Origin of the sequence: Mesorhizobium sp. BAC0120 (assembly GCF_033542235.1) — a bacterium.
Lineage (GTDB): Bacteria > Pseudomonadota > Alphaproteobacteria > Rhizobiales > Rhizobiaceae > JAWRCU01.
Map to the genome: position 1 here is coordinate 57,672 of NZ_JAWRCU010000019.1, position 56,279 is coordinate 113,950.

The 56,279-nt window shown below is 63.1% G+C and carries 53 protein-coding genes and 2 tRNA genes (2 of these 55 cut by a window edge); 30 read left to right on the forward strand and 25 right to left on the reverse strand.

What is annotated here, in order from left to right:
• Positions 1-1,758, reverse strand: the 5' portion of a protein-coding gene (gene ybaL, locus SAZ10_RS28620) for a YbaL family putative K(+) efflux transporter (protein WP_318612855.1). The gene continues 3 nt to the left of window position 1, outside the view; 1,758 of the gene's 1,761 nt are visible here — the first part of the coding sequence; its start codon is at positions 1,756-1,758; the stop codon falls past the left edge of the window.
• A 466-nt stretch (positions 1,759-2,224) separates the two neighbouring features.
• Between ybaL and cysG the strand changes: the two genes are divergently transcribed.
• The 5 genes from cysG to SAZ10_RS28645 all read left to right on the forward strand — a co-directional run bounded on the left by cysG (position 2,225) and on the right by SAZ10_RS28645 (position 7,058).
• A complete protein-coding gene (gene cysG, locus SAZ10_RS28625; RefSeq protein ID WP_318612856.1) occupies positions 2,225-3,664 on the forward strand; it encodes a siroheme synthase CysG in 1,440 nt (479 codons plus the stop codon).
• The gene (locus SAZ10_RS28630; protein WP_318612857.1) at positions 3,661-3,963 is read left to right on the forward strand and encodes a DUF2849 domain-containing protein; all 303 of its coding nucleotides are present in this window, start codon (positions 3,661-3,663) and stop codon (positions 3,961-3,963) included. Before cysG ends, SAZ10_RS28630 begins: the two co-directional genes overlap by 4 nt.
• A gap of 42 nt (positions 3,964-4,005) precedes the next feature.
• Complete coding sequence (locus tag SAZ10_RS28635; protein ID WP_318612858.1) at positions 4,006-5,676, forward strand: nitrite/sulfite reductase; 1,671 nt, start codon at positions 4,006-4,008, stop codon at positions 5,674-5,676.
• Positions 5,651-6,403, forward strand: coding sequence for a phosphoadenylyl-sulfate reductase (locus SAZ10_RS28640; protein ID WP_318612859.1), 753 nt, complete (start codon positions 5,651-5,653; stop codon positions 6,401-6,403). Before SAZ10_RS28635 ends, SAZ10_RS28640 begins: the two co-directional genes overlap by 26 nt.
• Before the next feature lie 115 nt (positions 6,404-6,518).
• A complete protein-coding gene (locus SAZ10_RS28645) occupies positions 6,519-7,058 on the forward strand; it encodes a DUF934 domain-containing protein (RefSeq protein WP_318612860.1) in 540 nt (179 codons plus the stop codon).
• Between the two features lie 20 nt (positions 7,059-7,078).
• Here the strand turns inward: SAZ10_RS28645 and SAZ10_RS28650 are convergent, their stop codons facing one another.
• On the reverse strand, positions 7,079-7,252 hold the full coding sequence (locus tag SAZ10_RS28650) for a hypothetical protein (RefSeq protein ID WP_318612861.1): 174 nt from the start codon (positions 7,250-7,252) through the stop codon (positions 7,079-7,081).
• Between the two features lie 297 nt (positions 7,253-7,549).
• Here SAZ10_RS28650 and SAZ10_RS28655 point away from each other — a divergent pair, with 297 nt between their 5' ends.
• From SAZ10_RS28655 to SAZ10_RS28670, 4 genes are all read left to right on the forward strand, one after another.
• Positions 7,550-8,707, forward strand: a complete 1,158-nt coding sequence (locus SAZ10_RS28655; protein WP_318612862.1) for a fumarylacetoacetate hydrolase family protein — start codon at positions 7,550-7,552, stop codon at positions 8,705-8,707.
• Positions 8,708-8,741: 34 nt separating this feature from the next.
• On the forward strand, positions 8,742-10,178 hold the full coding sequence (locus SAZ10_RS28660; RefSeq protein WP_318612863.1) for an aldehyde dehydrogenase family protein: 1,437 nt from the start codon (positions 8,742-8,744) through the stop codon (positions 10,176-10,178).
• Positions 10,179-10,421: 243 nt separating this feature from the next.
• Positions 10,422-11,546 (forward strand): hypothetical protein, encoded by a 1,125-nt coding sequence (locus SAZ10_RS28665; RefSeq protein ID WP_318612864.1) that lies wholly within the window; start codon positions 10,422-10,424, stop codon positions 11,544-11,546.
• 122 nt (positions 11,547-11,668) lie between these two features.
• A complete protein-coding gene (locus SAZ10_RS28670; RefSeq protein WP_318612865.1) occupies positions 11,669-11,923 on the forward strand; it encodes a hypothetical protein in 255 nt (84 codons plus the stop codon).
• 33 nt (positions 11,924-11,956) lie between these two features.
• Here the strand turns inward: SAZ10_RS28670 and SAZ10_RS28675 are convergent.
• Positions 11,957-12,031 (reverse strand) — tRNA-Thr (locus tag SAZ10_RS28675).
• 313 nt (positions 12,032-12,344) lie between these two features.
• On the opposite strand from SAZ10_RS28675, the gene SAZ10_RS28680 reads away from it, so the two are divergent.
• The 9 genes from SAZ10_RS28680 to SAZ10_RS28720 all read left to right on the forward strand — a co-directional run bounded on the left by SAZ10_RS28680 (position 12,345) and on the right by SAZ10_RS28720 (position 18,568).
• A complete protein-coding gene (locus SAZ10_RS28680; protein WP_318612866.1) occupies positions 12,345-12,512 on the forward strand; it encodes a hypothetical protein in 168 nt (55 codons plus the stop codon).
• A gap of 151 nt (positions 12,513-12,663) precedes the next feature.
• On the forward strand, positions 12,664-13,953 hold the full coding sequence (gene murA / locus SAZ10_RS28685) for a UDP-N-acetylglucosamine 1-carboxyvinyltransferase (RefSeq protein WP_318612867.1): 1,290 nt from the start codon (positions 12,664-12,666) through the stop codon (positions 13,951-13,953).
• A gap of 379 nt (positions 13,954-14,332) precedes the next feature.
• Positions 14,333-14,770, forward strand: coding sequence for a DUF2948 family protein (locus SAZ10_RS28690; RefSeq protein ID WP_318612868.1), 438 nt, complete (start codon positions 14,333-14,335; stop codon positions 14,768-14,770).
• A 9-nt stretch (positions 14,771-14,779) separates the two neighbouring features.
• Positions 14,780-16,072: a histidinol dehydrogenase gene (gene hisD / locus SAZ10_RS28695; RefSeq protein ID WP_318612869.1), complete on the forward strand. Its 1,293-nt coding sequence runs from the start codon at positions 14,780-14,782 to the stop codon at positions 16,070-16,072.
• A 119-nt stretch (positions 16,073-16,191) separates the two neighbouring features.
• Positions 16,192-16,677: a UPF0262 family protein gene (locus SAZ10_RS28700; RefSeq protein WP_318612870.1), complete on the forward strand. Its 486-nt coding sequence runs from the start codon at positions 16,192-16,194 to the stop codon at positions 16,675-16,677.
• Between the two features lie 238 nt (positions 16,678-16,915).
• Positions 16,916-17,134, forward strand: a complete 219-nt coding sequence (gene infA, locus SAZ10_RS28705) for a translation initiation factor IF-1 (RefSeq protein WP_006200926.1) — start codon at positions 16,916-16,918, stop codon at positions 17,132-17,134.
• Between the two features lie 38 nt (positions 17,135-17,172).
• Entirely contained in the window at positions 17,173-17,802 is a 630-nt protein-coding gene (locus SAZ10_RS28710; RefSeq protein WP_318612877.1) for a Maf-like protein, read from the forward strand.
• A 186-nt stretch (positions 17,803-17,988) separates the two neighbouring features.
• Positions 17,989-18,210 (forward strand): DNA gyrase inhibitor YacG, encoded by a 222-nt coding sequence (gene yacG / locus SAZ10_RS28715; protein ID WP_318612878.1) that lies wholly within the window; start codon positions 17,989-17,991, stop codon positions 18,208-18,210.
• 282 nt (positions 18,211-18,492) lie between these two features.
• A tRNA-Phe gene (locus SAZ10_RS28720) sits at positions 18,493-18,568 on the forward strand.
• A 57-nt stretch (positions 18,569-18,625) separates the two neighbouring features.
• Here the strand turns inward: SAZ10_RS28720 and SAZ10_RS28725 are convergent.
• Complete coding sequence (locus SAZ10_RS28725; RefSeq protein ID WP_318612879.1) at positions 18,626-19,714, reverse strand: DUF2252 family protein; 1,089 nt, start codon at positions 19,712-19,714, stop codon at positions 18,626-18,628.
• 812 nt (positions 19,715-20,526) lie between these two features.
• Between SAZ10_RS28725 and SAZ10_RS28730 the strand changes: the two genes are divergently transcribed.
• Positions 20,527-22,263, forward strand: a complete 1,737-nt coding sequence (locus SAZ10_RS28730) for an adenylate/guanylate cyclase domain-containing protein (RefSeq protein WP_318612880.1) — start codon at positions 20,527-20,529, stop codon at positions 22,261-22,263.
• A 128-nt stretch (positions 22,264-22,391) separates the two neighbouring features.
• Here the strand turns inward: SAZ10_RS28730 and SAZ10_RS28735 are convergent, their stop codons facing one another.
• From SAZ10_RS28735 to SAZ10_RS28760, 6 genes are all read right to left on the reverse strand, one after another.
• Complete coding sequence (locus tag SAZ10_RS28735; RefSeq protein ID WP_318612920.1) at positions 22,392-23,354, reverse strand: ATP-binding cassette domain-containing protein; 963 nt, start codon at positions 23,352-23,354, stop codon at positions 22,392-22,394.
• A complete protein-coding gene (locus SAZ10_RS28740; protein ID WP_318612881.1) occupies positions 23,354-24,253 on the reverse strand; it encodes an ABC transporter ATP-binding protein in 900 nt (299 codons plus the stop codon). The genes SAZ10_RS28735 and SAZ10_RS28740 overlap by 1 nt, the downstream gene beginning before the upstream one ends.
• Positions 24,250-25,071 (reverse strand): ABC transporter permease, encoded by an 822-nt coding sequence (locus SAZ10_RS28745; RefSeq protein WP_318612882.1) that lies wholly within the window; start codon positions 25,069-25,071, stop codon positions 24,250-24,252. The genes SAZ10_RS28740 and SAZ10_RS28745 overlap by 4 nt, the downstream gene beginning before the upstream one ends.
• Positions 25,072-25,077: 6 nt before the next feature.
• The gene (locus SAZ10_RS28750; protein WP_318612883.1) at positions 25,078-26,013 is read right to left on the reverse strand and encodes an ABC transporter permease; all 936 of its coding nucleotides are present in this window, start codon (positions 26,011-26,013) and stop codon (positions 25,078-25,080) included.
• Between the two features lie 153 nt (positions 26,014-26,166).
• On the reverse strand, positions 26,167-27,759 hold the full coding sequence (locus SAZ10_RS28755) for an ABC transporter substrate-binding protein (protein ID WP_318612884.1): 1,593 nt from the start codon (positions 27,757-27,759) through the stop codon (positions 26,167-26,169).
• 102 nt (positions 27,760-27,861) lie between these two features.
• Complete coding sequence (locus SAZ10_RS28760) at positions 27,862-29,487, reverse strand: amidohydrolase (RefSeq protein ID WP_318612885.1); 1,626 nt, start codon at positions 29,485-29,487, stop codon at positions 27,862-27,864.
• Between the two features lie 239 nt (positions 29,488-29,726).
• On the opposite strand from SAZ10_RS28760, the gene SAZ10_RS28765 reads away from it, so the two are divergent.
• On the forward strand, positions 29,727-30,662 hold the full coding sequence (locus tag SAZ10_RS28765) for a LysR family transcriptional regulator (RefSeq protein WP_318612886.1): 936 nt from the start codon (positions 29,727-29,729) through the stop codon (positions 30,660-30,662).
• A 193-nt stretch (positions 30,663-30,855) separates the two neighbouring features.
• Here SAZ10_RS28765 and SAZ10_RS28770 read toward each other — a convergent pair whose 3' ends face one another.
• Positions 30,856-31,734 (reverse strand): D-amino-acid transaminase, encoded by an 879-nt coding sequence (locus SAZ10_RS28770; RefSeq protein ID WP_318612887.1) that lies wholly within the window; start codon positions 31,732-31,734, stop codon positions 30,856-30,858.
• A 174-nt stretch (positions 31,735-31,908) separates the two neighbouring features.
• Between SAZ10_RS28770 and SAZ10_RS28775 the strand changes: the two genes are divergently transcribed.
• Complete coding sequence (locus SAZ10_RS28775) at positions 31,909-32,307, forward strand: hypothetical protein (protein WP_318612888.1); 399 nt, start codon at positions 31,909-31,911, stop codon at positions 32,305-32,307.
• A 181-nt stretch (positions 32,308-32,488) separates the two neighbouring features.
• Here the strand turns inward: SAZ10_RS28775 and SAZ10_RS28780 are convergent, their stop codons facing one another.
• The 4 genes from SAZ10_RS28780 to SAZ10_RS28795 all read right to left on the reverse strand — a co-directional run bounded on the left by SAZ10_RS28780 (position 32,489) and on the right by SAZ10_RS28795 (position 36,548).
• Positions 32,489-33,304: an ABC transporter permease gene (locus SAZ10_RS28780; RefSeq protein ID WP_318612889.1), complete on the reverse strand. Its 816-nt coding sequence runs from the start codon at positions 33,302-33,304 to the stop codon at positions 32,489-32,491.
• A 7-nt stretch (positions 33,305-33,311) separates the two neighbouring features.
• Positions 33,312-34,196, reverse strand: coding sequence for an ABC transporter permease (locus SAZ10_RS28785; RefSeq protein ID WP_318612890.1), 885 nt, complete (start codon positions 34,194-34,196; stop codon positions 33,312-33,314).
• Positions 34,193-35,296, reverse strand: a complete 1,104-nt coding sequence (locus SAZ10_RS28790; RefSeq protein WP_318612891.1) for an ABC transporter ATP-binding protein — start codon at positions 35,294-35,296, stop codon at positions 34,193-34,195. The genes SAZ10_RS28785 and SAZ10_RS28790 overlap by 4 nt, the downstream gene beginning before the upstream one ends.
• A 115-nt stretch (positions 35,297-35,411) precedes the next feature.
• Positions 35,412-36,548: an extracellular solute-binding protein gene (locus tag SAZ10_RS28795; protein WP_318612892.1), complete on the reverse strand. Its 1,137-nt coding sequence runs from the start codon at positions 36,546-36,548 to the stop codon at positions 35,412-35,414.
• A gap of 419 nt (positions 36,549-36,967) precedes the next feature.
• Between SAZ10_RS28795 and SAZ10_RS28800 the strand changes: the two genes are divergently transcribed.
• A complete protein-coding gene (locus SAZ10_RS28800; protein WP_318612893.1) occupies positions 36,968-38,176 on the forward strand; it encodes an MHYT domain-containing protein in 1,209 nt (402 codons plus the stop codon).
• A gap of 547 nt (positions 38,177-38,723) precedes the next feature.
• On the opposite strand, the gene SAZ10_RS28805 is transcribed toward SAZ10_RS28800, so the two are convergent.
• The 4 genes from SAZ10_RS28805 to SAZ10_RS28820 all read right to left on the reverse strand — a co-directional run bounded on the left by SAZ10_RS28805 (position 38,724) and on the right by SAZ10_RS28820 (position 42,836).
• Positions 38,724-39,554: a YiiX/YebB-like N1pC/P60 family cysteine hydrolase gene (locus SAZ10_RS28805; RefSeq protein WP_318612894.1), complete on the reverse strand. Its 831-nt coding sequence runs from the start codon at positions 39,552-39,554 to the stop codon at positions 38,724-38,726.
• A gap of 423 nt (positions 39,555-39,977) precedes the next feature.
• Complete coding sequence (gene pcaF, locus SAZ10_RS28810; protein ID WP_318612895.1) at positions 39,978-41,183, reverse strand: 3-oxoadipyl-CoA thiolase; 1,206 nt, start codon at positions 41,181-41,183, stop codon at positions 39,978-39,980.
• A 1-nt stretch (position 41,184) separates the two neighbouring features.
• A complete protein-coding gene (locus tag SAZ10_RS28815; RefSeq protein ID WP_318612896.1) occupies positions 41,185-41,982 on the reverse strand; it encodes a CoA-transferase subunit beta in 798 nt (265 codons plus the stop codon).
• Positions 41,979-42,836 carry a CoA transferase subunit A gene (locus tag SAZ10_RS28820; protein WP_318612897.1) on the reverse strand — a complete coding sequence of 286 codons (858 nt, stop codon included), beginning with the start codon at positions 42,834-42,836 and terminating at the stop codon, positions 41,979-41,981. The genes SAZ10_RS28815 and SAZ10_RS28820 overlap by 4 nt, the downstream gene beginning before the upstream one ends.
• 344 nt (positions 42,837-43,180) lie before the next feature.
• Between SAZ10_RS28820 and SAZ10_RS28825 the strand changes: the two genes are divergently transcribed.
• Positions 43,181-43,948 (forward strand): IclR family transcriptional regulator C-terminal domain-containing protein, encoded by a 768-nt coding sequence (locus SAZ10_RS28825; protein ID WP_318612898.1) that lies wholly within the window; start codon positions 43,181-43,183, stop codon positions 43,946-43,948.
• A 21-nt stretch (positions 43,949-43,969) separates the two neighbouring features.
• Here SAZ10_RS28825 and SAZ10_RS28830 read toward each other — a convergent pair whose 3' ends face one another.
• Positions 43,970-45,205, reverse strand: coding sequence for a TMEM43 family protein (locus tag SAZ10_RS28830; RefSeq protein WP_318612899.1), 1,236 nt, complete (start codon positions 45,203-45,205; stop codon positions 43,970-43,972).
• A 239-nt stretch (positions 45,206-45,444) separates the two neighbouring features.
• Here SAZ10_RS28830 and SAZ10_RS28835 point away from each other — a divergent pair, with 239 nt between their 5' ends.
• The 4 genes from SAZ10_RS28835 to SAZ10_RS28850 all read left to right on the forward strand — a co-directional run bounded on the left by SAZ10_RS28835 (position 45,445) and on the right by SAZ10_RS28850 (position 51,053).
• Positions 45,445-45,774 (forward strand): hypothetical protein, encoded by a 330-nt coding sequence (locus tag SAZ10_RS28835; RefSeq protein WP_318612900.1) that lies wholly within the window; start codon positions 45,445-45,447, stop codon positions 45,772-45,774.
• A 103-nt stretch (positions 45,775-45,877) separates the two neighbouring features.
• Positions 45,878-46,600: a peptide-methionine (S)-S-oxide reductase MsrA gene (msrA, locus tag SAZ10_RS28840; protein ID WP_318612901.1), complete on the forward strand. Its 723-nt coding sequence runs from the start codon at positions 45,878-45,880 to the stop codon at positions 46,598-46,600.
• 614 nt (positions 46,601-47,214) lie between these two features.
• A complete protein-coding gene (locus tag SAZ10_RS28845) occupies positions 47,215-49,563 on the forward strand; it encodes a putative bifunctional diguanylate cyclase/phosphodiesterase (RefSeq protein WP_318612921.1) in 2,349 nt (782 codons plus the stop codon).
• 167 nt (positions 49,564-49,730) lie between these two features.
• Complete coding sequence (locus SAZ10_RS28850) at positions 49,731-51,053, forward strand: NAD(P)H-dependent oxidoreductase (RefSeq protein ID WP_318612902.1); 1,323 nt, start codon at positions 49,731-49,733, stop codon at positions 51,051-51,053.
• Here SAZ10_RS28850 and SAZ10_RS28855 read toward each other — a convergent pair.
• Both SAZ10_RS28855 and SAZ10_RS28860 read right to left on the reverse strand, forming a co-directional pair.
• The gene (locus SAZ10_RS28855) at positions 51,032-51,529 is read right to left on the reverse strand and encodes a hypothetical protein (protein ID WP_318612903.1); all 498 of its coding nucleotides are present in this window, start codon (positions 51,527-51,529) and stop codon (positions 51,032-51,034) included. The two genes, SAZ10_RS28850 and SAZ10_RS28855, sit on opposite strands and share 22 nt — an antisense overlap.
• 161 nt (positions 51,530-51,690) lie before the next feature.
• Positions 51,691-52,632 carry a LysR family transcriptional regulator gene (locus SAZ10_RS28860; RefSeq protein WP_318612904.1) on the reverse strand — a complete coding sequence of 314 codons (942 nt, stop codon included), beginning with the start codon at positions 52,630-52,632 and terminating at the stop codon, positions 51,691-51,693.
• Positions 52,633-52,746: 114 nt separating this feature from the next.
• Between SAZ10_RS28860 and SAZ10_RS28865 the strand changes: the two genes are divergently transcribed.
• Entirely contained in the window at positions 52,747-53,373 is a 627-nt protein-coding gene (locus SAZ10_RS28865) for an FMN-dependent NADH-azoreductase (RefSeq protein WP_318612905.1), read from the forward strand.
• 312 nt (positions 53,374-53,685) lie between these two features.
• Here SAZ10_RS28865 and SAZ10_RS28870 read toward each other — a convergent pair whose 3' ends face one another.
• Both SAZ10_RS28870 and proC read right to left on the reverse strand, forming a co-directional pair.
• The gene (locus SAZ10_RS28870) at positions 53,686-54,093 is read right to left on the reverse strand and encodes an OsmC family protein (protein ID WP_318612906.1); all 408 of its coding nucleotides are present in this window, start codon (positions 54,091-54,093) and stop codon (positions 53,686-53,688) included.
• A 30-nt stretch (positions 54,094-54,123) separates the two neighbouring features.
• Complete coding sequence (gene proC / locus SAZ10_RS28875) at positions 54,124-54,939, reverse strand: pyrroline-5-carboxylate reductase (protein ID WP_318612907.1); 816 nt, start codon at positions 54,937-54,939, stop codon at positions 54,124-54,126.
• A gap of 132 nt (positions 54,940-55,071) precedes the next feature.
• On the opposite strand from proC, the gene SAZ10_RS28880 reads away from it, so the two are divergent.
• Together SAZ10_RS28880 and SAZ10_RS28885 are read left to right on the forward strand one after the other, a co-directional pair.
• The gene (locus SAZ10_RS28880; protein WP_318612908.1) at positions 55,072-55,365 is read left to right on the forward strand and encodes a type II toxin-antitoxin system ParD family antitoxin; all 294 of its coding nucleotides are present in this window, start codon (positions 55,072-55,074) and stop codon (positions 55,363-55,365) included.
• 3 nt (positions 55,366-55,368) lie between these two features.
• Complete coding sequence (locus SAZ10_RS28885; protein ID WP_318612909.1) at positions 55,369-55,737, forward strand: type II toxin-antitoxin system RelE/ParE family toxin; 369 nt, start codon at positions 55,369-55,371, stop codon at positions 55,735-55,737.
• 5 nt (positions 55,738-55,742) lie between these two features.
• Here SAZ10_RS28885 and SAZ10_RS28890 read toward each other — a convergent pair whose 3' ends face one another.
• Positions 55,743-56,279: the 3' portion of an O-antigen ligase gene (locus tag SAZ10_RS28890; protein WP_318612910.1), read on the reverse strand. It continues 789 nt past the right edge of the window; only the last 537 of its 1,326 coding nucleotides appear in the window; its start codon lies beyond the right edge, outside the window; the stop codon is at positions 55,743-55,745.

A 56,279-nucleotide genomic window follows, 5' to 3' on the forward strand; every position in this document is an offset into this window, starting at 1 on the left:
ACCGGCCGGCGCCGGCTCGAGCGATTTCTCGGAAGCGGTCACGTTTGACACGATCGCCAAGGCGATCTCACGCTCGCCCATGATGACGCTGTCGGCTCCGAGCCCATCGAGGTGCTCGACCTCGGCGTCGGAATGGGCGCGGGCGATGACCATGATTTCCGGATTTGCGGACTTGGCGCGCAGGATAATCTGTCCCGCCTCGAACGCGTTGGGGATTGCCAGGATGAGGCGCTTCGCGCCCTCCGGATTGGCTGCAGCAAACACTTCGGCCCGTGCCGCGTTGCCCACCACGGCCTCGATGCCATCGTTGCGCAGCCGGGCGAGCGCCTTGTCACCGTCTTCGACCACCACAATGGGAAGTCCTGCCTGCTTCAGCAATTGGCCGACCAGGCTGCCGACGCGGCCGTAGCCGATCATGATCGTATGCTCGGAAAGCGCCGTCCGGGGTGGTGGACCGTCGGTTGCCATTGCCTCCTCAGGGGCCGCCGCAGCCGGCCGCTTGGCCGGTTCGGCAACCGACTGCGCCTCCTTCTGCTTGCGTTTTTCGATGAAGGGCTTCGCGCGCTCGACCGCCGCAAAGACCAGAGGGTTGAGCAAGATCGACAGGATCGCGCCGGCAAGGATCAGGTCACGTCCCTCCTCGGGCAGAAGCCCAAGACCGACGCCGATTTCGGCAAGGATGAAGGAGAACTCGCCGATCTGCGCAAGGCTAGCCGAGATGACCAGGGCGGTGCCCACCGGGTGGCGGAAGGCGGTGACGATCAGGAAGGCGGCGATCGACTTGCCGAATACGATGATGGCCAGCGTTGCCAGGATCGGCCAGGCGTTTCCCGCGATGCTCGTCGGGTCGAACAGCATGCCCACCGACACGAAGAACAGAACGGAGAAGGCGTCGCGAAAAGGGAGCGATTCCTCTGCTGCCTGATGACTCAACGGCGATTCGCTCATGATCATGCCGGCGAAGAAGGCGCCGAGTGCCAGGGACACGCCGAACAGCTTTGCCGCACCGAAGGCGACACCGAGCGCCAACGCCAGGACTGCCAAACGGAAGAGCTCGCGCGAGCCTGTGTGTGCCACGTAGTGCAATATCCAGGGAATGACTCGCCGCCCGACTACCAGCATGACGATCACGAACGCGCCTACCTTGGCCAGCGTCGCGCCGAGTACGCCCCAGATACCAAGGTTGGCCGGCGCGGCGAAAACATCGGGAGGCGCTGCCGTGCCGTTGCCGCCCAGCACCCCTGCCAATGCGGGCAGGAGCACCAGCGTCAGCACCATGGCGAGATCCTCTACGATCAGCCAACCGACGGCGATGCGACCGCGCTCCGTGTCGATCAGCCGTCGCTCCTGCAAGGCCCGCAGGAGTACGACCGTGCTCGCCACCGACAGCGCGAGGCCGAAGACCAAGCCGCCGCCCAAGGTCCAGCCGAGTAGTGACGCCAGCCCGAGGCCAAGCACCGTGGCGAATGCTATCTGCACGACCGCGCCCGGCACGGCGATCGCCTTCACCGACAGCAGGTCCCTGAGCGAGAAATGCAGGCCGACCCCGAACATCAGCAGGATCACGCCGATCTCGGCAAGTTCCTGTGCAAGGCGCGGGTCGGCAACGAAGCCGGGAGTATGCGGTCCGACCAGGACGCCGGCGAGCAGGTATCCGGCGAGCGGCGGTATCCTGAAGCGGTTGGCGAGCGCCCCGAAGATGAAGGCCAGGCCCAGGCCGGCTACGATTGTCGCGATGAGGGGCGTTTCATGGGCCATGGGCGCCTTTCCAAGTGAGTTGGTGAGTGCGTCCGGCCAGAAACCTCCCGCTCCGGCAATATGTTTGTCGCAACGGCTCAGTGCAACCCCGACGTGCCGCGAAGGCGCGTGAGCGAGCCGGATTTTCCTTCACGGCGCGAAATCTGGGAAGAAGCTTGCTTCCGCTCCGCGACGCCGCCGAAACCGATATTTCGCGCCGCTTGGTGGTGGATGGGCGGCAGCTCCGAGCATAACTCTACAAAATCACTAGACTAATCAGCCGGTTCCGGGAGTTGGAGAAACCCTCCCGCTTGAAAAATCACCCTGAGGTTGCGCCGAAACACGATTCCACAGCAGGAGAATATTTTTCTCCCGACAGCAAAGCGCCCGAAAAACGGATCGCATCGCCGAAACGGAAGCGCGAGTGCATTTCTTCATTGTGCGACGCACAACAGGTAGAAAAAAGCTGGACGCCGGAGACTGTCATTTGCCGCAGCAGCCAGCCAAGCTCAACGCCTTTCCCGTTTTCGTGCGGGTCGAAGGCCGCACTGTCGTCGTCGTCGGCGGCGGCGAGGAAGCGCTTGCCAAGGCGCGCCTGGTCGGCCAGTCCAGCGCCTTGGTCAAGGTTGTGGCCCTCGATCTGGAGCCAGAGCTTGCCGACTGGATCGCTGGACACGGCGCAATCCATATCGAGGCGGATTATCGTGCCGCCTTCCTGGCGGACGCCGTGATGGTATTCGCTGCAACCGGCAGCGAGGCGCTCGACCGCCGCGTGTGCGATGACGCACGCGCCAAGGGTATTCCGGTCAATGCCGTCGACCGGGCGGAGCTCTGCGATTTCTATACGCCTGCGATCGTCAACCGCGCGCCGGTCTGCGTCGCGATCGGCACGGAAGGGGCTGCCCCGGTGCTCGCCCAGGCGATCAGGGCGAAGATAGACCAGCTCCTTTCGCCGTCGCTTGGTGCGCTCGCCTCGCTTGCCGCCTCGCTGCGCGAGACGGCGGAGCGACTGTTGCCGAAGCGGTTGCGCCGCCAGTTCTGGCAGGATTTCTTCGGTGGCGCTCCGGCACGCGAGATGGAAGTCGGCCATGCCGACGAGGCACTTGCGGCTGCTGGTGAACTCCTGAAAAGGCGCCGCGCCCGCCAGGGCCACGTCGCGCTTGTCGGCGCCGGCCCCGGTGCCGAGGATCTCATCACGCTTCGCGCCCAGCGCCATTTGATGGAAGCCGACGTGATCGTACATGATGCGCTGGTGCCGGAAGCCGTGATTGCGCTTGGCCGCCGCGACGCCGAACGGCTCGCGGTCGGCAAGCGCAAGGGCTGCCACACCAAGAGCCAGCCCGAAATCAACGCCCTGCTCGTCTCGCTTGCCCGCGAGGGTCGGCGCGTTGTGCGCCTGAAATCGGGAGACCCGCTCGTCTTCGGTCGCGCAGGCGAGGAGATGCAGGCGCTTCGCGACGCCGGAATCTCCTACGAGGTCGTGCCGGGGGTCACTGCCGCCTTCGCCGCAGCGGCCGATCTCGAGCTGCCGCTGACCCTGCGCGGCGTGGCTTCTTCCATGGTCTTTACCACCGGCCACGATCTGCGCGGCGAGACCCTGCCCGACTGGGCACGGCTTGCAATCGACGGCGCCACCGTTGCCGTCTACATGGGCCGCTCCATTGCGGCCGAAGTTGCCGCCCGGCTGATCGAGGCGGGGCTCTCGCCGGATACGGCGGTCGCCGTCGTCGAGAATGCGAGCCGCGCCGACAAGCGCCTCTTCCACGGCACGCTCAACGACCTGCCCTCGCTCGAGCAGCGTGCCGACCTGACCGGCCCGGTCATGACGATCATCGGCGACGCCGTGGCCGGTGCGAATTTTGCCAAATCTGAGCCGCTTGCTTCGCATGTGGCCGCGCTCGCCGAAGCGCAGGGAGCAAGCGCATGAAGGTACTGACCGGCAACCGGCTGACCGATGGCGAGGCCGTCTGGTATTCCAGGGATGGCCGCTGGCTGGAGACGCTGGCCGGCGCCGAGGTTGCTGAGGACAAGCCCGCCGAAGAGAGGCTCGAGGCGATCGGAAAGGCGGCCTTCGCGAACAACATCGTGCTCGATGTCGAAATGATCGACGTCGATCTCATTGACGGCGAGATCGTCCCCTTGCGGCTGCGTGAACGGATACGTGCCGCCGGCCCTACGATCCGCCGCGACCTCGGCAAGCAATCGCGGACCGGCGCAGGCCACTGAAGCCGAAAGGACGAGCCGGGAACCGGCAGAAAAGAAAAGATCATGTACCGCTACGATGAGTTCGACCACGAGTTTGTGAAGGCCCGCGTCGCCGAGTTCAGCGACCAGGTGAACCGCCGTCTTGCCGGCGAGATTACCGAGGACCAGTTCCGGCCGCTGCGCCTGATGAACGGCGTCTACCTGCAGCTCCACGCTTACATGCTGCGCATCGCCATACCCTATGGCACGCTGAACCCGCGCCAGCTCAGGATGCTCGCCCATATCGCGCGCAAGTACGACAAGGGCTATGGCCATTTCACCACGCGCCAGAATCTGCAGTTCCACTGGCCGGCGCTCTCCGATATCCCAGCGATCCTGGCGGAACTGGCGAGCGTCGAGATGCATGCGATCCAGACCAGCGGCAACTGCATCCGCAACGTGACGGCCGACCATTTCGCCGGCGCTGCCGCGGACGAAATTGCCGACCCGCGCCCCTATGCCGAGATTCTCAGGCAGTGGTCGTCGATCCACCCCGAGTTTTCTTATCTGCCGCGCAAGTTCAAGATCGCAGTCACCGGCGCGGAGCGCGACCGCGCCGCGATCCAGACCCATGACATCGGCCTGCATCTGAAGAAGAACGAGCGAGGCGAGCTGGGCTTTGCCGTCTATGTCGGCGGCGGGCAGGGCCGCACGCCGATGGTTGCCAGGAAGATCAGGGACTTCCTGCCGCAGGAGGACCTGCTCTCCTATGTGACGGCGATCATGCGCGTCTACAATCTCTACGGGCGCCGCGACAACAAGTACAAGGCGCGCATCAAGATCCTCGTGCACGAGACCGGCACGGAGGAGTTCAGCCGCCAGGTCGAAGCCGAATGGGCGGAACTTAGGGATACCGAGCTGAGGCTGCCCGAGGCAGACATCGAGGCGATCGAAGCCTATTTCGCCCCGCCGGCGCTTGCCGCCCGTCCTGAAGGCGACGAGGCTGTGCGTCTTGCCCGCCTCGATTCCAAGAGCTTCGGCGATTGGGTGGATCAGAACGTCTTCACCCATCGCCATCCCGATTATGCTGCCGTCACCATCTCGCTCAAGGGTATCGGCGAGACGCCCGGCGACTGCTCGGACAGTCAGATGGAGGCGATCGCCGATATCGCGGAGAAATATGCCTTCAGCGAGATCCGCGTCAGCCACGAGCAGAACCTGATCCTGCCGCATGTCGCGCGTGCGGACCTGAAGTCCGTCTATGACGCGCTCGTCGAGATCGGGCTCGCCACGCCGAACTCGAATCTCATCACCGACATCATTGCCTGTCCCGGGCTCGACTATTGCGCGCTCGCCAATGCCCGCTCGATCCCGGTGGCACAGGACATCTCGAAGCGCTTTGCGTCTCTCGAACGCCAGCGCGACATCGGCGAATTGAAGATCAAGATCTCCGGCTGCATCAACGCCTGCGGCCATCACCATGTCGGCCACATCGGCATACTCGGAGTCGAGAAGAAGGGTGCCGAGCTCTACCAGGTGACGCTCGGCGGCTCGGGCGACGAGCACACTTCGATCGGCGACATCATCGGCCGCGGCTTCGGCCCGGATGAGATCACCGACGCCGTCGAGAAGATCGTCGACACGTATTTGGACTTGAGGCTCGACCGCGACGAGAAGTTCCTCGACGCCTATCGCCGCGTCGGCCCGGCCCCGTTCAAGGAAGCCCTCTATGGTGCCGAATCCAAGGCTGCTTGAGGAGGGCGCGGAACACGCCGCGAGGGCCGAAGACCTCGAGGCGCGTTACGGGCTGCTCGATCCGCAGGCCGTGATCGCGCGCGCCGTCGAGGAGGACTTCCCCGGCGGCATCGCCGCGGTTTCGTCCTTCGGTGCGGACTCGGCGGTGCTTCTCCACATGATCGCCGAAGTCGACCGATCGCTGCCGATCCTGTTCCTCGATACCGGCAAGCATTTTGGCGAAACGCTGGAATATCGTGACGCGCTGGCTGCCGATCTCGGGTTGACCGACATACGCGTCATTCACCCGCTCCAGGAAAATCTCGACCGCCTCGACCCCGCCGGCAACCTCCATAAGACCGATACGAATGCCTGTTGCGGCATTCGCAAGGTCGAGCCGATGGCGCGCTCGGTCGAGCCGTTCGGTGCCTGGCTCACGGGGCGCAAGCGCTTCCAGGCTGCCACGCGGGCCGCCCTTCCGGTGTTCGAGGCTATTGGCCCGCGCATCCGCATCAATCCGCTGGCGCGCTGGACGACCTCCGACCTTGCCGGCTACATGCGCAAGCATGACCTGCGCGAGAACCCGCTCGTCGCCTATGGCTATCTGTCGATCGGCTGCTTTCCGTGCACGCAGCCGGTGAAGCCCGGCGAGGATGCGCGCAGCGGACGTTGGGCTGGACAGGCCAAGACCGAATGCGGCATTCATCTGCCGGAGCTGGAGCGCTCGCTGTCAGCCGCATCGCACTAATGCAGGATGAAATGTACCAGACTCATTTATCCTGCTTAGCTTCTTGTTTTCAGCATGATCTTATCAGAAAAGTCTGCAACTTTTCGGGATCATGCTCCAGGATATAAGATTACCCATGACCGAACCTGTCGCGCTCGCAGCGCCGCGCCTGTGGACGCCCGAAGGCTTCCGAGAGGACGAATGGACCCATGCCGAAAGCGCCGACGCGCTTGCCGGCAACGGCCGCTTCATCCTGCCGCTTTCGGCCGTGCTGGGGCTGGAGCCCGAGCTGCGCAAATCCGCGAGCGAGCGGCTTGGCGTGCTCCTGCAACCGGGTGACAAGCTCGACGCGATCCTTCCGCTGCTTCCCGATCTGTCGCTGGTCGCGCTTGCCTTCCCGGCCTTCAATGACGGCCGCAGCTTCTCCAAAGCGGAACTCCTGCGCAGCCGCCATCATTTCGAGGGCACGATCCGTGCTACGGGCCAGGTGCTCATCGACCAGCTGCCGCATATGCTCAGGCTCGGCTTCAATGAGTTCGAGGTGTCGCACCCCGTCCTGATCAGGCGCCTCGAACAGGGCAAGGTCGGCGGCATTCCGCTTTACTACCAGCCCACGGCCGCCAAGCCGTCCAACAAGGGCGAGAAATATTCCTGGCGGCGTACGCGGGGCGTTTAGAAATAGGAGCGAGAATCCCCTCAAGCTGGGCGAGATCGATTGCGCCGGGCGCTCTTGCGCTCGGCCCGATCGATGTCCTCGAGCAGGGAATCGAAGCTCGGCGGGAGTTTCGGATCGATCCGAAACACCGGCAACTGGCGCAGATGACGGCGATTTGAATCGGTGCCGATCAGGCGTCGGAAGCCGCTTTCCATCGCCTCGTTTCCTTCTTTGTGACGCTTTGGCATAGGGTGTTGCATTTCAGCAGGCAAACTCACCACCCGTCTGGATGGTTCCTGCTTTGTAGCGATGCAGCAAGCGCGAGCTGAGAACACGGTAAAATTTGAATTAATTTGGAATTTCCTGTCCGCGCTCCTCGTGCCATATAACCGCGGCCTCCCGGTTGCGTGCAGCTTGCGCGCGAGCCGGTTCGATTTTCGATGCGCGCACAGGCTGCGCGGAACCTCACAACAACGGCGCCGCTCCCGGCGCCTCCACGGGTGGAAAGCCGAATGAGCAACAGAACGAACCTGCCTTCCGATGGTGTTTTCCTGGGGCGCGCGCGCTCGCCGTCGAAGCCCTATCCGCTGGTCGTAGCCGTGCGCGGCGGGGAGGTGGTGGACATCACCTCGAAGGCAGCGCCGACCGTGCGCGACATCTGCGAGCTGGACGACCCTGCAGGCTTCGTTGCCGCGGCCAAGGGGGCGGCGATCGGCACGCTCGACGAAATCGCGGCCAACAGCCTTCAGGCAAGCCGCAGCGAGGCAAAGCCGTTCCTGCTCTCGCCGGTCGACCTGCAGGCCGTGAAGGCGTCCGGCGTCACCTTCGTGGTGAGCCTGCTCGAGCGCGTCATCGAGGAGCAGGCGCGCGGCGCGCCGGAAAAGGCGGAGGCGATCCGCGTCGACATCGCCTCCCTGATCGGCCACGACCTCTCCAAGCTGAAACCCGGTTCGCCGGAGGCTCTCGAGATCAAGACGAAGCTGATCGCGCGCGGGGTATGGTCGCAATATCTGGAGGTGGGCATCGGGCCGGACGCCGAGATCTTCACCAAGTGCCAGCCCCTGGCTTCGGTCGGCTTCGGCGCCGATGTCGGGTTGCATCCGGTCTCCAACTGGAACAATCCGGAACCGGAACTCGCCGTCATCGCTTCCAGCAAGGGCAGGATCGTCGGCGCCGCACTCGGCAACGACGTGAACCTGCGCGATGTGGAAGGCCGCTCGGCGCTGCTTCTCGGCAAGGCGAAGGACAATAACGCCTCCGCCTCCCTCGGGCCGTTCATCCGGCTCTTCGACGGCACCTTCTCGCTCGCCGACGTGAAGAGCGCCAAGGTCTCGCTCAAGGTCGAGGGCGAAGACGGCTTCTCGCTGGAAGGATCGAGCTCGATGGCCGAGATCAGCCGTTCGCCCGAAGAGCTCGTTGCCGCCATGATGGGAACCCATCATCAGTATCCCGATGGCGCGGCGCTCTATCTCGGCACGATGTTCGTGCCGTCCAAGGACCGCGGCGAGAAGGGCAAGGGCTTCACTCACAAGGTCGGCGACATAGTTACCATCTCGACCGAGAAGCTTGGGGCCCTGGTCAACCGGGTGCGGCTCTCGCCCGACTGCCCGCACTGGACTTACGGCGCAAGCCACCTCATGAGAGACCTTGCCGGCGCCAACCTCATCTGACTTTGAACTCATTTGACGTGAAGTGGATAGATCGATGACCGAACTGCACCGCAACCTGATCGGCGGCGAGTGGGTAGACGGCGAGGCCGTTCCCAACATCAACCCGTCGGACACAAACGACGTGGTCGGGAACTATGCGCGAGCGACGAAGGCCGACACGGAAGCCGCGATCGCGGCAGCCAAGGCCGCCTTCCCAGCCTGGTCGCGGTCGGGGCCGCTGGAGCGGCACGCGGTGCTGCGCAAGGCCGCCGACGAGATCACCGCGCGCAAGGAGGAACTCGGCCGGCTGCTCTCGCGTGAGGAAGGCAAGACGCTCGCCGAAGGCATAGGCGAGACGGTCCGCGCCGCGCAGATTTTCGACTTCTTTGCGGGCGAAGCATTGCGGCTCACCGGCGAGACCGTGCCGTCCGTCAGGCCCGGCATCGGCGTCGAGATGACGCGCGAGGCGATGGGCGTCGTCGGCATCATCACGCCGTGGAACTTCCCGATCGCCATCCCCGCCTGGAAGCTCGCGCCGGCGCTCTGCTACGGCAACACCGTTGTCTTCAAGCCGGCCGACCTGGTGCCCGGCTGCTCCTGGGCGATCGTCGACATACTGCACCGCGCCGGCTTGCCCAAAGGCGTTCTGAACCTCGTCATGGGCAAGGGCTCCGTCGTCGGCCAGACGATCCTCGACAGTCCCGATGTCAACGCCATCACCTTCACCGGATCGGTCGCCACCGGCAAGCGCGTCGCGGCCGCAAGCGTCGAACACATGCGCAAGTTCCAGCTCGAGATGGGCGGCAAGAACCCGATGGTCGTGCTCGACGATGCCGACCTCGGCATCGCGGTCGATTGCGCGGTGAACGGCGCCTTCTTCTCCACCGGCCAGCGCTGCACGGCCTCCTCACGGCTGATCGTCACCCAAGGCATTCACGACAAGTTCGTCTCCGCCGTCACCGACAAGCTGAAGAGCCTCGTCGTCGACAATGCGCTGAAGGCCGGCACCCATATCGGCCCTGTCGTCGACCAGAGCCAGCTCGACCAGGACGAGAAGTATCTGGCGATCGGCCGCGACGAAGGCGCCAAGCTGGTCTTCGGCGGCGAGCGGCTGAACCGCGAAACGCCGGGCTTCTACCTGCAGCCGGCGCTGTTCACGGAGACGACCAACGACATGCGCATCTCCCGCGAGGAGATCTTCGGGCCGGTCGCCAACGTGATCCGCGTGAAGGACTATGAAGAGGCACTCCACATCGCCAACGACACGCCTTTCGGTCTCTCTTCCGGCATCTGCACGACGAGCCTGAAATATGCCACGCACTTCAAGCGCAACGCCGAAGCGGGCATGGTCATGGTCAACTTGCCGACGGCCGGCGTCGACTTCCACGTGCCGTTCGGCGGCCGCAAGGGCTCGAGCTACGGCCCGCGCGAGCAGGGCCGCTACGCCGCCGAGTTCTACACGCAGGTGAAGACAGCTTATACGCTGCCGTAGAGCCTTCTGTTTTTAAGTTGGCGCTGCCCCTCACCCTTACCCTCTCCCCGTGAAAAAACGGGGAGAGGGGATTCTGAGACGTTGCCGACCCCCTCTCCCCGTCCTTACTGGGAAGGGTAAGGGTGAGGGGCAGCGCTGGCGCTAGGCGAGTAGCTCTAATCCCACACCCAGTTTCCCCTGGTGGGAACCAACCCACCACCAACCCCGTCTCAATCTCGCCGATTCTATCGGCGAGTAGAGGCGATGAACATTCGCAACCGCAGGTTAGCCAAACCCATCTGCCTGCTTCTCGCGGGGGCGCTTCTTGCCGCCACTGCGCCCGTCCTGCCACGCGGCTGGGAGGCGGCGTCGCTCGCGGCCGGGCCTCGCGACGCTTCCGCTGTCGCATCCTATCGCCTCGACCGGCTCGCGCCGGATGATTACCGCGCCGCGGTCGAGAAGGCGCTTGCCGGCAACGATGCCGATCTCGCCGACAGCCTGCGCGCGCTCGCCAGCCAGCGTTCAGTGACGCTTCCCGCCGCGCTCACCGATAAGGTCGATGCCGCCGTCGCTGCCGAGCGGGCGCGCATGCCTGGAGAGGCCTGGGAAGGTTTCCTTCACGGCAAGGCGGAGAGCGAACCGGCACTGGCGGGCGCGCTCGCGGCCGACCTCACCGGCTTCGGCGACATGCGCGACCTCTACAACGAAGCCGGCAAATACATGGCCGGAGATGCGATCGACACCACCACCGTGGCGCTTGCCGCTGTCGGCCTGACGCTGACCGCCGCCACCGTCATCTCGCTCGGCGCGACGGTGCCCGAAAAGGCCGGCGTGAGCGCGGTCAAAATCGTCAGTCGCATGGGCCGGCTGTCGCGGCCGTTGCGGCGCGAGGTGGCCGCACTTGCCGGTGATGCGGTCGACGCCGGCGCGTTGCGGAGCCTCGGCCGATCCGTGGGCGCATTCGATCTGGCTGCGATCCGCACGGCCGCGCGCCGCATCCTGAGGCCAGCGCCGGCCGCAAAGCTGAGACAGCTCGGCACAGATGTCGCGACGCTTGGGCAGAATGCCGGCTACCGCGGCACCCTGGAGGTGCTGGCGAAGGCCGAGGATGCGACCGCCGTCAGCCGCATGGCGCGGCTCTCCAGGACTTTCGGCCGCGCCACCCGCGGGGTTCTCTTCATGCTGGGCGATGCGTCGCTCACGCTGGCAGGCCTTGCGCTCGCGGTGTTCTCCTGGACCACCGGCGCGATCTTCTGGATTTTCGCCGCTGTCGTCATCGGGGTGCGCGTTTCAGTGTGGGGACTGCGGCTCGGGTTTCGAACGCTCTGGTGGGTTTTGAGGAAGGCGAGGGCGGTTGCCAGGATTTCAGACGTCCCAGTGCCGGCTTGACGGCCTTTCCACATTGAGGAAGGCGGCACAAACGCGACGCTCGGCCGCCATATCCCGTTTCCAGGGAACCGCAGCACGCCCGATTCGTTTTACCTATTGCTAAACTAGCGCGGACGTGTGTGATGTCAGGGTTTCTCAACATCACGGAGCCGCGACACGCAGCGCTCCTGATGACGGTATTGAACGCTTACTGCCAGGCGCACGGCATAGCCCGCGAGTGCCCGGAGCGCGTCGAGATTGCCCGCAAGCTGGTCAACTTGTTCGAGGGTGGCGCTCGCACTCCGCAAGCGCTCCGGCAGGGCCTTGCAGTGAGCTGCGAGCCGCGCGGCGCTGCATTGGCAGCCGAACGCTCGTCAGGTCTGCGATCGAGGCGTTAGCCGCCTCGACGGGCTCAGGGATTCGGATTGGACTGGTGCTGCGAGAGAGGATTGAACTCTCGACCTCTCCCTTACCAAGGGAGTGCTCTACCACTGAGCTACCGCAGCATCTCCAGAGACGCGGCGCTAATGCCACATCGGTCCCGGCGTTGCAAGTTGGGAATAATCACCTCAAAGCGCGTCCAGGAAAAGTGGTCGCTGGTTTTCCGTCCGGACGCGCGACCAATACTCAAAGCGCGTCCAGGAAAAGTGGTCGCCGGTTTTCCGTCCGGACGCGCGACCAATACTCAAAGCGCGTCCAGGAAAAGTGGTCGCCGGTTTTCCGTCCGGACGCGCGACCAATATATGAATCGCCATTGCCTAGCCACAAAGTGATACTCATATCCAGGCGCCGAGCGGTTCGCCCGGCACGGAAGGGGACATGAGGGACAAATCGGATACCGGTCAGAAGGCAGACCGCAAGGCGCGGCTTGCCGAACAGCTCCGCGCCAATCTCCAGAAGCGCAAGGTCCAGGCGCGGGCGCGACGCGATGGTGCCGCCGACAGTCGGCCGGAAGGCATTCCGGCTGTGCGTAAAGCTCCCAAGTGATTCCTCATCCCGAGTCTGTCGAAGGGATGCTTGTCGAAGGGCAGCCTGCCACAAGGTTAGCATTTCTTGAACGCCGTTCGCCTATCGTCTAGACGGGCGCGCAAAAATCAAAGCCATTTCCAGACCGGCTTGCCCGGAGAAAAGCAAAAATATGGATCGAATCAGAATAGTTGGGGGCAATAAACTTTCCGGATCGATACCGATCTCGGGGGCGAAGAACGCGGCACTGCCGTTGATGATCGCCTCGATGCTTACCGACGAGACGCTGACGCTGGAGAACGTGCCGCATCTTGCCGATGTCGAGCAGCTGATCCGCATCCTCGGCAATCACGGCGTCGACTATTCGGTGAACGGCCGCCGCGAAAACCAGCTTGGCCCTTATGCACGCACCATCAATTTCACCGCTAAGAACATCGTCAATACGACCGCGCCCTATGAGCTGGTCTCCAAGATGCGCGCCAGCTTCTGGGTGATCGGCCCGCTGCTCGCTCGCATGGGGGAGGCTCGCGTCTCGCTGCCGGGTGGCTGCGCGATCGGCACCAGGCCGGTCGATCTGTTCATCGACGGCCTGCAGCAGCTCGGCGCCGGCATCGATGTCGAGAGCGGCTACGTGCTGGCCAGGACGAAGGACAGGCTGATCGGAAATCGCTACGTCTTTCCAAAAGTTTCCGTTGGCGCCACCCATGTGCTGATGATGGCGGCCTCGCTCGCCCGCGGCGAGACGGTGCTTGAGAACGCCGCGCGCGAGCCGGAGATCGCGGACCTTGCCACCTGCCTCAATGCCATGGGCGCAAGGATCGAGGGCGCCGGCACCAGGACGATCACGATCGACGGTGTCGACCGGCTGCACGGCGCGGTGCATTCGGTGATCCCGGATCGCATCGAGACCGGCACCTATGCCATGGCCGTCGCGATGGCTGGAGGCGACGTGGTCCTCGAAGGCGCGCGCGCGGAGTTCCTAGAGGCGGCGCTCGATGTCATCCGCCAGACGGGCGCCGAGGTTCAGCCGCTCAATTCCGGCATCCGTATCACCCGCAACGGCGCGGGCATCGCCCCTGTCGATGTCGTGACCGAGCCTTTTCCCGGCTTTCCGACCGATCTGCAGGCGCAGTTCATGGGCCTGATGACCATGGCCAAGGGCCGTTCGAAGATCACCGAGACGATCTTCGAGAACCGCTTCATGCATGTACAGGAACTGGCCCGGCTGGGTGCCCATATCAGCCTCTCCGGCCAGACGGCGATCGTGGACGGCGTCAAGAAGCTCAAGGGCGCGCCTGTCATGGCGACCGATCTGCGCGCCTCTGTGTCGCTCGTCATCGCCGGCCTTGCTGCGGAAGGCGAGACGACGGTCAACCGCGTCTACCACCTCGACCGCGGTTTCGAGCGGCTCGAGGAGAAGCTCTCCGGCTGCGGCGCGGTGATCGAGCGGATTTCGGGGTAATTGCTGCCGGCGGCAGGAATTGGCCTTGCCCTTTTCTGCTTCCACAGCGCCGCACCTCATCGCCCTCCTGAGCTTGTCGAAGGACAGCACTTCACCCGTTTCCTCGACAAGCTCGGAACGGGGAGAAGAACGCCGGCCGTGAGGAAGGCGCCTGTTCTGCAACGTTGGGCGTTGGCGAAATCAAAGCGGCAGTCGTGCCTCTCCCCGTTTACGGGGAGAGGATGGCGGCAGCCAGGTGAGGGGCAGCACTGACGTATGAAGTTGAGCACCAAGCGTATCGGCTGGGCTGATTCGCAAACCACCCCCGCCTTCCAGTTGCACCTTCCGCCGCGACCGCATAACAGAAGCCGGAACGCAACCGACAGGCGTCGCACCCAAAATGACCATGCTCAAGCTCCAGGCGCTTGACCAAGATGACCTCGCAGTCATCTCCGCCCATGTCCAGGACGCGGTGATGAAGGTCGAGGGTCTCGACTACTCCTTGCCGACGAAGCGCTTCGTCCTCACCATGAACCGCTTCGCCTGGGAGGCGGCATCCGGCAGGCTGCTCAGGAACAACGACGAGCGCCACCAGAGCGTGCTGAGCTTCGCCCGCGTGCTCTCGGCGAAGGCGCACGGCATCGATCCGAAGAAGAAGGACGTCGTGCTTTCGCTGCTTGCCATCCGCTTCACGCCCGCGGAGCCCCCTGCGGGCACAATCGAGCTGGTCTTTTCCGGCGAGGGCGCGATCCGTCTCGAGGTCGAATGCATCGAGGCGAGCCTTGTCGACACTGGCGGGGCGTGGCGCGCCTCGTCGCGCCCGACCCATCGCATTTGAGGCAGACCCATGGCGATCAGGTTGCACACCACCGATCCGGATTTCGAGGCAAGGTTTGCCGCGTTTCTGGCCACAAAGCGCGAGGTCTCCGTCGAGGTCGACGATGCCGTGCGCGCGATCGTCGCCAAGGTGCGAGCCGAAGGCGACGCCGCGCTCGCCGAATATTCGCTGAAGTTCGACCAGGCCGATCTCGCGGCGATCGGTCTTGCCGTTTCGAGGGAGGACGTCGAGGCCGCCTACAGTCAGGCCGATCCGAAGACGGTCGAGGCGCTGACCTTCGCGCGGGACCGCATCGCCTCACATCATCAGCGCCAGCGACCTGCCGACGACCGCTATGTCGATCAAGTCGGGGTCGAGCTCGGCTCGCGCTGGACAGCGATCGAGGCGGTCGGGCTCTATGTCCCGGGCGGGACGGCGAGCTATCCAAGCTCGGTGCTGATGAATGCCGTGCCGGCCAAGGTGGCGGGCGTCGAGCGCATCGTCATTACGGTCCCGGCCCCCAAGGGGGAGATCAACCCGCTGGTGCTCGTCGCGGCCGACCTCGCCGGCGTTTCGGAAATCTACCGCGTCGGCGGCGCGCAGGCCATTGCGGCGCTGGCCTATGGCACCGAGACCATCCGCCCCGTCGCCAAGATCGTCGGGCCGGGCAATGCCTATGTGGCGGCCGCCAAGCGCCAGGTGTTCGGTAGGGTTGGCATCGACATGATCGCCGGACCGTCCGAGGTGCTGATCGTCGCCGATGCCGACAACGATCCCGACTGGATCGCCGCCGACCTGCTTGCCCAGGCCGAGCACGATACGGCGGCTCAGTCCATACTGATCACCAATGATGCCGGCTTTGCCGACGCTGTCGAGAAGGCGCTGCAGCGGCAGATCAAGCTCCTTGCGCGCGCCGAGACAGCTGCCGCGAGCTGGCGCGATTTCGGCGCGACCATCATCGTCAGGAATTTCGACGAGGCGGTTCCGCTCGTCGACCGGGTCGCCGCAGAGCATCTCGAGCTCGCGCTTGCCGGCGCGGAGGACTTTCTGGGCCGCATTCGCAATGCCGGTGCCATCTTCATCGGCTCGCATACGCCGGAAGTGATCGGCGACTATGTCGGCGGCTCCAACCACGTGCTGCCGACCGCTCGTTCGGCGCGCTTCTCGTCCGGCCTTTCGGTGCTCGACTTCATGAAGCGCACCTCGATCCTGAAGCTCGGGCCGGACCAGCTGCGCGAGCTGGGGCCTGCCGCGATCGCGCTAGCCAAGGCAGAAGGTCTCGACGCGCATGGCCGCTCCGTCGCGATCAGGCTAAACCTTTAGCGCATCGGTTTTCGGTTAAATCCAATGCGGCAACAAAGAAATAGAGCGGCGCGGCGATCCAACGCGAACGCAGGCCGCTCTATCCAGGTTCCTGAAACAATGTCTGCTTAGGGCATGGCATGCTGGAAAAAGGGCGAGAGCTGTCGAAGCTGGTCGACATCGAACTCGACGAGTCGATCGGCCGCTCGACCCCCGATGTCGAGCATGAGCGCGCTGTCGCGATCTTCGATCTCCTGGAGGAGAACCGTTTCCAGCCTGTGGGAGATACCGGCGGCGGCCCTTACAAGCTGAAGCTGTCGCTCGCCGAGCACCGGCTTGTATTCGACATCGCGCGAGAGGATGGCGAGCAGGTCGCGACGCATATCCTTTCGCTCACGCCGTTCAGGCGCGTCGTGAAGGACTACTTCATGGTCTGCGAGAGCTACTACCAGGCGATCCGCACTTCGACGCCGAGCCAGATCGAGGCGATCGACATGGGCCGGCGCGGCGTCCACAACGAGGGCTCGCAGACGCTGAGAGACAGGCTCGCCGGCAAGATCGAGATCGACTTCGACACCGCGCGGCGTCTCTTCACGCTTGTCTGCGTGCTGCACTGGCGCGGATAGGTGGGGCTACGGGCGGCAGTTTACTTTTTGCCGAGGCAGACACCTTGGTGTAAAGGCGATGCCTTTCCGCGGTAAAAAGTAAACCGTACCGGGCGGCCAGCCGCATGAGGCCAACCGCTTTCGGATCATATTGCTGCTGCAGGGAAATCGAGTTCACAAGCCTCTAATAATCATATAGGTTCCGCGCCCAATTCGGGGCTCTTCCGGCCCCGAAGCGCCATTCAAACAAAGGTATCGAATGCCGAAGGAAGAAGTCCTCGAATTTCCGGGTGTCGTCACTGAATTGCTGCCCAACGCCATGTTCCGGGTAAAGCTCGAGAACGAGCACGAGATCATCGCCCATACGGCCGGCCGCATGCGCAAGAACCGCATCCGCGTGCTCACCGGCGACAAGGTTCTGGTCGAGATGACGCCCTATGACCTGACCAAGGGCCGAATCACCTATCGCTTCAAATAGCCGCCAGTGGCTGAGCGTGGCCCGTCGGCAGGTCCTTCATGAGCGTCTTTCACAAGCTTGTGCTCGCCTCGGCATCGCCGCGCCGCATTGAGCTGCTGCAGCAGGCCGGCATCGAGCCGGACCGGCTGATCCCGACCGACATCGACGAAACCCCGCTGAAGGCCGAGCATCCCCGCTCGCTCGCCAAGCGGCTGTCGCGCAGCAAGGCCGAGCGGGCGGTGGAGACGCTGCGGCTGGAGAAGGCGACCGAGGCAACCTTCATCGTCGCCGCCGATACGGTGGTGGCCGTCGGCCGCCGCATCCTGCCCAAGGCCGAGGTGAGCGACGAGGCCTGGAACTGCCTGCGCCTCCTCTCGGGCCGTTCGCATCGCGTCTATACCGGTATTTCCGTCGTGACGCCGTCCGGCAAGCTCAGGCAGAAGTTGGTCGAGACACGCGTGCGCTTCAAGCGCCTCTCCCGCGAAGATCTCGATGCCTATCTCGCTTCGGGTGAATGGCGCGGCAAGGCGGGCGGCTACGCGATCCAGGGACTGGCAGGGACCTTCGTGGTCAAGCTCACCGGCTCATACACCAATGTCGTCGGGCTGCCGCTCTACGAACTGGTCGGGCTTCTGGCGGCGGACGGCTACCGCGTGCACTTCAACTGGTCCTCCGCTACGCTTACATGAACGGGACATGATCCCGCGAAGCACAGACTTTTCGGGTAAGATCTGACGCAAAACAAAGAGTTAGAGCAGGCTGAATGACTCGCTGCCATTCATCCTGCTCTGGTCTCGTGGTTTTGAGCTTCGCCCCGGAGTCCTATATCCAACACCTGCGAATCTCGGAACCGGATACCAGGTAAGGATTGGAAAATGAGCTTTCGTCCGGCCGAAAAGGTGACCCCGCTGCGCCCGCCCAGGCCTTGCCCGGAATGCGGCAAGCCCTCGTCGCGCGAGAACTATCCGTTCTGCTCGGCCCGCTGCAAGGCGGTCGACCTCAACCGCTGGCTTTCGGGCGCCTATGTCATTCCGGCCACAGAGGAGGAGGAAGGCGAGCAGGCCCCGCCCCAGAGCAGAGCTGACGGAGACGGCTAGTGGTTTTCGCAAATCGTTTGACCTCAGCGCTGCCCCTCACGCTTACCCTCTCCCAGTAAAGGACGGGGAGAGGGTAAGGGTGAGGGGCAGCGCCCGCGCCCGCGGCTCAGGAACAGCAAAAAACGCTACTGCCAGCTCCGAAACAGAAGGCAAGCACGCTCCAAACTTTTCCTACCAAATCGGCGCTGGACAGCCGGCAAAGCCATGCTATAACCCACGCGCTTTCGGCGGGGTCCACCTCTTCGAAATTCCGGGTTTCCGCCTCGCCGGAGACTTCGACAAGCCCAGGTAGCTCAGTTGGTAGAGCAGCGGACTGAAAATCCGCGTGTCGGTGGTTCGATTCCGCCCCTGGGCACCAAAATTCTCCAATTGATAACCGGATCGAAAACTCGCGCGCCTTTGGAGCCGATCTCGATCAGCGCCGTTCACCCAGCTTGTTCTGGCTGGCCATATGTTTCTGCCAGACGTGAAAGTCGCGCTTCACCTGTTCAACGGCAAGTTCTGCACCGGTGCTCAGCCATTTGTCGCCGCGCCGCCGCAAGTCTGTGGCGACCTGGTCGGGTGAAACGCGTCCGGCTGAGTGGATCGAGGCGAGATCGTAGCCCATCCCCGCGAACCAATCCGCCGTGTCCGAGCGGACCAACGCGTCGTCGGCGTCGAGCTTCTGACTGTCTGCGGCGAGGCGACGGATCATGTACCCTGATCGCGAGATCATGAACGGATCGGGTGATCGGTAACGCGCAGTCGCGAGATCGAGAGACGTGTAGGTCGCGTTCGACGCGTTGCCGGCCCAGCACCACGCAGAAGGAACCATAGCCTTTGCTTCCCGAGCTACAAAGCCGCCGTGCCATTGACCGATCGCCAGATACCGAGGGCGTCCGAGCCCGCCTCCCCCCCGCTGCCATTTCCGATAGACGACGTGCGTCGTGCCCGAGGGCATTTGGTCGAGCAGCGACTCCACCACCTCCGATGGGGGAGTGGCTTCCTTCGCGTCCGACAACTTGGCCTTGAATTCCTTCGGCCTGGCAGAGGGGCGGCGCACCAGTTCCTTCATCCAATCGATGCCCACATCGATGAAAACGGGCCCCGGGCTGCCCAGACCATCCTTGTACCCCCGGAGAATGGCGGCGGCCTGCTGGCTCGGCGAAAGAGCCTGGATTTCCGACAAGAGGCCGCTGGTCGCCAGGCGAAGCAGATCGTAGGTGTAGGGAAGGCTTGTCGCATCGTCGAAGTCATTCACCCCCCAAACGAGCCTGCCTTCGGCATCGCGCCACGTTCCCCAATTGGCGATATGTGCATCTCCAACACTCGGGACCCGAGGCGCGTCCGCCAGATGGGAAACCATGCGAGGTATCTTGCGCGCAAAGCGATACAATGTCGCGCGGAAGAACATAAATGCGCTGTCCGCCATGCGAAGGTGCTTCTTCACAAGTCCCTTCTCCACCACGTCGCATTGGCTATGAAGCCAGTCTTCATACTTCTGGGTATCGTCGACGACCGACATTGGCGCCTCGCTTGCCCGGCTACGAATGACTCGCGGGCAGCACACCTACCGAGTGGCTACCCTCATCACCTCTTCGTCGACGGGCGCGCGGGATTTTCAGGGAGGTCTTGCAGCACACCTTCTCTCCCACGCACTCGACCCCGACGATCGCACTTCCCAGACGCCAATCCGAGCCCCTGGTCATTCACTCATGCGTGCAACGGCCAGCCAAAATCCGTGTCCCCTTTCGTGCCGCGCATGACGGCAATCCCCCAGCGACGCACTCAGCGTAACGGGCCACGATGAACTTGTTTATTAAAAGCGGTGGAAGCGGCAGCTTATTTCTGCATCGCCATTATACCTGGCTAGTCGCGTGCTGTAAACATACCGTTATTTGTGAGGTTAGATTAGATGTTTCTTAGTGTAGCGTACTTGATGCGACTTGCATGAATCTCCATCATAATAGGAGAGGCCAGTCTCACCGATCTCAAGTATCGTCGGCACGAAGTACGGTGCCTGACTTTCCATCTGGCCCGTCCGTGCCGAGCCGGTAGCGACCCGCGTCTCCAGCACTTGCCAGATGCAGTCTTTGCGACCTGATGACTCCTTCCTGTCGAAGGGTGCGGCAAGCGGGAACCAATACTCGGTCTGGCCAGCATGGGGCAGGGCGGACTGGCTAAGAATGAGAAGCCTGAGGAACTGCCGGGCTCCCCAAATTTCGCATGCTAACTATACCGCCGCCCGTGTAACACCTGATGCCCCAACGAACTGGTGGAAATCGGCAAGCTATGCTTGAATGCGGACATGCGCGGTTGCTTTCGGGGGACACTTCGATGACAAGCGAGCGCATCGAGCGGCGTTTGGCGGCCGTTCTTGCGGCCGATGTGGTGGGCTACAGTCGTCTCATGGGGGCTGACGAACTGGGCACATTCGAAAGAATTCGGGCGCATCGGAAGGAGCTCTTTGAGCCGGCGATCGCCAGGCATCGCGGGCGCATCTTCAAACTAATGGGCGATGGACTCCTTGCTGAGTTCGCGAGCGTCGTTGATGCGGTAAGTTGCGCAGTAGAGCTGCAGCGAACCATGTTACAGCGCAACCTCGGTGTTCCAGATGAGCGACGTATCGATGTGCGCATTGGAATCAATCTTGGTGACGTGATCGTCGAAGACGGGGATCGTCACGGTGACGCCATCAATTTGGCAGCGCGCCTTGAGCAATTGGCTCGCCCCAATGGCATATGCATCTCGAACAAAGTAAGGACTGAAATCAGCGGAAAGGTCGATATTTCGTTCGAGAACGGCGGGGAGCAGCGACTAAAAAACATCGCGCAGACAATCACAGTTTTCCATTGGCGGCCGGAGGGAGCGGCACCATTGGTGGCGACAGATGCCGCCGGAACAGGCATTCGTGTTGGGGGACCGGCGGGTTCCGGAGCGAAACCTTCACTAGCGCTTTCACGGCTTGGGGTATTGGACGGGGACTCGCAGGCTATCCATTTGGCGGCCGGTCTGAACGAGGCAGTCGCGTCATCGCTCGCCAACCTTACGGGCATATCGCTGGTCACTGAAGCCAATGACGCCAACTATCACGCGAGCGGCAGCGTTCAGACCTATGGTTCTCGTTTTCGAGTCACCATGAAGCTTCTCAATCACTGGTCGAAGAAACAGTTTTGGTCGGAGCATTTTGATGGAGACATAGCAACTACGTTCGATACCTTGGATGATCTGGCTTTTCATATCTGCTCGGCCCTGCGCTACGAGGTCTATGAACAAGAGACAGAGCGCACACGCCTGCGCTCCCTTGAAGAACAGACCAACGAAGAACTAATGGGCCAGGCGAGTCATATATTGCTGAACTCCAGACGGTCTGACTATGAGCGATCCGTCACGCTTATTGATCTTGTAGTCAAAAGAGACCCGAATAACTTCATGGCGCTTGCAATCCGGGCCTGGGGAGCAATGGTCGAGGTGGTGTGCGGGTATCGGGATGTATCGCCGGCTGACGCCAAGGTTGCGCTACAGCTGGCACGGAAGGCGACCGAGCTCAATGGACGCAGTGATTTTGCACATCTCGTATACGGTTTGAACGTTCTGTATCTCAAACGGGATCTCGATGCGGCGGCTCGCCAGGCAAGGCGGAGCCTGGAACTGAATCCCAACTACGCACTAGCGATCGACCTTCTCGGAATGACGACCATGTATGCGGGGGATGCAGAGGGCGGCCTGCGTGAATGCAAGCGCGCTTTGGAAGCCAGTCCTCGGTTCCCGGCAAACAATTGGTTCATGGACAATATGGCGATCGGCAATTTCCTTCGAGGAGACTATCTGTCGGCTGCCGAATGGGCTCGTCGTTCCGATGAGATCCACGGCGACATTCCAAGATGTATGTTGTTGCTGATTACCTCTTATGCCCATGCCGGGAGGGCCGCGGAGGCAGGCGGGGAGGCCGAACGCCTTATGCAGGCCTGCCCGGATTTTCGCATACGGGATCTGAGACGATGGCCATTTCTCAGAGAACAGGATTGGGCTCGATTTACCGACGGGCTGATGCAAGCGCGGTTACCCGATTGAGCAAAAGCGCTAGTGACGGTTGAGCTTAGCCGTCAGCCGAATCGGTTCACCGTCTTTCCCCCAAGCGGATTCCTCAGTCTTGAGCTTTCGCACCTCCGATGAGGCCCTGGTATCCCGGCCAAACGCCCTCACCTGCGCGCCAGCCGTACGGAGTGACCATTCCCGACCTCAACGAGTTTGGAGGGTTCCGGCGGCCGCATGACGTCGGGCGTCGAGGAGCCGTCGCTGGCGAAGACCCAGCCCTGTGGCGGTGCCGGCTGCGGCCCGTCCGTCACCTTGCGTGCCTTGCCCAGGATGGCGTCCGGATTTGGAATGGTTGCGATCAGCCGCCGCGTATAGGGATGGATCGGGTTCGAAAAGATCGCCGACCACGGCCCGCTCTCCACCACCTGCCCGAAATACATCACGGCGACGCGGTCGCTCATGTGCTCGACTACGGAAAGATCGTGGCTGATCATGATGTAGGAGAGCGCGAAACGCTCCTGCAGATCGAGAAGCAGGTTGATGATCTGCGCCCGGATCGACACGTCGAGCGCCGAAACCGGCTCGTCCAGCACGATCAGCTCCGGGTTGAGGATGAGCGCACGCGCGATGCCGATCCGCTGTCTCTGTCCGCCGGAAAATTCGTGAGGATAGCGCTTGGCCTGTTCAGGCGTCAGGCCGACGTCGCGCAGCACTGCCTCGACGCGATCGGCAGTCTCCGACCAGGATGTCGTGCCGTGGAGCCTGAGCGGGGCGGCGAGGGAGGTCCACACCGTCTGGCGAGGGTTCAACGACGCGTAAGGATCCTGGAACACCATCTGCGTGATCTTGGCGCGCTCCTTGCGCGACGGCGCGGCCGGGCCGGAGAACGGCTTTCCGTGAACGCGGATCGTACCCTCCGTCGGCTCCTGCAGTCCCATCACCGCGAGGGCGGTCGTCGATTTGCCGCAGCCGGATTCGCCGACGATGGAAAGGCATTCGCCCTTGGCGAGTTCGAGGCTGAGGCCATTCACCGCATGGAGCATCCTGCGCCGGCCGCCAAACAGTGCGGTGCCCAGGGGGAAGCGCACATGCAGGTTCTCTATTGCGAGCAGCGGTCCGGCAGTCATCATGCGGCACCGCTCGGTCGCGGAACGATGAAGCGCGTTGCGGTCAGAACCGAGCGGTCCTTGATGACGCTGTCGATGTCGACTAGCCGCCGGCGACCATGTTCGAGGCGCGAGCCCATGCGCGGCAACGCGCCCAGCAGGCCCTTTGTGTAGTCATGGAGCGGATTCGCAAACAGCGCGGCTGTTTCGTTTTCCTCCACCAGGCAGCCGTCATACATGACGCCGACGCGCTGGCACATCTCGGCGATTACGCCGAGGTCGTGGCTGATGAACAGCACCGCCGTGCCGAGTGAGGCGCAAAGCTCTTTGATCAGCTTGAGAACTTCGGCCTGGACGGTCACGTCGAGAGCGGTCGTCGGCTCGTCGGCAATCAGCAGGTCGGGTTTGCAGGCCAGCGCCATGGCAATCATAACACGCTGACGCAAACCGCCGGACATCTGGTGCGGATAGTCCCTGGCGCGCCGCTCGGGGTTGGGGACACGCACGCTCGCCAGCGCGTCCACGGCAGCTCTTTCGGCTTCTTGCCAGCCCTTGCCCTGATGGAGCACGTACATTTCCGCGATCTGCCGCCCGACCGTCGCCAGCGGATTGAGCGCAGTCATCGGTTCCTGGAACACCATGGCGATACGACGTCCGCGCATGGACCGCATCTCGCGGCGGCTGAGCGCCAGGAGATCCTGTCCGCGAAAATTGATCTGCCCGCCCAGAATACCGAGCGGCTTCTTCAGCAAGCCGATGATCGCCAGCGAAGTGATCGATTTTCCCGAACCGGATTCCCCGACCAGGCCGTAGGTCTCGCCCGGCATGATGTCGAACGACACATCCTTGATGAGGGCGTGACCGAGCCCGGACCGCGTCAACCCGAGCTGCAGGTTGCGGACCTCGAGCAGCGGGGTCATGACTTGCGTGCTCTCATGTGCGGATCGAGGATGTCACGCAACCCGTCGCCGAGAAGATTGAAGCCGAGCACCGCAAGGAAGATGGCCAGTCCCGGAAAAATGGCCGTCCAGGGTGCAAGCTGTATGAGCTGACGCGCATCGGTCAGCATCGACCCCCAGCTCGGGAAGGGCGGTTGGATTCCAAGGCCGAGAAAGGAAAGCGCTGCCTCGGACAAGACCGCCGAACCCATGCCGAGCGTCGCCATCACCAGGACCGGTCCCATGATGTTGGGCAGGATCTGCGTGAACATGATGCGCGTATCGCCGTAACCCAGCGTCTGTGCCGCCTGCACGTAGCCGAGCGACTTGAGCGAGAGCGTCGAACTGCGCGCGATGCGGCAGGTCCAGCTCCAGTTGGTCAGGCCGAGCGCAATCAGCAGCGATATCAGCCCGGGGCCTAGTACGGCCATCACCGCGAGGGCGAAGATCAGCGAGGGAATGGCAAGCATGACGTTGGTCAGGCCGTTGACCAGATCGTCCCACCAGCCGCCCCAATAGGCGCCCGACATGCCGAGCGTGACTCCGATAGCGGTGTTGATGAGCTGCGAAACGATGCCGACGGTCAGCGAAATCTGAGCACCATAGAGGATGCGCGAATAGACGTCGCGTCCCTGCGCGTCGGTGCCGAACCAATAGGTCCAATCCGGCGGCAGTTCCGCATTCATCAGATCTGCGTCCAGCACCGGGTCGAAATGCGCGAGCCACGGCGCCAGCAGGCCGCCCAGGATCACGAGGCCCGTGAGCGTCGCGCCGAGCATGAAGCTGAAACCGAACCTCACCGCCCGTCACCCTTGCTTGATGCGCGGATCGATGAAGGCATAGACCACATCGACGGCGGTGTTGATGACCAGGAACCAGAGCACGATCACCAGGATGGTTCCCTGGACGACGGGAATGTCGCGCATGGATACGCTGTCGACCAGAAGCGAACCGATGCCCGGCCATGCGAACAGCTTTTCGATCACGACGGCCTGGCCGATCAGGGATCCGAACAGCAGGCCGACAGTCGTGATGATAAGGACCAGCGCGTTGCGGGCGACGTGCCGACGTATCACCTGCGCCTCGCTCAGGCCCTTGGAATGGGCGGTCCGCACGAAGTCAGCGTTGAGAACGTCCAGCACACCGGCTCGCGTGGTGCGGGCCAGCAGCGCCAGGGGTGTGACCCCCAGCGTGACCGCGGGAAGGATCAGGTGTCTCAGCGAACCATCGCCGTAGCCGAAGCTCGGCAGCAGGTTCAGCTTCAGCGCAAAGACATACATGAGCAGCAGGCCAAGCCAGAACTGAGGCAGCGACAGGCCGGAGACGGCGCCGACCATGGTCAGCGAGTCGAGAACGGAGCCGGGGCGCAAAGCCGCGAGGAACCCCAGCGGCACTGCGATCACGATCGCAAATACCATGGCGGCGATCGCCAGTTGCAGCGAGGCCCACATGCGGTCGTTGATCAGTTCCAGCACAGGCCGTCGTGTCCTGAAGCTCGTGCCGAGATCCAACCTGGCAAGATCGCTGATATAGGCGGCGAACCGCTCATGGACCGGCTTATCCAGTCCGAACTGTTCGTTGAGGCGGGCCATCAATTGCGGATCCGCCGCCCTCTTGCCATCCGAGAAGAGGCTCGAGGCGAAGGTTCCGGGCACGACGCTGAAGATCACGAAGATCAACAGCGCGACCACTGCGATCGTGGGAATGATCTGCAAAATCCGGCGGACGACAAATCGGAGCATCGATCCCTGGCTCTTTGTCTACGCATCGGATTCGTCCGCAAACCGCTACGCACTTTTCGCTGACGCGGTCCTTCGGTTCGGTCCGATTCGCTGGTCGATCCCGGGCGTGCGGCGCCGCCCGGGATCAGCTCGATTGCGGGACCTGTCCCGGCGCTACTTGCGGTCGGCTGGCGCGGATTCGTCGATCCAGATATCGTCATAGGGCTGAAGCGCCAACTCGGTCGCGTTCGCCACCAGGCCATGCACCCATGGCTGATACGCCATGACCGCTTTGTTGTAGTTGAAGAACCAGACCGGCGCCTCGTCCTGGACCAGGTTGTTGGCCTGCTTGAGCAGATCGAGCTGTTTGGCCGGATCCCGTTCCTGTTGTGCCGCCTCGTAGAGCTTGTCGAACTCCGCGTTCGAGAAACTCACATAGTTGCAGGCGGACTGCGCGGTCTTCGACCAGAAGCAGCGCAGAGCATTCAGCGGATCGGGCCCCGTCTGATTGGACCAGATATAGGCCTGGAAATTGTTGCTGGTTATGGCGTCGCCGAGCGCAGAGCTTTCGACCGGCTTCGGCTTCACTTTGATTCCGACCTTCTGCAGCATGGGCAGAATCGCCTCGACGATCGGCACGCCCCAGCTTTCGTTCGGGCTGGCGGTCACCTCGAATTCGAAGCCGTCCGCATAGCCCGCTTCGGCCAGAAGTGCCTTGGCCTTTTCCGGATCGAAGGGGTAGGCGGGCTTGTCCTTGTCGAAGGCAGGCGAGGAGATCGGCAGCCAGCCGCTGGCGGGATACGCCTTGTTCTTGACCAGCCGATCGATGATCAGCGGTGAATTGATCGCATAGTTGATCGCCTGGCGGACGCGCTTGTCCTGAAACGGCTTCAAGGCCGGGTTGAAGCCGATGTTGCGTGTGTAGACTTCGGCGACCTCGAGCAGGTGGTCCTTCAGTTCCGGATCGCCCTGATAGGCCTGGTACTGCGTCGGACCGAGGATTGAGACGTCGATTTCCTTGTTGCGGAAGGCGACGTCGCGCGCGCTGTCTTCACCCATCAGGATGATATTGACGCGATCGAGATAGGGTTTTCCCTCCTCGTAATATTTGTCGAATTTCTCGACCACGACCTGGGAGCCCGGAATGTGCTCCTTGAACTTGAATGGTCCCAGACCGATCGGCGCCGTTCCGAAAGTCGATTCATCAGCCACATTGGAAGGATAGATGGCTGTCGTGTTCTGCATCAGCGCGAAGCCGGGATTGATCGGTGCGATGAAGGTAATTGCCAGAGTGTTGTCGTCGATCTTCTTCAGCCCGGCGATGTCCTCGCTCTTGCCGGCGGCAAAGTCGTCGGCGCCCTTGATGTTGGCGATATAGCTGGCGCCCGGGAATGCGTTCTTTGGATTGGCGATGCGCTTGTAGCTGTAGATGATGTCGTCGGCCGTCAGCGGCTTGCCATTGTGGAACACCGCGTTCTTGCGCAGATGATAGGTGTAGGTCAGCCCGTCGTCCGACGTATCGGCCGAGGTCGCCAATTCCAGCACCGGCGCGTTCTTGGCCGAATCCCAGCTATAGAGCGCGCGGTGGATCGCCTGGGTGATGAATTCTTCCTGCGTGTTGGGGCTCGCCTGGATGTCCAGCGTGGCGAAGCTGGAGCCATAAGGTGCGGTGAAGTTCAGCGTCCCGCCTCGATGTATCTCATCCGCGAGCGCGATGCTTGAAACGCCAAGGCTGAGAATGGCTGCAATCGTCAATCTCTTGAGCATGTTGGTTCCTCCCTCTGTCGATTTTGGTCCGCAAGGACCGGTTTTCAAAATGGCCGCTTCTCCTCCGTGCGGCTGGCCCCGATAGGCTGATTTGCGCCGGCCTCAGCGAGCGTCATGCACGACCTTGCCGCCGAGCAGCGTCATCACGCAGCGTGTGCCGCTGAGAATCACATCGGCCGGAGCCTGCAGCAGGTCGGCATCGAAAACAGCGACATCCGCCCATTGTCCCGGCACCAGGCGCCCCTTCGTCCTCTCGGCCTTCTCGAGATACGCGCCGCCTTCCGTGTAGGCCTGCAGCGCCTGCTCCCGGGATAGGCGCTCGCTCGCGTCCATCACCGTGCCCTTCCAGGTCTCGCGGGTGATCATCGCATGCAGGTTCGGAAACGGATTCGGCGAACAGACCGGAGAGTCCGATCCAGTGGAAAGCACGAAGCCCGAGCGTTGCCATGTGCCTGCGGGATAGCTGGGCAGGCCGCGTTCGGGTCCCAGAACCGCGATGTAGCTGTCTCCGAAATCATGGATGAAGGCGAGCTGGGGCGAGGGGCAGATGCCCGCCGCCTTCATCCTGGCGTTGTGATCGGCGCCGATGAAGCCGCAATGCTCGACGCGGTGCCTGCGGTCCGGGTCGGGGTTTGCGGCGAGCGCCTTTTCATAGGCTGTGATGAGCTGGTCGACGGCGGCGTCCCCGATCGCGTGGCAGGCCAGGCGGTAACCCCGGTCGTGGTAGGAGCGGATGGCGGCTTCCAGCTGCTGGGTGGGCAGCATCTGGACGCCGAAGTTCTCCGGCTCGTCCTTGTAGGGCTTTGTCATCCAGGCCGTGCGCCCGCCTGCCGATCCGTCGAGAAAGATCTTGACCGCGCCTACGCGCAACCTGTCATCGCCGGCGCCGGTAACGTAGCCGGCGCGCCAGCAATCTTCCACGATCGAGGAATCGGGGTCACCGAGCAGTGTGAGCCAGACGCGTACGGGCAGCCGATCCGAGAGCTTGGCCTGCTGGTAGGCCTGCATTTCGACATAACCCGCAACATGGCCAAGCGCCGCCTCCATGCAGCTCGTAATGCCGTAGGAGAGCAGATGCTTGCCGCCGCGCTCGATGGCATCGACCAGTTCGTCGACTGTCGGGGCAGGGATGCAGGAAGCCACGAGGTTCTGGGCATTTTCCGCGAGAAAGCCGTTCAGGCGACCCTCACTGACACCGATCACGCCGCCGTCCGGCACCGCGGTCGATTCCGTCACGCCTGCGAGTTCGAGCGCCTTGGAGTTGGCGATCGAGACGTGTCCGCAGGCGCGCGTGACGACGACCGGATGGTCGGGCGCGGCGCGATCGAGCTCGGCGCGCGTCGGGTGGCGTCCGGTGTCCAGTTTCACCTGGTCGTAGCCCCGCGCCCTCACCCAGCCGCCTCTCGGCGTGGCGGCGGCGCGCTTTGCGACGCTTGCGAGCAAAGCGTCGAGCGTCGGCGCGGCTTCCGGGGTCACGTCCACCCAGTTCATCACCAGACCTGTCGAGATGAGGTGCAGGTGGTTGTCGTTCAGACCTGGGCACGCGAAGCGGCCTTCAAGGTCCACAAGCCTGGTTCCTGCACCCTTCAGCCCGAGTATCTCGTCGTCAGTTCCCGCTGCCAGCACCTTGCCTTGCCATATGGCGAGCGCCTGACGGTTTCCCTCCTCCAGCCCGCACCAGATTTGCCCGTTGTGCAGGATGAGATCGGCTTCGACGAGATGTGACACGCTGTCTCCCATTTCCGTCGCGGCACGCGCAGCGGGCGGCGACTCAGGTGCCGCACCGCTTGCCACGCTCTTCTCTTTCGGCTCCCCCCGAGAATATCGACACCGTGGAGGCGAATGCCGCCCTTGGCCAATTCGGTTTTCGCAAGGGCCCATGCCAATTTTGCATAGCGCAGTGATTCGAGTGGATTATGGTTCAGACTGCGCCAGAAGCGCCTCGCGCAAGCATTGGAGGGGTTTGCATGGAGATCAAATGGCTGGAGGATTTCGTCACGCTGGCCGAGACATCGAGTTTCTCCCGGGCCGCCGAAGCGCGCAACGTGACGCAATCCGCTTTCAGCCGCCGCATCAAGCAACTCGAGACATGGGTCGGCGCAACGCTCATCAGCCGCGCGACCATGCCTGCCGAACTCACGCCCGCTGGGCGGAACTTCCTTCCCGTGGCGCGGGAAACGATTCGCACCTTCTATACCGTTCGCGAGACATTGCGCCCGGCATCCGAACACGGCCTGGTGCACTTTGCAGCCCTGCACACACTCACCGTCACCTTCTTTCCGCAATGGCTTGCCCAATTGCAGAGGGAAGGGGGCGAGATAGGGACGTCGATCCTGCCGGACCGCGGCGGCATCGAGGCGAACCTCGCCTTCCTGAGCGACGGCGAGGCCGACTTTTTCCTCACCTACGCCCATAAGGAAGTGCCGTTCCATCTCGACCATGAACTGTTCGAGTTTCTCACCATCGGCACCGATCGGCTCATCCCGCTCGCCGCGCCGCATGTCCGCAGCGGCAACGGCGTGCTGGCGGGGCGCGACCTGCTCGACCGGGCCTTGGCCGAAAAGCTGACGATCCCTTACCTCAGCTACGGCTACAGTTCGTTTTTCGGGGTGGCGCTCGGTAAGCTGCTCGCGCGGCAGCCAGGCTTCCGGCAGAGGATCATCCACCAGAATACGATCAGCGCAGGCTTGAAGATCATGGCGCTCAACGGCGCCGGCATCTGCTGGCTGCCGGAAAGCCTGGTCGAACAGGAGCTTGCGTCAGGCACCCTGGTCCCCATCACCCAATCGGCCGGCTGGTCGCTCGAGCTTGATATCAGGCTCTACCGCAGCGTCGGCAACAGAAAGCGAAACGCAGAGATCTTATGGAGCGCTGCCCAACGGATCGCGAGCCGCGCGTCCTGACTGTCGCTTCTCAAACGAGCGCGGCACAGCGAGGGAGCCAATGGACGAAGCCGTCACGGCGATTTGTGCGCCTCGACCCAGTCGGCAAGACAAGGCTAGCGGCCTTGATCGCGTCCCCGGGCGGCAGGTGCCGCGCACGAGGCATTGAACAGGGCTCCCTCTGAGGCTTCGGCCGCGGGTGCCGTGCCGGCAATCAGGGGGCCGCCGCATGGCGCGAAGCGGCGGTTCCGAGCGCGGTGTCGAAGTAGAGCGCCTGCAGACGGCGTGTCAGCGGGCCCGGCCTGCCGTCGCCGATGGTCGCGTCGCCGATGCGGACGACCGGCATCACGAAGCTGGAAGCGGAGGTGAGAAAGGCCTCGGCGGCCGATTGCGCGTCCTGCGGCGTGAACGGTTCCTCCTCGATACTGGTGCCCTCTTCCTCGCAGAGCCTCAGCAGCGCGCGCCGCGTGCAGCCGGCCAGGACCGTCTGGGAGTTGGCGCGGGTCCGGATGCGGCCGTCCCGGGTCACAATGAAGGCCGTCGAGGAAGCGCCTTCGGTGACGAACCCGTCCTCCCCAACCAGCCAGACGTCGTCGAAATGGCGTTTCCGCGCCTCGACCTTTGCCATCACCTGGCCGAGCAGCATGGTGGTCTTGATGTCCCTGCGCGCCCAACGCGGATCAGGCGCAAGGTCCACGGCCACCCCTTCGGTCTGACCCTTGGTGCCGGTCAGCCTCCGGGCCTGCGTAAAGGCAATGACCGTGGCGGGGAGGTCCACCGGATAGACGAAATCGCGATCGGCTTCGCCGCGCGACACCTGCAGATACACGGTGCCTTCCCTCACGCCGTTCCGGCCGATCAGTTCCGCCTGCACTCTTTCGATCTCTGCGCGTGGCATGGGCATCGGGATGTTCAACGCGGCCAAAGAGCGTTCCAGGCGAGCCATATGGAGGTCGTTGTCGATCATGGAGCCGTTGAGCACGGCGGTCACTTCATAGACGGCGTCGCCGAACAGAAAGCCGCGATCAAAAATACTGACACGTGCCTGATCTTCCGGCACGAAACGCCCCTGACAATAGACGATGCGTCCCACAACTCACCTTGCGCCGGGTTTGCGCCTCGGCCCTTCTTTTCGTGCGCGACGCTAGCGGACGGGGGAAAGCCGTTCCAATTCAGTTTGTGCAAGACGTAATGCAAATTTTCATGACTGACGGGCCGATCCTTGGACGGCGGTTCGATTAGTTGCGATCTATTCCTTGGGAGCTCGGTGCTGTTCGTAGCTAAACCTATTGCTCAGCAGGGTTTCGTCGTGGTGGTATCGCTCATGATGATCTTGCGACGTGGCTACGGGATGACGTCGTTTCGTCAATCGCCGCTGGTCCTGCTCCCGCTGCTTGTCCCAGTCGGCTGCGGGACGGCGCTCAATTCGCAACAATACCAGACCATGGACTGTGTGGCGCTCAACCGGGCGGTTTTCGATACATCAAAGCAAATCTCGACCACCGCCATCACCCTCGGCAACGTGGGCAGCTACGCCGTGCCCTTCTGGGCGCTGGGCGGCGGTCGAGTGAAACAGGCCCTGGTCGATCGCAACAGCCGCAGGCTGTCGGATCTGCAAAGCCGTCAGGAGCAGATGCTTGCAGAACGAAGGCGCCGGTGCGGGTAGCGTTCTGCAAATCGCTAAATGCAGGCGCCGCCCCTCACCCTTACCCTTTCCCCGTGAAGGACGGGGAGAGGGTAAGGGTAAGGGTGAGGGGCGGCGCCGGCCTGAAAACAGAGGGCTTAGGATAAGCGGTGATTTCGTTGTCAGCCTGCAACCTGATTGCGATCATATGGCGAAAACACCCTCACACCGGCGCCATCTGCATCGCCATCCGCCGTTCCGACCGGCGGCGCGAGGCCTCGTACCAGATCGCGCAGACCACCGTGATGCTGATCAGGATCAGCGCCAGCGCGTTGATGGTGGGCGTGATGCCGCTGCGCACCTTGGAGAACACATAGACGGTGAGCGTGTCGTAAGTGCCGCGCGTGAAGAGTGTCGTGTTGAAATTCTCGATCGACTGGAAGAAGGCGATCGCCGCGCCTGCGCCGATTGCCGGATAGAGGTGCGGCAGGAGGATCCTTCTCAGCACCTGCGCATGGCTGGCGCCGAGATCGAGCGCGGCTTCTTCCAGCGACCGGTCGAAGCTCTGCAGCCGTGCGAGCACCAAGAGCATCACGAAGGCGGCGATATAGGATACCTGGCCGAGCGTGGCGAGGTGCAGCCCGGCGGGGACCGAGAACTTGTTCCAGAAGAGCAGCGTCGAGATGCCGATTACCGCGCCGGGCGTCAGGATCGGTGCGACCATCAGCCCGTAAAGAACCGAGCGCAGCGTGCCGGAAAGGCTGTTGATCAGGATCGCAGCCGCGGTGCCGATCGGGACCGAGAGCACGACGACCGCGAGCGCAACCACGATCGTATTGCCGAAGGCGACCCACATGCGTCCGTCATTCCACAGATCGACGAACCAGCGGTCAGTGAAGCCGACCCAGGGATAGACCGACGGAAAGCGGGAATCATTGAAGGCGGCGCCGCCCATGATGATCAGCGGCAGGATCATGTAGGCGAGGAAAACCACGAGGTAGAGATGGTACGGCCATTCCGATCTGCGTGCTTTGCTCATCGGCGCCTCACTTCGCAATATCCGAAAGCTTGACCCGGAACAGCCGCATCACGATCGAGATGAAGATCGTGCAGATGAGCAGCAGCAGGAAGGCGTAGGCCGACCCTGTGTTCCAATCCTGCGCCTCGAACATCCACTGCTGGATGATCTCGGTGAACCAGCGCGAATTGGTCGAGGCAAGCAGCGTCGGAACCAGGATCGAGCCTGCCGAGAGCATGAATACCATCACGGCCCCGGACGCGATGCCGGGCTTGGCATGAGGCAGGATCACCCGCCAATGCGTGCGCCACCAGGGCGAGCCGAGATCTTCGGCCGCTTCGATCTGGTTGGTGTCGAGCGACTGGATGGCGTTGTAGACCGGAAACAGCATGAACAGCACGTAGGTGTAGACCAGGCCGATGACGACGCTTCTGAAGCCGGTCATCCAGCGGATTGGCTGGTCGATGATGCCGATGCCCATCAGCATGAAGTTGAGCGGCCCCTTGAGCGCCAGGATGATGAACCAGGCGAAGGCCCTCAGCACCTCGCTCACCCACAGCGGGATCAGGAGCAGCAGGAAGAGCGTCGGCACGACATTGCTGCGCGCGACCTTTGCCAGATAGTAGGCAAGGGGATAGGCGATGACGAAGCAGAGCACCGTGACGACGCTGCTGTAGACGATCGTCAGGATGAATATCTCGATATGGATCGGACTCCGGAAGAAGGTCAGGTAATTGTCGAAGCTGTAGAAATCTTTCGGACCGCCGACCTCCACGATCGGCAGATACGGGCGGAAGGAATTTTCGAAGAGATAGAGGTCCGGCAGGATGACAAGAGCGAGAAGCCAGAAGGCCGTCACGGCAATGAACACGGCCGTCAGCGACAACCCGTAGCGGCGAACCAGATCGTTCATCCTGAAGCCGCGCTCAGCATCGGCGTTTCATCGGCCAATATGACTGCGCGTTGAGGGTCGAAGACCATGAGCAGCTTCTCGCCCCGAGACGGCACCGATGCCTGGCCGTCATTGCGCGCCTCCGAAACCAGGATGCGTCCGCCGGGATCGCGCGCCTGGATGCTGATGAAGTTCCCCTCGAAGGCGACGTCGGCGACCTCGACGGGAATGGCGTTCTCACCGTTGATGCGCTGGCTGACCAGTCTTGCGTGCTCGGGCCGCACATAGAGCTTTGCGCTCGCTGCGCGTTCGGCATTCGGGCCGACCATTGCCTTGAACGTGCCGATGGTCGTCTCGAACTGCGCGGCGTTGCCGGAAACGCTGCCGATCCTGCCGGAGAAGATATTGTTCTCTCCGACGAAGGACGCCACGAAGCCGTTTGCCGGACTGTTGTAGATCTCCTGCGGCACCGCCACCTGCTGCAGCTTGCCATGGGACATCACGCCGACCCTGTCCGACATGGCGAGCGCTTCGCCCTGGTCATGGGTGATGTAGACGAAGGTGACATTGGTGCGCTTCTGGATGGCGCGCAGCTCGGCACGCATGTGCTGGCGCAGCTTGAGGTCGAGCGCCGAGAGCGGCTCGTCGAGCAGCATGACCTGAGGCTCGACGGCAAGCGCCCGGGCGATTGCGACACGCTGCTTCTGGCCTCCGGAGAGCTGAGCTATCGACTTCTCGCCCGCGCCCGGCAGGTCGACGAGCCGCAACAGTTCTTCGGCCTTGGCTCGCCGCTCCTTCCTGTCGACGCCGCGTACCTCGAGCCCGAACGCGATGTTTTCCCAGACCGGCATCAGCGGGAACAGCGCCAGGTTCTGGAAGATAAGCGCGGTCGGTCGCTGGTTTGGGCGTATGCCGCGCATGTCCTGGCCGCCGATGCTGATCTTACCTTCGCTCGGGTTGATGAAGCCCGAGATCATGCGCAGGATCGTCGTCTTGCCGCAGCCGGACGGGCCGAGGAAGGAGAAGAACTCACCGGGCCTGATGTGAATGGTCACGCAGTCAACGGCCCTGAACGAGCCGAAGTTGGCGGATACGCTGTCGAGATCGACTCCTGCGCTCATCTTTGCAGAGCCTACCCCTCGTGATTATGCCACCACGGTAGCGTTGCTTCGGCCAGTGCTCAACAGGAAAACCGCCGGATCTACCGAATCCGGCGGTGATCGCGATTGCTCTGTCTCAGGCCGCGACGAATTTGTCGGCATATTCGCTGCGCAGCTTGACGAACCAGGCATCCTGGATCGGCCACCACCAGAGCTTCTGCAGTGCGTCGCCCGGATAGGCAGCCTTGTAGAACTTCTTCACGTCCTCGGAGGCAAGCTCGATCCCGCCTTTGCCGACGGCATTCGCCGAGAATGCCGTTGCCCAGATGGCGGATCCTTCGGCCGTGGAAACCCATTTGGCGAATGCGTGCGCCTGTTCCACATTCTTGGCATTGGAGAGCAGCACGAATCCCTGGTTCCACGCAAACGCCCCTTCTTTCGGCGCGATGAAGCCGAAGCCGTCGTTGCGCAGGTTGAAGCCCGTCGAATCCCAATTCAGGCCGATCACGGCGCCGTTGGTGCGATAGGCAGCCTGCGCATCGTTTTCACCCTTCCACCACTGGGCGACATTGGCTTTGTGCTTGATCGCTTCGGCAAGCGCGATGTCCCAAAGCTGCCTCATGGCAGCTTCGTCCTTGTAGCCGTCGAGCCACGACCGTGGCAGCTTGCCTTGAGCATCCAGCCAGCGGCCCATGGCAGCAAGTCCGGAGTGGCCGCGAAGGCAAACCTTGCCGACGAACTTGTCGTCGAAAAGGTCGCCGAGGCTCGACTTGCCATATTCGGTCGGCGCGTCGGTCGTGCTGTAGACCATCGCCTCGGTGCCCCATACGGTAGGCACGATCATCCGCTTGCCGTCGATGGTCGCCATTTCGCCGGCCGAGCCATCGGCGAGACCTGGCAGGTAATTGTCCATCGCGAGCTTGCTCGTGTCCCAGCCCTGAACAAACCCGTTTGCATTGTATCCGGCAACACGATCGACGGTCGGCTCGACAACGTCATAGGCAGCAGTCTGCATGGAGAGCTTCGTCTGCGCGAAAAACGCCTCCTGATCCGGCTGCTCTGTAAAATTGACTTTGATGCCGGTCGCCTTCTCGAAGGCGGGAAACGCCTTTGCAGGCAGGTCAGGATACCCCGCCCAGCCCATGAAATTCAGCTCGCCCGACGAGGCGAGCGCCTTGTGCGAGATGATGGCAGGAGCTGCAAGAATGCTCACGCCCGCCGCCGTGCCTTTCAGAAAGGAACGGCGATTCACTGACATGATGAACCTGTTCACGATTTGATCTCCCGTTGTGTTCCCAACTCTATGCGCTTTCCCCAGCCGCTTATGTTCCCGTGAGGCGCGACGCGCTCTCCGGGTATTGTTTTGGCATAGCCGCTGATTGCGAAGGTGCCATGACGATATTGAGCAGCCGGCCAAAACCATGTGGCGGCTGCCCCGGGACCGGCGCAGTCCCGCAGAACGCCGAGCTCCTCGGTAATATTGCAGGCCGCTAAAATTACAGACTGCTCAAAAAAGTCAATCAAAGCTGGAAAACAGGCAGGTCGCCAATGCGATAGGTCGGCCGAGCATTTCAGTGGAATTCCCGAGCGGCTGCCGTCCCGATCGCTGGCGAGTTGTCAATCAAGCGGTCGCGCATGTAAACTTGTTTAACTGGGAGAGATGCCCGTGGCAGGGCATCGGGTTGGCGACTGATGTTTGAAGGGCATAATCCGTATCTGGTTGTGCTTTCCGTGGTGATGGCGATTCTCGGGGGGTACACGGGCTTCGGCCTTGCCTCGCGGGTGCGGAGCACATCCGGCATCGGTCGACGTGTGCTGCTCGCCGGAGCCGCCACATTCGTGGCGCTCGGCATCTGGACAATGCACTTCGTAGGCACGCTGGCGGGGCCTGTCCCAAGCGACGCCGTCTACCTTATCCTGCCGACGCTCGGCTCTTTCCTGATTTGCACGCTCGTCGTCGGCGTCTCGCTGTTTCTGGTCAGTGTGGGCGAGCCCTCTGACGCCCGCGTCACAGCTGCCGCGCTGTTCATGGGGGCCGGCATCGTCTCGATGCACTATGTCGGCGTCAACGCTTTTGCGGGCGGCTTCCGTGTCGAGCATGAGCGGGCGATGGTCGTGCTCTCCGCATTGATCGCGGTCGGGACTGCTTATGGGGGCCTGAGGGTATTCCTCGCACGCCAGGGCGGAACGCGGCTCGCTTTAAGCGCCATCGCCTTCGGCTTCGCCGTTTCCGGCATGCATTATACCGCAACCTACGGGATGAGGTTTCGGTCCGCGCCGGATTTCTTTCCTCCCGCTGACGGGCTGATCGCCTCCTCTCAGGTGCTCGCCCTTGTCCTCGTGCTCCTTTGTTTCCTCATTACAGGTGGTTTCCTGCTGTCGCTGGTTCCTGAGCCGCGGCAACGCGCAGCTGAGGCGGCAGCGGGCGCAATCGGCGGTTATCTGGTTGTCGATAAGGGCGCAGCCGAGTCCGCGGCCGATGAGGCCAATCCTGCGGAAGCGGGCGAGGACCGGCCTGCAGAAACCGATGAGGCTCCGCCGGCAGCAGTCTTTCGCGTGCCCGTCGAGAGCGCGAACGGCACGCAATTCATCGATGTCGCCGAAATCCGCGCCGTACGCGCCGATGCGCATTACACGCTGGTCCACGACGGCTCGCGGGAACGCATGTGCCTGTGGGCGATCTCAAAGGCCGAAGCGCAGCTCGATCCCGCACTCTTCTTCAGGGTCCACCGCAGCCACATCGTCTCGCTCCCTCATGTGACCTTGATCCGAAAAGAAGGTGACGGCGCAGTGGTGGAGCTCGACGGGCCGGCTTCGCCGGTCGTGCCAGTCAGCCGGGCCAAGATTGCCGAACTCAAGGCAAGGCTCGGTGTGGCAGGGCGAAAAGCACGCGCGAGCTAGCAGGTCCCGCACAAAAGTGTCGATGAGTTTGCCGTAGAGCCTGCGACAAACCGGGGGGGCAAGCCGGCATCCGTGGGAGAAGCCACGAATGCCGAGCTTAGACGAATCGGCTGCTGTTTCCGAAGAACGCAACGATCGGAGAGGGCTTGCGGCGGCAGCGCGTCTCGCAGGAATTTCATTGACGGATCAATGATCTCGTTGAGGCACTAATGACTGCGGGCGCATTTCGTGCGGGCAGGCTGCACTTCGTGCGAAATTCTGCACCTCGTGACGTCGTACTGCGCCCTAGCTTGCATGTGCCATGACCTCGGAAGAGCTTCTCTGCGGCCCGTGCGGCTTGGGTCGGGGTTTGGGCAACCGACGTGGCGGGTCGTCGCTGCGCCGTTTGCCCTTCGGTCTGTCGGCTATCTCTGCACTGGGATGGTGATCGGCGATCTTGGCTCGCTTGCATTCCGCGCTCCGGCGGTTGGCAGCGGCCCGAGCCGATCCCCTTCCTTCTTGAGGGGGTGATGGCCGGCAGACCGACCAGGGCCGCCGATGCTGACAATCACGTCCCTGTCTTTTGCGCCGACGCCTCGGGCGCGTTGTCCGCACTCGTCTGCCCCTCGGGTTCCTCCCAGGTGAGGATACGGTAGTCGAAGCCATATTCCAGCGTCGGCTTGATGACTGCGAAATAAGGCGAGAGATCGAAATCCCGCGGCGTGTAGAGCGAGTGATGGCGGATATGCAGGATCTCGCTCCTCGAATAATGCGACTGCGCCGAAGCCCGGCCGGGCGCCCGCGTGATCTCGGGCAGGATCGGATAGCGTATCTGCTCGAAGGCTTCGGCAATCAGCGACGAGCAGATCGCCCGCGTCGGGTCGCCGGAACCGAAGGCGATCATGCGGCGGCGCCACCGCACCGGGACGGGCACGGGGAAGAAATAGCGCAGCATGTCGAGTATGTTCTTGGTGTCGTATTTCAGGCCGAGCTTCGAAACCATGAAGCTCACGACCGTCTCGCGATCCTCCGGTGAAAGCCCGTGCGCACGGCAGATGCGCGTATTGTAGGTCCGGTATTTCGAAACCGGCACGGCGATGCATCCGTCCCCCAGATTGACCTCGATCAGGCGCGGCCGCTCCTTGCCGTTGCCGGGGTCGGGTAGGGCATCGCCAATGTAAAGGGCCGCGTGCGACCAGGTCGACTGGGTCAGGTATTTGATCGTCGCCGAAATGCGCTGGTTGCCCTCGATCAGCAGGATATCGCCCGGCTGCAAGGCTCGGCGCAGCGTGTCGGGGTCGGACGGCGTGTAGGGCTCGTAGCCCGAGGATTCCTCTTCGAGGCTTCGGGCGAGGTATTTCCCAATACGGTCGAGCAGCGTGTCTCGGGCTTCAGTCATCTCTCCCCTCCGACGCCGAATATGACAACAGGAGCGGCGGATTTGAAGGGCGGAGGAGCGGCCCGAGTTCAACGGTCGACGATGTCGGGCATTGCTATCGCACTTGGTAGTGCGATTTGGGACGCTGTTGCGGCCCTTCACGGCCGGGGACACCTCGGAAGTTTGCGGCAGGGCAAAACGCACATGGCGCAGCAGACCCCCACTCCGCCTCGCTTCGCTCGGCACCTCTCCCCCTCAAAAGGGGAGAGAAGGGCGCCTGGCATAGCGGCCGGCGCTTCCTCTCCCCCGTCGACCGGGGGAGAGGTGGTTCGCGAAGCGAACCGGAGTGGGGGTCGACCTCATAGGCGATTGCGTTGCTGTTTACGCGGGAGAATATCCCGGTAGCCAGATGGGGGGCAGCAGAGACGCCGGGCAGGACGAGCGCTAAACCCTCTCGATCGCCACCGCTATTCCCTGGCCCACGCCGATGCACATGGTGGCGAGAGCGAGCGTGGCGCGGCGCTCGCACAGTTCCAGTGCTGCCGTGCCGGTGATTCTTGCTCCCGACATGCCGAGGGGATGGCCGAGCGCGATCGCGCCGCCGTTCGGGTTGACGTGTTCGGCGTCCTCGGGAATGCCGAGATCGCGCAGCACGGCGATGCCTTGCGAGGCAAAGGCTTCGTTGAGCTCCAGCACCTCGAAGTCGGAAGGTTTCAGGCCGAGCCGGGCGCAGAGCTTCTTGGTCGCAGGCGCGGGCCCCATGCCCATGATGCGCGGAGCAACGCCTGCCGTCGCACCGCCGAGGATGCGGGCGATCGGCGTCAGCCCATGCTTCCTTGCCGCCGCCTCGGAAGCAACGATCAGCGCTGCCGCGCCGTCATTGACGCCCGACGCGTTGCCTGCTGTCACCGTGCCGCCTTCGCGGAACGGCGTTGGGAGCCTGGCCAGCGCCTCGATTGTCGTGCCCGCGCGCGGATGTTCGTCCTTCGACACGATCACCGGCTCGCCTTTGCGCTGCGGGATCGTTACCGGCGTGATCTCCTTGGCAAGGCGGCCATTAGCCTGCGCCGCCACGGCTTTCTCCTGGCTCCGCACGGCGAAAGCGTCCTGGTCGGCGCGGCTGACCTGGAATTCCTCGGCGACGTTCTCACCGGTCTCCGGCATGGAATCGATGCCGTACTGCTTCTTCATCAGCGGGTTGACGAAGCGCCAGCCGATCGTCGTGTCGTAGATCTCGGCATTGCGGGAGAACGCCTCCGTCGCCTTCGGCATGACGAAAGGCGCGCGGCTCATCGATTCCACACCGCCGGCCAGCATCAGCTCCGACTCGCCAGCCTTGATGGCACGGGCGGCCGTGATGACGGCGTCCATGCCGGAGCCGCACAGCCGGTTGACCGTCGAGCCGGGCACTTCCTTCGGCAGGCCGGCAAGCAGAAGCGACATGCGCGCGACGTTGCGGTTGTCCTCGCCGGCCTGGTTGGCGCAGCCGAAGATCACATCATCGATCGCCGACCAGTCGAGAGACCCGTTGCGCTCGACCAGCGCCTTCAATGGCACCGCGCCGAGATCGTCGCTGCGCACGGACGACAAGGCCCCGCCGAAGCGGCCGATCGGCGTGCGGATGTAGTCGCAGATGAAGGCCTCGGCCATGTTACGCTGCCTTTCCGTTCTTTCCGTTCCGCGCGTGGGCGGCCTTGGTGCGCGCCTGCAGGTCGCGCAGGGTCTTCAATTCGAGCTCGCTCGGCGCCGGCGTCGTCTCCAGCCGTTCGGCGAAGGAAACCTTCCAGCCGCAGCTCTTCTGAACGTCCTCTCGCGTCACGCCGGGATGCAGTGACATGACCATGAACTCCTTGGTCTCCGGATGCGGTCTCCAGACCGCCAGATCGGTGATGAGCAGCGTCGGCCCCGCCGTGTCGATGCCCAGCCGCTTGCGATGATCGCCGCCCTCGCCATGTCCGAACGAAGTATAGAAATCGATCTTCTCGACCATGCCGCGCAACGACTGCTTCATGGTGACATAGACCTCTCGCGAGGACGTCGCGATCTCCGGTGCGCCACCCCCGCCGGGCAGGCGCGTCTTGGGCTTGGCATAGTCGCCGATCACCGTCGTGTTGATGTTGCCGAACTTGTCGAGCTGCGCCGCGCCGAGGAAGCCGATCGTGATCCGCCCGCCCTGCAGCCAATAACGGAACATCTCCGGCACCGGGACCGTGGTGAGCGCTGTGTCGCAGAGCTCGCCGTCGCCGATCGACAGCGGCAGCACGTCCGGCGCCGTGCCGATCGTGCCGGATTCGTAGATCAGCGTGATGTCGGGCGCGTGCGTGAGCCGCGCGATATTGCAGGCGGCCGACGGCGCGCCGATGCCGACGAAGCAGACGTCATCGTTCCTGAGCGCCCGCGAGGCAGCGATCGTCATCATCTCGTCGGGAGTGAAATCGAGCGCGCTCATGCCGCGATCCTCAGGCCTTCGACGCGCGCTGCAAAAGCGTCCGGCGACGAATTGAGCACGTTCTCCTCCATCCATTTGCGGAAACGGTCGCGATCGGCGGCGATGTCGTCCCATTCGAGATAGGCGGCATTGTCGCGCTCGTAATAGCCATGAGCGTAAGACGGATGGGAGCCGCCCGGCACGACCGCGATGGCTGTAACCGTCCAGTGCGGCAGCACGGTGAGGTTGGGGTGCAGCTCGTCGAAATCGTCGACCACCTCCTCGACCGTGACGACGGCTCTTTTCGCGGCGAGCACCGCCTCTTTCTGGATGCCGATGATGCCTTCGACAAGCACGTTGCCCTTTCGATCGGCCTTCTGGGCGTGGATGAAGGTGACGTCCGGCCGGATTGCCGGCACGGCCGCCAGGCGCTCGCCGGTGAACGGGCATTCGATGGATTTGATGTTCGGATTGACCTTGGCGAGCTCGGCGCCGCGATAACCTCGGAAAATCGCGCAAGGCAGGCCGGCCGCACCGGCCTCATAGGCGTTCGCCATGGCTGCGTGGCTGTGCTCCTCGATCTCCAGCGGCTGCGGCCAGCCATTCTCGACCGCGTCGCGCAACCTCCTCAACAGTCCGACCCCCGGATTGCCGGCATAGGAGAAGATAACCTTCTTCACCATGCCCATGCCGATCATCTGATCGTAGACAAGGTCGGGCGTCATGCGGATGAGGGTCAGCTCCTTCCGACCCTGCCGGATCGTCTCATGCACCGCGGCAGTCGGAATGAGATGCGTGAACCCTTCGAAGGCCACACTGTCGCCATCCCTCAGATTTTCCGCAACCGCATCGGCAATGCTCAGGAATTTTGCCACCACGCTTCCTCGAAAAAGTTCGTATTGCGAACGTTTGTTTTGTATGCGATACAGGATGAGATATTTGCCGGGCGGTGTCAATCGTCCGACGGCAACGCTCGGCCTTGCTGTAAATCCAGATTGTGAGGGTTTTTGCCCTACGTTGCCCCCCTCTGTCCTGCCGGACATCTCCCCCACAAGGGGGGAGATCGGCAGTCATCGAGGATTTCGCCAATCTCCAACGTCGTGGATTGGCGAAACCAAAGCGGCCGTCCAATCTCCCCCCTTGTGGGGGAGATGTCCGGCAGGACAGAGGGGGGCGCGACAGGGCGCGGTCGCATCAATTCGCGCGACAAAGATCCGCGATGACCGAGCAGCCGCCCCGCGACCTCGTCGGCTCCCTCGCCAAGGGCCTCGACGTCATGGCGATCCTCGCTACCCGTCCGGCCGGCATGACGCTGACCGAGATGGCGCAAGAGGCGGGGCTCACACGGGCCGGCGCGCGCCGCTTCCTGCTAACTCTCGTTGCCAGCGGCTACGCCGCGCAGGACGGCCGACGCTTCGCGCTAACCCCGCGGCTCCTCGGGCTCGCCCGTCAATGGCTCGACGGCAGTTCGCTCTGGGGCTTTGCCGAGCCGCATATGCGCAAGGTCGCGGTAGCGCTGAAGGAATCCTGCTCCGCGGCGGTGCTTTCCGATCAGGATGTGGTCTATGTCGCGCGCGTGCCGGGCGAGCGCATCATGAGCGTTGCGCTCCATGTCGGCACGCGGCTCCCGGCCTACTGCACCTCGATGGGGCGCGTCCTGTTGTCGGAGCTGCCGGAGCCGCAACTGAGGCAATTCCTCGCTGACGCCCAGATCCGCAAGCTCACGCAGAACACCGCGACCGACCGTGAGCGGCTCTTCGACATCATCCGCGATGTCGCCGTCGATGGCTATGCGCTCGTCGACGAGGAACTGGAGATCGGGCTGCGCTCGATCGCAGTGCCGATCCGCGATCGTTCGGCAAGGATCGTCGCAGCCGTCAACGTGTCGACCCAGCCAAGCCGGTTCACAGTTGCCGCAATGAAGCGCGAAATCCTGCCGCTGCTGCAGCGGGCGGCAGGGGACATCGAGTCCTTCTTCGCGGTCTGACCACGTTCAGGCGTTCGTGGGTCAGGACTGCTCGGCCGGCGTTGCAACGGCCGCAGATGATGCCGGCTGCCGCGACCGTCCGTAATACACGGTTGCCGCCGCGACCACGGCGCCGACGGCCAATATCGAGATGCCCAACAATGGCCGGTAATAGAACCACGCGACGGCGATTGTGATGGTGCTGACTACGACCGCAAGGAGGAAGGCGATGAGGCCGGTTCCCATCCTGACGATGCTGCCCAGCAGGGGTACGACGTCAGCGAGCACGGCGACCGGGCTGAGCAACAGGCCGAAGCCGATCGCGAGCAGAATGAGACCAACGCCGCGGATGATCCAGGTGAGCACCTTGTTGGCGCTCTCGGCGTCCTTGAACATCTGGCTGGCCGGCACATCGCCGCGATCGACCATCAGCAGCTGGTCGCCTGCCGTGGTCTGGTAAGGCGCAAATTGCGAGCCGCGCTGCTGGCCGACCACGGAGATCGTGTCGAGTGGCACGACCTCGTAGCTGATGCGGTAGTCGCCGACGACCGCGGAGGACGGGTTCCAGCCGAGAAAGATTCCGCCGTCGATGAGGGAGAGCTTTTTGGAGCCGGCATAGGCGGCACGAATCTTGTTCTGCTGGCCGGGTTTCAGCGAAAGCACCTCTGTGCCGCCGATCTGGTCGAGCACAGTTCTGTCCAGAGTAAAGGCGCCGAGCCGCGCCTCGGGCACCTGGAAGGAGCGGCCCTGGATCTCCATTGACGGGTTTTCGTGCTCGTCGGGTTGCTTGAAGGAGCTTGAATCGATCGGACGATCCACCCAGCCTTGCGAGTAAGTGTAGGTGGTGACAGTTTCTTCGCCGCCCCCGAGCTTCTTCTTCGTCTCGGATTTCGCGTTCTCCGTCCACTGAAACATCTCGACATGGCGCACGAGGCGAATGCCCTTGGCGCTCACGCCGAAATCGGAATCGCTCGGTGTTAAATCCGACGTCACCGGACCGCTGACATGGACGAGCTTGCCCTCGTTGGCCACATCGACCGCGTCGGCGCCGACGGAGACAACAGCGCCGGCGCCTTCGGTCAGCGAGCGTGCGGTCTGCACGGCCCGGCCTTCGTTCCAGAACAGCAGGACCACCATGCCGATGATCAGCGCGATGCCGATGAGGGCCCCGCCGAACGAATTGCGGATACGGCCGAACCATGAGGTAGACGTGGTTTCAGTGAAGGTGCTGCTCATGCCTGCCCCCGAACAGGCGAGCCCGGCAGCAAGTGCGCCCATCAGATCCCGCCACAACCGTCACCTATCAGGCTTTTTTGACGGCGATGCAATCGGTCACGGGACTCTTCCGCCAGGGTGGCCCTGGGCCGCGCATGTGTGCCTGGTCAGCGCGGATCGCGCGGGGCGGGGAGCCGAGAGGCATCACGTTGTGGTGAAGGGCGTAACAGAGCCATGCCTCAGGCGAATTTTCGAGGTGCGGCCACGCATTGCGGACGGTCGAGATCAACGGGAGCAGAACAATGCGCAATTTCACCAGGAATGTCCTTTCCGTCGCCGCAATCTCGACCGCGGCAATGACGTCCTACGCCGCCCCGTCATTTGCCGAGGACGCCACGAACTCCGGCATGATGTCGTCCCATTCTACAATGTCGGCCCAACCGATGAAGGCCGATCCCATGGCCACCAACACCATGGCGGCTGCGCCGATGGCGCATCAGAAGATGAAGTCCGACTGCAACAACAATGCGGGGATGGAAAAGGATGCCATGAAAAAGGAGGCAATGCTGGCGGACTGCAACGCGATGATCGGTGACGCCATGAAGTCCGGACAGATGGCGCCGAAGCAGTAGTCCTTCAATTGTTCGCGAGCTGGCCGTCGCAGGGCGACTTGCACTTCATGCGGCGGCCGCTCCGATGCATAGTCCGGAATAAGACAGTGGATGGAGCAGTTTCATGACCTCTTCGCGTTCACTTCGTTCGCCATTTGCCTGGTTGGCCGGCGCAGCCCTGGTTGCCGCCCTGGCCTTTGCCGCATGGCAGCGGCCTGCCGTCGCCGCCGAGGACGCGGTCGTCATCCCGCCGCCGGTGCTGGACGAGAAGCCCGTTGCGGGTGTCGAAAAGGCGGTCTTCGCCGGCGGCTGCTTCTGGGGCGTGCAGGGTGTCTTCCAGCACGTCAAGGGCGTGACGAATGCAGTCTCGGGCTATTCGGGCGGGGACAAGGATACGGCCCACTACGAGATGGTCGGAACCAGCACGACCGGTCACGCCGAGTCGGTCGAGGTCACGTATGACCCGTCGGAGGTGACATACGGCCAGCTGCTGCACGTCTTCTTCTCGGTCGCCCATAACCCGACCGAGCTCAACTACCAGGGGCCGGACCAGGGCACGCAATATCGCTCGGCGATCTTCTTCGCGAATGACGAGCAGAAGAAGGTGGCTGAGGGTTATATCGCCCAGCTCGGCAAGGCAAAGCTGTTCCCCGAGCCGATCGTCACGACCCTGGAGCCGTTTAAGGGCTTTTACCCGGCCGAGGACTATCACCAGGACTTCCTGACGCTCAATCCGACCTATCCCTACATTGTCTATAACGACCTGCCGAAGATCGAGAATTTGAAGCGCCTTTTTCCCGCCCTTTATCGCGAGAAGCCGGTTCTGGTTGCTGAAGCGAAGAGCTGATCGCGGGCAGCATTGCCGCAGGAAACCCTGGCGAGGGCGGAGCGGCCCTCGCTGGGGCGCCTGCGCAGAAATTGCCGGCCGTTGATGCGCCCGCAGGTTGCAGGAGCCGACCATGCGGTTGCGATACAGCTAGCTGTCGCTCCATCTCTCGATTTGCGATGGACTCTTTGGCTTCCAGCCTGAGCGCAAAATTCGAGCAACGCGCCGTCGATTCCCCGGCGAAGCTGCGAATATCTGTCGGTGCAACGGCGGTCGGCCGTGCCATGACTTAGAAGCAACGGATCGCCCGGCCAAAAAAATCATGCGCAATCAGTGGCTTGCGAATGAGCGGCAAGGCGCGCTCCCGTGCGCGTGGCTGCAGGTACGGGAGTTTGCCTCGGTTCAGGTCGCATCGAGCGTCGAACCGCTGACCTGGGCGGCGTCCGGCATTCAAGCAATCGGCTTTACCCTCCCGTAACCCAATCGTCGCAAATGCGTCCACAACCTGAAATCACAGGTGAACCTCGTCGCCCGGTTGTGCTTTGAAGTGCGCCCTGCATTGCCGGACTGCTCGGCGTATCACTCATGGCCCCGGGGTAGACATGCCGCTAAGAGGAATTTTCCGCGCATTGAACATGCGCGTGGATCACGCTATCGGCGCCGACCGGCTCAAGCCCGGAATGCGCGCGCAGCTCCTTTTCGAGCAGATCGAAGGTGTTGGGCAGATGACGCCTGTTATCTCTGCCGGTGCCTTCGCCGTGTCGCTGCTCATCTTGTTCATGACCTTCGGTTCGCCGGGCTTCCCGTCGGTGCTTGTATGGGGAGCTGCGCTCTATTTCGGCCTTTTCGTGGCGGTGCGCGGCTGGCTGCGAGTACGGCAGCCCGTATGGAGGAAGACGACCTCGCCCCCCAGGGCCGTGCGCAAAGTCCTGATCAATGCGGCCTTGATGGGCGTGATCTGGGGGACGCTGCCGATCATCGTGTTGCCGGCCGACGATTCGCTGATCACTGCGACAATCGCGATCGTGCTTGCCGGCGTGCTTTGCGCGACGAGCTTTGCGCTGCTCATCCTGCCGCAGGCGGCACTCGTTTTCAGTTTCCCGCTCCTGGCCGGCTCGTTCCTGGCTTTCATTTGCTTCGCTGACCCGGCTCAATGTCTCCCGCTGGCGGCCGTGCTCGCCGTCTACACGCTGGTGCTCGGCTTTGTCTGCATCCGTTATGCGCGCAACCTCGTCGACCATCTGGTGAGCGAAGCGAAGATCCGCGAGCAGAAGGACATCATCAGCCTGCTCCTGAAGGAGTTCGAAGAGAATTCGAGCGACTGGCTCTGGGAGTTCGATCGCAGCGAGCGCTTCCAGCGCGTGTCGGACCGCTTCTCCGCCGCAGCATGCCTCCCCAAGGAACAGCTGGTTGGCCTCGATTTTAACGATTTCCTGCGTTTGATGGTCGAAGAGGGCGATCCCGTGCTGGACGAGCTGAAGCAGGATATCGCGCGCCACCAGACCTTCAGCGGCGTCGAGCTGCGTGTGTCCATCGACGGCATCGAGCGCTTCTGGCGCCTGACCGGAAAGCCTATCGTCGATGAGTTCGGTGCATATGCAGGCTATATCGGCACCGCCTCGGACGTGACGGCCGAAAAGAATTCCGAGCGGCGCATCAACTTCCTTGCCCACAACGACGCACTGACCGGCCTCCTCAACCGCGCCAAGTTCACCGAGCATCTGAAGCTGTCGATTGCCCGGCTGGAGCGGTATGGTTCGCCTTTCTCGGTCCTTTATCTCGACCTCGATCAGTTCAAGGCCGTCAACGACAGCCGGGGCCATCTGATCGGCGACAAGCTGCTCGTGAAGGCGAGCAAGAGAATCAGGACGGTGCTGCGCGAGGTCGACATCGCAGCGCGCCTCGGCGGCGACGAGTTCGCCATCATCCTCAACAACAGCGGCGACGCCTCCGAAACCGCCGCGCTGGCGCGCCGCCTCGTCGAGACGATCAGCCGGCCCTACCAGTTCGACGACGAGATCGTGTCTATCGGCGTCAGCATAGGCATTGCCGTTGCGCCGCTGAACGGGACGCGGGCCGACCAGATCCTGCGCAACGCCGATCTCGCGCTCTACCGGGCCAAGGCCGAAGGCCGCTGCACCTTTCGCTTCTTCGAATCGCAGATGGATTCGGAGATGCGCGCACGCCGCATGCTCGAGCTCGAGTTGCGCCAGGCCTTGAAGGAGCAGGAGTTCGTCCTCCATTACCAGCCGCTGGTCGCGGCCGAGAACAACAAGCCAACCGGCTTCGAGGCGCTAGTCCGCTGGAATCATCCGGTGCGCGGTCTCGTATCGGCCGCGGAGTTCATCCCGATCGCCGAGCAGAGCGGTCTCATAAAGCAGATCGGCGACTGGACAATTCGCGAAGCCTGCCACGCCGCTGCGCGCTGGCCCGAAGACCTGACGGTTGCGGTCAATCTGTCGGCCAGGCATTTCCAGATGTCCGACATCGTCGCGGTCGTCCGCGACGCGCTCGATGCCTCGAAGCTCGCGCCACACCGGCTCGAGCTGGAAGTCACCGAAAGCCTGCTGATCGAACATCCGGATGTGGTCGAGAGGCTGGCGGAGATCAAGGCGCTCGGCGCCACCATAGCCTTGGACGACTTCGGCACCGGCTATTCGAGCCTGCTTCACCTCCTCAAGTTCCCCTTCGACAAGCTCAAGATCGACAAATCCTTCGTCACAGCCTCCACCGACGACGCGGTCGCGCGCGACGTTCTGAAGGCGATCGCCGCGCTCGGCAAAACATTGAAGATCGGCATCACCGCCGAGGGCGTGGAGACTGAGCAGCAGGTCGATTTCCTGCGCGGCATCGCCTGCACCGACCTGCAGGGATTCTATTTTGCCAAGCCCCTCAACGAACTCGAGCTTGCGCGCTATTTCCTTGCACAATTCGACAAGGTGATCAGCAGGGACAAGAATGCGCTGCCCGAGGTCGCCGCCTAGCACCGGGATACTACCGCCTCGCCGGCTGGATGCCGAGCCGCAGGCTAGCGTCGGCGGACAAGCGTCCCCTGACGAGGCTCCGAGCCCCGTTCTGCCGCTTTCATTGACACGAGGGCCACCTTTTCTGCTATTGCGCCGAGCGGAGACCCCAAGACAGCCGTGACCGCATGACCAATGTCGTCCTCACCGGATTAGCCCGCGACCTTGCACGCCGTGCCGACGAAGGCCGGCCGGTGCGAATCGGCGTCATCGGCTCCGGCGAGATGGGCACCGACCTCGTTACCCAGGGGCGGCTGATGAAAGGCGTCGAGATTGCGGCCATATCGACGCGGCGGCCGCATACCGCCCGCGAGGCGGTCACCATCGCTTACGGCGACGACGCGCGCGCGATCGAGGCCGACACACCGTCCCGGCTTACGGCAGCGATCGAGGCGGGCAAGATTGCCATCACCTCCAACGAGCTGCTCGTCACCAATCCTTTGATCGACGTGGTCATCGACGCCACCGGCAAGCCCGGCGTCGCCGCCGATTTCGACCTGATGGCGATGGAGCACGGCAAGCACCTCGTCATGATGAATGTCGAGGCCGACGTGACCATCGGCGCTTTCCTGAAGAAGGAGGCCGACCGGCTGGGCGTCGTCTACTCGGTTGGGGCCGGCGACGAGCCGTCCTCCTGCATGGAACTGATCGAGTTCGCCGCTGCGCTCGGCTACACGATCGTCTCGGCTGGCAAGGGCAAGAACAACCCGTTGAACCACGATGCCGTTCCCGACGACTATCGCGAGGAGGCCGCGCGCCGGAACATGAACCCGCGCATGCTGGTCGAATTCGTCGATGGGTCCAAGACCATGGTCGAGATGGCGGCGATCGCCAACGCCACCGGCCTCGTGCCCGACGTCCCCGGCATGCATGGCCCGAAAGCCGACCGGGACGAGCTATGCAAGGTGCTCATCCCGCGCGAGGACGGCGGCGTTCTCTCCCGGAAAGGCGTGGTCGACTACACGATCGGGAAGGGCGTTGCGCCCGGCGTCTTCGTCGTGGTCGAGGCCACCCATCCCCGCGTCATCGAGCGCATGGACGATCTTCATGTCGGCAAGGGACCGTACTACAGCTTCTTCCGGCCCTATCACCTGACCTCGCTCGAGGTGCCGCTGACGGCCGCCCGTATCATGCTCTACGGCAAGCCGGACATGGTGCCGCTGCCAACTCCCGTCGCCGAGGTCTGCGCCGTCGCCAAGCGCGATCTCGCTGCGGGGGAGGCCTTCGACGCCATCGGCGAGACCTGCTACCGCTCATGGACGATGCTGGCTGCGGAAGCGCGCGACAAGGCTGCCGTTCCCGTCGGCCTGCTCGAGGGCGGCAAGGTCGTCAGGCCGGTTCGGAAGGGCGAGCTTCTCACCTACCACAACGCTTCTCCCGACCCGACTACGAGACTATTCGCGCTCCGCCAGCGCCAGGACCAGATGCTCTACGGAGCAGCTGCGGGCTGAGCCTGTTTTCGTTCGCGCGCAGGCGACGACGCGTTAGCATAGATCACGCACTCGTCTATGATGGGCTCGCACAGCGCATTGCGGCGGCGCGGCAGGTCGTTGTCGCCAGCATACTCGACCTGGGCGACCCGACCCCCGCTGAAGCGGACCTGCATGTTGCAGTAGCCGCCGGGAGCAACTGTCACGGAGCCTCCGGGCACAGGCAGCACGCCCAAATCGACACGCGGCAGAGCGAGGCTTACGCCGCCGCGATTGATGGTGCGCTCATAGGTCCAGATCTGGCCTGACTCGATGTCGACCGTGCGCGACGGAAAGCCGGCGCACATTCTCACGTCCGTCTCGCTCATGCCGACAAGCGCAGTCCGCGCCGCTGCGACCGTCGTATCTTCCCGGCTCTCGACACTGCAGGAGGATGCAGATGCAAGGCCGGCCAGCAGTGGGAAAAGGTAAGGGAATGGGACACGGCAAGAAGTCATTGCAATTCCGCGAACCGCATTCAGGCCAAGCCTGCAAGCGGTCCGTATTTTGGCTGATTTCACCCCGATTCGATCTGCTCTGCCGAGCAGAAAAGCCGGTCGGGTTGTCTCCCCGAACCTGGCAGTACCAGAATGAAAATCTGGCTTCGATGTTCCTGATTTCAACCCTTGGCTGAAGCTTGCAGCTCGTGGCTGGCCATCAAACAGCGGTCCCACCTTGGCAGGCCGGCGAAACGCTCCACGAGGGTGTCGATCAGGATCCGCACCTTGCCGGGAACGTATGAGCCCGGCGGGCGCACGGCATAGACCCCATATTCGAGCGTCGGATAGTCGGAGAGCAGCGGCTCGAGAGCACCGCTTTCGATCGCATCCGATGCAATGAAGGTCGGCACCTCGGCAATGCCCAGCCCTGCGATCGCCCATTGCATGATGGCTTCGCCGCTGTCGGAGCGCAGGCGCCCATTGGGCCGCACCGAAATGGTGCGCTTGCCCGAGCGAAACTGCCAGTCGGAGGCAATGCCGCCGGTATAGATCAGGCAGTCATGCCCCATGAGATCCCCCGGCGCAGACGGCCTTCCCTTCCGGCCAAGGTAATCAGGGCTTGCGATCACCACCGAGCGGACGGGAGCGATCCGCCGGGCGACAAGGCTGGAATCTCTGAGACGGCCAATACGGACCGCCACATCGAAGCGCTCCGCGATGAGATCCACAAGGCGGTCGCTGTAGGACACGTCGAGCTCCAGTCGCGGATGATGCTTCGCCAGTTCCGCCAGCACGGGCGCGATGTGGCGCACGCCGAAGGAAAGCGGCACCGATAGGCGGAGCCGTCCGGCAACTTCGCCTGCCTGCTGGGCGACCGCCTCGCGTGCTTCGTCGAATTCGGCGAGGATGCGCTCGCTGCGCAGCTTGAACTCCAGCCCGGCTTCCGTCGGGCTGATGCCGCGCGTGGTCCTGCTGAGCAGGCGAGTGCCGAGCTCGGACTCCATGCGGGCGATCCGTCGGCTGACGATCGATTTGGAAACGCCAAGCCGCTTGGCGGCTCTATTGAAGCCGCCGCTTTCGACGACTTCCACGAAGCTTCTGAGATCCTCCAGCTCGCTCACGAAAGGTGTTCCTCCTGAAGCAACAGTCTGGTGTCTACGGCGGGCATTCTGTCGCCTTCCGTGCACCACTAACTGTTTGGCATCGCAATGGATAGCCTCTAGGAGGGTTCAGCAATGTCCACCGCTCTCGTTCTCACCAGCAGCGCGCTCGGTGATGTATCCGTTTCCAATCAGCTCGTGCAGAAGGCCGTCGACGAATTGCGCTGGCAGAATCCGGCCTTGACGGTCACCACGCGCGATCTCGGCAGCAATCCCGTTCCGCATTTGACCTTCCATTCCGCCGCCGCACTTCGCGGCGAGCCGGCAAATGACGAGCAGGCCGCCGCCCGCGCGCTTTCGGACGAACTCATCGCCGAGCTCAAGGCTGCGGATGTCGTCGTCATCGGCGCGCCCATGTATAATTTCGGTATCGCCTCCACCTTGAAGTCGTGGTTCGACCATGTGCTGCGGGCAGGGGTCACCTTCCGCTACACGGAAGCGGGACCCGAAGGCCTGCTCGCCGGCAAGCGCGCGATCGTGATCGTCACGCGCGGCGGCCTCTACAGCGAAGGTCCGGCCAGCGCGATGGATTCGCAGGAGCCGCATCTGAGGACGCTGCTCGGCTTCATCGGCATCACTGACGTCACCTTCGTCAGGGCTGAGAAGCTGGCCTTCGGCCCCGAGGCACGCGACCAGGCCATCGTCGCCGCGCATGCCCAGCTGAAGGACACCATCGCCGAGGCATATCTCGAAGCGGCATAAGCGTCGGCCGGAGGTGCCGTTATGAAACAGATTGGCAGCGGTGCGCAAACGGCGGGCCGCTGCCGGTCCGTCGTGGGACTCGCCTTCTGGAGTACCCCTCATCCGTCTCGGCGCTGCGCGCCGATCCACCTTGCACAAGGGGGCGAAGGGGGAGCTTGGCATTTAGCACGCCGCTGATGTCGAACGTCGGAGATTGGCAGAGACGCATGTGCAGCGCTCCCCCTTCTCCCCTTGTGACCCCTTGTGGGAGAAGGTGGCGCGAAGCGGTCGGATGAGGGGTCCTCCAGTAGGCGATCGAAATCCCGCTTTGGCCTACGCCGCGGGCTGAACCGTCACCGCAACTCCTCTCCGCAGCGAATTGGCGACCGTGCTGATCGCCTCCGCCCTCTCGATGACCCATTGCGGGTCGGAGCCGTCGAGTGTCTCGCAGGAGACCTTCATGGTCGCGGCTGTCGCCAGGAGCGGACTGCCCTCGAGGTCCAGCACGACACTGACGGCGATCCTTCCCAGTCCGACGCCCATTTCATGGGCCACATAGCGCAGGTCGTTGCAGAAGCATCCGCCGATCGCCAGCGCAAGGAGCTGGCCGCCATTGAAGCCGAGCCCTTGTCCGCCAGCCTTTCCTTCGGGCCGGTCGACGACGATCGTGTGTCCTCCGGCCCACCCCATCGCCGCTTCCGTGCCTTCGACGTTGCGCAGCTCGACTGTGATGGACGCCATGCTGACCCCCTTTGTCCCAGGATTGGCGAGCTATTTGCCCAGTTCGATCGACCTCAGCCTTGCCGCCTCCACCGCCTCGGTGACCAGCTTCGTCATTCGGTCCTCGCTCATCAGCACATCGAGAGCCGCTGCGGTGGTGCCCTTCGGGCTCGTCACCTGCTGGCGAAGCACGGCGGGATCCTCCCGGCTTTCGGCTGCGAGGGAGGCGGCGCCGTAGACGGTCTGCATGGCGAGCAGCTTCGCAGTCTCAGTTGGCAGACCTGCAGTTTCGGCGGCGGCGGTGAGCGCCTCGATGAAGTGGAACACATAGGCCGGCCCCGAACCCGAGACGGCTGTGACCGCATCCATCAGCGTCTCGTCATCGACCGTCGCGACCTCTCCGCACGTCGCCAGCAGTTCGGCGACGAATTCCTTCGCCTGCCGCTTCACTTTGTCGTTCGAGACGACCACCATCATGCCCTTGCCGATCGCCGCCGGCGTGTTGGGCATGCAGCGCATGACAGCTGCCGAGCTCCCGAGAAGTTCCTCGAAGACAGCGATGCCGGTTCCGGCGGCGATGCTGAGGAAGGTCGTGCCGCTCTTGTTGAAGCGGCGGTAGCCGGGGACGACATCCCGCATCACCTGCGGTTTGACCGCGAAGATCACCAGCTCGGGGGAAATGCCGGACGGGATTTCGGCGGCGTCGGCAGCGGTGCGGGCACCGAGCTTGCTCGCTCTTTCCCTGAGCTCGGCATTCGGTTCGACGACGAAGCTCTCGCCCGCCATCAGCTTTTCGGATTTGAGCCAGCCCGACAGCATGGCGTAGCCCATGTTTCCGCAACCTACGAGAATGACCATGACAGACATATCCGACCTCTGTTTGGGTCGGCATAGCCCTTCCGCTGCCCGCGCGAAAGCCCTGGGGCGATACATAGCTCGGCCGCTGTTGGCATAATATGCCATCGCATTATATGATGGTCTCCGACGGGGAGAGCTCAGATGCCCACACGCAATGTTGTCCTGACGGACCACCATGAGGAGGTGATCGAGCAGCTGGTGACTTCCGGCCGTTACCAGAACGCCAGCGAAGTGCTGCGCGAAGGCCTCCGTCTGGTAGAGCAGCGCGAGGCGCGGGAGGAGGCTAGGCTCGCCGCGCTCAAAGAGGCGGCCCGGATCGGTCTTTTGAATATCGACGAAGGCCGGTTTCAGCACATTAGCGACGACCGGCTTGAAGAGTTCGTCGCAGAGTTGGGGCGGCAGGCGAGTGCCCGCGCCAGAAACGGCCGCCACTGACACGTGACTGCCTATCGGCTATCCGCGGCTGCACAGGAAGACATCGTCGAACTGCTCGCATACACCGACGCAACTCACGGCGAAACTGCGCGGCAGCGCTATGAACGGCTCCTCGTCACGGCTTTGCGCGACATCGCAGCCGATCCTCAGCGGATCGGAAGCCTTGCCAGGCCAGAGTTCGGTGAGTACGTCCGCAGTTATCACCCGCGGTATAGCCGTGAGCGCGCCAGAACAGAACACGGGATCGTGCTCAAGCCCCGCCATCTCCTGCTTTATCGCGTCGCTCGCATCAGTGCTATCGGCGTCGGCAGGGTGCTGCACGATGGCATGGAGCTCGAGCGGCATGCGCCATCCGAATACGGAGATGAGTGATCTTTCTACTGGCCAGGCATTGGAAACCGCGCCGTCATTCTCAGCCCGAGCGCCCCGAAGACAAGGAAAAGCCAGACGGGGTCCGCACGGCGCAGAAAGAAGGTCTCCAAGAAGCCGTTCAGCGAGATGAACAGCGTCACCATCATGAAGAGATCGCCGAGATAGACGTTCTCCCTGTAGAGCGGGACGCGCATGTAGTCGCGGATCGGCACGAGCATGAATGTGATGGCTGCGACCACCGTTGCCGGCAAACCCATGGAAAGGGCGATGTCGAGATAGCTGTCATGGCCATGCACGATGCCGCGAATATCCCAAGCGTCGTCGAACCACAGCGGACGGTCCTGCACGAGCGGCGTTCCCCAGATGCTCTGGAAACCATACCCCAGCCAAGGTCGCTGGGCGATCATCTCGCCGGCGAAGGCCCAGAGCGTGGTGCGGCCGGTATAGTCGAGCCCCGGGGCCAGCTCGTTGGCAAGCTCCTTCAGCGGCTCGATGAAGACGATGCCGAGCGTCGCCAGCGCAGTGACGATGAGCGTGGCCGC

Coding starts and splice junctions, on each gene's coding strand:
- SAZ10_RS28630 (WP_318612857.1), top strand. CDS start 3,661: ATGAAGGTACTGACCGGCAACCGGCTGACCGATGGCGAGGCCGTCTGG.
- SAZ10_RS28635 (WP_318612858.1), top strand. CDS start 4,006: ATGTACCGCTACGATGAGTTCGACCACGAGTTTGTGAAGGCCCGCGTC.
- SAZ10_RS28640 (WP_318612859.1), top strand. CDS start 5,651: ATGGTGCCGAATCCAAGGCTGCTTGAGGAGGGCGCGGAACACGCCGCG.
- SAZ10_RS28645 (WP_318612860.1), top strand. CDS start 6,519: ATGACCGAACCTGTCGCGCTCGCAGCGCCGCGCCTGTGGACGCCCGAA.
- SAZ10_RS28650 (WP_318612861.1), bottom strand. CDS start 7,252: ATGGAAAGCGGCTTCCGACGCCTGATCGGCACCGATTCAAATCGCCGT.
- SAZ10_RS28655 (WP_318612862.1), top strand. CDS start 7,550: ATGAGCAACAGAACGAACCTGCCTTCCGATGGTGTTTTCCTGGGGCGC.
- SAZ10_RS28660 (WP_318612863.1), top strand. CDS start 8,742: ATGACCGAACTGCACCGCAACCTGATCGGCGGCGAGTGGGTAGACGGC.
- SAZ10_RS28665 (WP_318612864.1), top strand. CDS start 10,422: ATGAACATTCGCAACCGCAGGTTAGCCAAACCCATCTGCCTGCTTCTC.
- SAZ10_RS28670 (WP_318612865.1), top strand. CDS start 11,669: ATGTCAGGGTTTCTCAACATCACGGAGCCGCGACACGCAGCGCTCCTG.
- SAZ10_RS28680 (WP_318612866.1), top strand. CDS start 12,345: ATGAGGGACAAATCGGATACCGGTCAGAAGGCAGACCGCAAGGCGCGG.
- murA (WP_318612867.1), top strand. CDS start 12,664: ATGGATCGAATCAGAATAGTTGGGGGCAATAAACTTTCCGGATCGATA.
- SAZ10_RS28690 (WP_318612868.1), top strand. CDS start 14,333: ATGACCATGCTCAAGCTCCAGGCGCTTGACCAAGATGACCTCGCAGTC.
- hisD (WP_318612869.1), top strand. CDS start 14,780: ATGGCGATCAGGTTGCACACCACCGATCCGGATTTCGAGGCAAGGTTT.
- SAZ10_RS28700 (WP_318612870.1), top strand. CDS start 16,192: ATGCTGGAAAAAGGGCGAGAGCTGTCGAAGCTGGTCGACATCGAACTC.
- infA (WP_006200926.1), top strand. CDS start 16,916: ATGCCGAAGGAAGAAGTCCTCGAATTTCCGGGTGTCGTCACTGAATTG.
- SAZ10_RS28710 (WP_318612877.1), top strand. CDS start 17,173: ATGAGCGTCTTTCACAAGCTTGTGCTCGCCTCGGCATCGCCGCGCCGC.
- yacG (WP_318612878.1), top strand. CDS start 17,989: ATGAGCTTTCGTCCGGCCGAAAAGGTGACCCCGCTGCGCCCGCCCAGG.
- SAZ10_RS28725 (WP_318612879.1), bottom strand. CDS start 19,714: ATGTCGGTCGTCGACGATACCCAGAAGTATGAAGACTGGCTTCATAGC.
- SAZ10_RS28730 (WP_318612880.1), top strand. CDS start 20,527: ATGACAAGCGAGCGCATCGAGCGGCGTTTGGCGGCCGTTCTTGCGGCC.
- SAZ10_RS28735 (WP_318612920.1), bottom strand. CDS start 23,354: ATGACTGCCGGACCGCTGCTCGCAATAGAGAACCTGCATGTGCGCTTC.
- SAZ10_RS28740 (WP_318612881.1), bottom strand. CDS start 24,253: ATGACCCCGCTGCTCGAGGTCCGCAACCTGCAGCTCGGGTTGACGCGG.
- SAZ10_RS28750 (WP_318612883.1), bottom strand. CDS start 26,013: ATGCTCCGATTTGTCGTCCGCCGGATTTTGCAGATCATTCCCACGATC.
- SAZ10_RS28755 (WP_318612884.1), bottom strand. CDS start 27,759: ATGCTCAAGAGATTGACGATTGCAGCCATTCTCAGCCTTGGCGTTTCA.
- SAZ10_RS28765 (WP_318612886.1), top strand. CDS start 29,727: ATGGAGATCAAATGGCTGGAGGATTTCGTCACGCTGGCCGAGACATCG.
- SAZ10_RS28780 (WP_318612889.1), bottom strand. CDS start 33,304: ATGAGCAAAGCACGCAGATCGGAATGGCCGTACCATCTCTACCTCGTG.
- SAZ10_RS28785 (WP_318612890.1), bottom strand. CDS start 34,196: ATGAACGATCTGGTTCGCCGCTACGGGTTGTCGCTGACGGCCGTGTTC.
- SAZ10_RS28790 (WP_318612891.1), bottom strand. CDS start 35,296: ATGAGCGCAGGAGTCGATCTCGACAGCGTATCCGCCAACTTCGGCTCG.
- SAZ10_RS28800 (WP_318612893.1), top strand. CDS start 36,968: ATGTTTGAAGGGCATAATCCGTATCTGGTTGTGCTTTCCGTGGTGATG.
- SAZ10_RS28805 (WP_318612894.1), bottom strand. CDS start 39,554: ATGACTGAAGCCCGAGACACGCTGCTCGACCGTATTGGGAAATACCTC.
- pcaF (WP_318612895.1), bottom strand. CDS start 41,183: ATGGCCGAGGCCTTCATCTGCGACTACATCCGCACGCCGATCGGCCGC.
- SAZ10_RS28815 (WP_318612896.1), bottom strand. CDS start 41,982: ATGAGCGCGCTCGATTTCACTCCCGACGAGATGATGACGATCGCTGCC.
- SAZ10_RS28825 (WP_318612898.1), top strand. CDS start 43,181: ATGACCGAGCAGCCGCCCCGCGACCTCGTCGGCTCCCTCGCCAAGGGC.
- SAZ10_RS28830 (WP_318612899.1), bottom strand. CDS start 45,205: ATGGGCGCACTTGCTGCCGGGCTCGCCTGTTCGGGGGCAGGCATGAGC.
- SAZ10_RS28835 (WP_318612900.1), top strand. CDS start 45,445: ATGCGCAATTTCACCAGGAATGTCCTTTCCGTCGCCGCAATCTCGACC.
- msrA (WP_318612901.1), top strand. CDS start 45,878: ATGACCTCTTCGCGTTCACTTCGTTCGCCATTTGCCTGGTTGGCCGGC.
- SAZ10_RS28845 (WP_318612921.1), top strand. CDS start 47,215: ATGCGCGTGGATCACGCTATCGGCGCCGACCGGCTCAAGCCCGGAATG.
- SAZ10_RS28850 (WP_318612902.1), top strand. CDS start 49,731: ATGACCAATGTCGTCCTCACCGGATTAGCCCGCGACCTTGCACGCCGT.
- SAZ10_RS28855 (WP_318612903.1), bottom strand. CDS start 51,529: ATGACTTCTTGCCGTGTCCCATTCCCTTACCTTTTCCCACTGCTGGCC.
- SAZ10_RS28865 (WP_318612905.1), top strand. CDS start 52,747: ATGTCCACCGCTCTCGTTCTCACCAGCAGCGCGCTCGGTGATGTATCC.
- SAZ10_RS28870 (WP_318612906.1), bottom strand. CDS start 54,093: ATGGCGTCCATCACAGTCGAGCTGCGCAACGTCGAAGGCACGGAAGCG.
- proC (WP_318612907.1), bottom strand. CDS start 54,939: ATGTCTGTCATGGTCATTCTCGTAGGTTGCGGAAACATGGGCTACGCC.
- SAZ10_RS28880 (WP_318612908.1), top strand. CDS start 55,072: ATGCCCACACGCAATGTTGTCCTGACGGACCACCATGAGGAGGTGATC.